The organism is Pseudomonas sp. S3_B11 (assembly GCF_054667715.1).
In genome coordinates this window covers 2,404,370-2,462,040 of record NZ_CP162749.1, presented here as the reverse complement: position 1 = coordinate 2,462,040, position 57,671 = coordinate 2,404,370, and the positions used below count along the sequence as shown (strand labels likewise).

Here is a 57,671-nt window from a genome sequence, read left to right as displayed (position 1 = left end):
AGCCGGTCGCTCGCTTGATTGAGACAGCCGCTGCGGCGAAGTGATACTCATCTGAGCGGCCTCGGAAGCTAGAGCGCGCCTCTCGAAGGCGGGTTGTACCTTCATTCTCTGATGGATTGCAGGGATCGAGGCAACGGTTGTCTGAAACAACGGTATTTCTCCAAAAGGTCCGAGACCTGAAATTCCCTTGGATCAGGCAACGATGCCGGCGAATCCGGCAAACGGATAGGCGTTTCGCTCCACATACTCTCGCGGCCCTGAGGCCCTGCCACAGCTGTATCCGAGTGGCAGGGGCTTTTGTAGGCCATCGAAAACATGTGTGCGAGTGCTTGATATGGAGAACAACACGATCCGCTTTGCCTGCAACGGCTGCGGGATCTGCTGCAAGGGCCGGCTGATTCCGCTGACGTTGGATGAGGCAAGGCAGTGGCTAAACCGCGGACATGAGGTGGCGGTCATACTGGAGGCGTTCGATGAGTCAACCTGGCCTTCCGAGCCTAGGCAATTCGCCCACAGCGCCCAACGGGCCGTGGCAGTCACCAGTGGCGATGCCCAGATTCGAGTCGTTGCGGTACTGGCGGGTAATGCGCTGACGCAATGCCGCAATCTCGGCGACGATGGTCGTTGCGGTATCTATGAAGAGCGGCCGTTGGTCTGTCGAATCTACCCGATGGAAATCAATCCGCTCATTGCCTTGCGTCCTGCCGACAAGGTCTGTCCGCCTGAGGTCTGGGAGGCGGGCGAGGTCTTGTTTACCGACCGCGTTGTCGATCCGATCCTGGCCGATCAGATCGAACGTTCCCGCCAGGCGGACAGGGACGACGCCCGGGCCAAGATTGCGCTGTGTGAAGCGATGGGCATGAACGTCGCCGCCTGGAAGGGCAACGCGTTGGCGGTGTACTTGCCTGATCGGGCGCAATTGGCTGAAGCGATCATTCGCTACGATCGCGCGCCCGTGGCACCGACAGGTCTGGATTGGAAAGTGCGGGTCGAAACGCCGGCCCTGGCCCAACGACTGCTGCAAGTGGGTGTCGCGCTGGATGAACGACGGTCAGCCGGCTACATCTTCCAGAATCTTTAGGCGCCCATCCAAACCATCACTTGTGCCCCCCAAACTCCTGAAAACATATTGTCATTTCTGGCCCGAGGTGACTGATGCGAGCCACGGATCGTTAAATCGAGTAGGAAATTGCGTCAATCAGGCAAGCGACTCGAACTGCCGACCCAGCATACTGCGTCTATATTGATCAACGACTTGCGGTGATGCCGAACAGTGTTCGCCATCACCGCAAGTCGTGGGCCCGATGTTTCCAAGGAGTGAAATGTGCACACTGATTTCAACAGCGACATCAGTCGCCTGGCCGGTTCGGTCAGCCAGCTCGTGCCCAGCGAGGGCGACCAGATCACCGCCATTGCCGGCTTGAGCCTGCATCGGCGCAATGCGATTACCGCGCCGACGCACTGCATCTATGGCCTGGGCATCGGCGTGACATTGCAAGGCCGCAAGCAAGCCATGCTCGGGGACGAGATACTGACCTACGCCCCCGGCCAGTCCATGGTGACCTGCGTGGATCTGCCGGTCATTTCCCATGTCTCCCAAGCCAGCGTCGCCAAGCCGTTCCTGGGCATGATGCTGAGATTCGACAGCACGATGGTCATGCAGGTGGCCGAGCGCATGCAGTTGTCACAATGCATGAGGGACGACGCGTTTCGACCGGTTACCGTACAAGCGCTGGATGCCGGGGTGCTGGACGCCCTGCGGCGCTTGATAGATCTGCTGGAGGAACCGTCGCTGCTTGAGACCGTGGCTCCGCTGATCAAGGAAGAGATCATCGCTCGCCTGTTGAGCGGTGCCCACGCGCCACAGTTGCTGCATGTGATCGCTGCCGGGTCACCCAGCCAGCACATCGCCAAGACGGTTGCCTGGCTGAAACTGAATTTTCGCCAGGCGTTGCGCATGGACGATCTGGCGGCACAAGCGCACATGAGTCCATCCACGTTTCGCCAGCATTTTCGGACCGTGACCGGTATGAGTCCGTTGCAATACCAGAAGCAACTGCGGCTACAAGCCGCTCGGCAGTTGATGTTGAGCCAGAACGTCGATGCGAGCAGTGCAGGGGGCCTGGTTGGCTATGAAAGTGCCTCGCAGTTCAGCCGTGAATACAGCCGTCTCTTTGGGGCGCCGCCGCAGCGGGATATCAAGCGCATTCGCTTGTGATCGTGAGGCTTGTCTGGCATTGCGACCAGACAGCCTCAGCCGCCTGTCACGTCAACTTGAAAGGCAACTCACGTAACGGTTTACCCGTCAGACTCGCCACCGCGTTGGCAAAAGCCGGGGCCAGTGCCGGCAGGCCGGGTTCACCCATCCCCGTAGGAGGCTCGGCGCTGGGCACGATGTGGACGGCAAATGTCGGCATGTCGGTAATGCGCGGCACGCTGAAGTCAGCAAAATTGCTCTGCTGCACCACGCCATCTTTCAGCGTGATCGCGCCACCTGGCAGGCACATCGACAATCCCATCAGCGCCGCGCCTTGGACCTGGGCCTCGACACTGCGTGGGTTGACGGCCAGGTTGCAGTGCACACCGGCCGTCACGTTGTGCAGCACCGGCCGGCCGTCCTGCACCGAGGCTTCGACGACGTAGGCCACCACCGAGCTGAACGACTCGTGGACCGCCACGCCCCAGGCATGGCCTGCCGGTAACTGGCGCTTGCCATACTCGCTCTTGTCCACGGCCAATTGCAGCGCCTCGCGATGGCGTGGGCTCTGCTCACCAAACAGTTTCATCCGGTAGGCCACCGGATCCTGCCTGGTCGTGCGGGCGATCTCGTCGATCAGCGTTTCCATCACAAACGCCGTATGGGTGGAGCCCACACTGCGCCACCACAGCACGGGAACGTTGAGCTTGGGGTGATGAACCGTCAGCCGCATGGGCAGCGGATACGGATTGCGCAGGCCTTCCGTGGCGGTCGGGTCGATGCCGTTTTTCACCCGCCCGCCAAACACGGTGCCGGTGATGATCGATTGGCCCACCAGGGCGTGGTCCCAGGCGAGCACCTTGCCGCTGTCGTCAAAACCGATGCGCGCATGGTGCAGGTGCATGGGGCGATAGTAACCGCCCTTGATGTCGTCCTCCCGGCTCCACAGGGTGCGGATAGGGGCGTTGACCCCGGCGGTGCGGGCGGCCTTGGCGATCTCGCAAGCCAGTACGACGAAATCGTTGGTGGGCACGCCGCGCCGGCCAAAACCACCGCCGGCGGTCTGCACGTTCACCTGGATCTGCTCTGGCTTGAGGCCCAGCACCTTGGCGGCCGCGGCACCATCACCGCCAGGGAACTGCGTACCGACCCACAGTTGAGCGCCATCCCCGACTAGCTGCACGGTGCAGTTGAGGGGCTCCATCGGGGCATGGGCGAGGTAGGGAAACACGAACTCGGCGTCCAGTTGATGCGGCGCGCTGGCAAGCGGCGTCATGTCTGCATCAAAGTGCAGCGGGCCGGGTTGCTTGGCCAGTTCCCGGTATTGAGCCAATTGTTTCTCACTGTCCACTTTTTCTACAGCGCTCGCATCCCACTCCACCTTCAGCGCATCGCGTGCCAGCTTTGCCTGCCAGTAACTGTCGGCGACCACCGCAACACCTTCGGCACCGCCGTCCAGTGGTATGCGCAACACGGCTTTTACACCTTTCGTGGCACGTGCCGCGCTGTCATCCAGGGAGGCGATTCTGGCGCCGAACACCGGAGGTCGGGCGACGACAGCGGTGAGCTGCCCCGGCAGATGCATGTCGATGCCAAAATCCTGCTGGCCGCTGCTCTTGGCCTTGGCGTCGATGCGTGTCGTGGCCTGGCCGATGATGCGGAAATCCTTGGGATCCTTGAGCGTGATCTGCTCGGGCACCGGCATCGCCATCGCGGCTTCGGCCAGCTCGCCGTAGCTCGCTTTACGGCCTGCCGGGCCGAGGACCATGCCGGCCTGGGTGCTCAGGCTCGCCACGTCGACGTTCCAGCGCGCGGCGGCGGCACTCAGCAACATGGCGCGGGCACGGGCGCCGAGTTCGCGGTACTGGGTATAGCTGTTCTTGATCGAGTTGGAACCGCCGGTGAGGTGGATGCCGAAGGCCGGGTCCATGTAGGCGGCGTCACTGTTGCCGTTGCGACTGCGTACCAGGCTCCAGTCGGCATCGAGTTCTTCGGCAAGAATCATCGGCAAGCCGGTCTGCACGCCCTGGCCGAACTCCAGGCGGTTGATGGTTACCGTGACCTCGCCGCTGGGCGCGATCTGCACGAATGCCGAGGGTTGCTGGGTCGGTTTGAGCGGCGCGGCAGCACCATTGGCCTCCTGCGCCAGGGCCAGGTGAGGAAAAGCGCCGAGCGCCAGACCACCGATGCCGACGATCTTGAGAAAACTGCGGCGCGGCAGCGTAGCGGGACCGTCAGCCTCGTCGCGTTCAAGCAGGTGCTGCAAGGCGCGAGGGTGCTCGTTCGGGAAAATCTCGTTCAACATGGTCTGCTCCGATCAGGCAAGGGCTTTGGCAGCATCAGCCACCGCGGCGCGGATACGGGCGTAGGTGCCACAGCGGCAGATATTGCCGGCCATGGCCGAGTCGATCTCGGCGGCCGTGGGCTGCTTGCCCTTGGGCCGGGCCTTGAGGAAAGCGGTCGCGCTCATGATCTGGCCGCTCTGGCAGTAGCCACATTGCGCCACGTCATGCTTGACCCACGCTTCGTGCACGGCGCTGCCGACCGGGTCGCTGCCGTTGGTTGCCGCTTCGATGGTGGTGATCTTCTTGCCTTCGGCGGCGGCAATGGGCGTCACGCAGGAACGAATGGCCTGGCCATCCAGGTGTACGGTGCAGGCGCCACACAACGCCGCGCCGCAGCCGAACTTGGTGCCGGTCATGCCCAGCGTGTCGCGCAAGGTCCAAAGAATCGGGGTGCTTGGGTCTACGTCGACCGTGTATTCACGGCCATTGATGTTGAGGGCGCTCATAGGGGTACCAGCTCCGGATGGTTTGGCTCTGGTCAACTATAGAAAGCAATGCCGGGGGGCGATTGCACAATCCGGGCGGATAATTGCCTGATCGTGCGAATCGAAAAGGTGCTGAGTGTTGCCACAGCACAGGTGAGATCCCAACAGACAACCTAGCCAGGAGAGCGTCACGTGTGAGTTCCACTCCCTGGCCCCGAACAATACTGACCGCTTACAGCAATGGAATGCTATAGCTCACGATCAGGCGATTCTGATCCTGGTCACGAGCAATATCGCTGCGGGACATGCCGTTGCGCCAGCCGAAACCGACGTTCTTCAACGCGCCGCTCTGAATTACATAGTCCAGAGAGATATCACGCTCCCACTCACTGGCGTCCTGGCCGCTGGCCGTCTGGATGTTGTCGCCCTTGAGGTACATCACCGAGGCCTTCAAACCCGGCACGCCAAGCCCTGCGAAGTCATAGGCATACTGGGCGAATGCCGTGCGCTCGCCGGCCTGGATGAATGTCTGGATGGTACGGTCGGTGTAGAGGTAGAGACTCGCGCCGCCTTCGCCTTTACCCACCAGGCCGCCCTGGTTCAGTTGTGTAAAGTTGCTGTCTTCGGACACGCTTTGATAACCGGCGGTAATGGCATGGCCGCCCAACGAGTAAATGAACGCCGCACTCCAGGTATCGTTGTCGATTTCACCGCTGCCGTCCTTGGTATAGCCGCCGACTTTGTAACCACTGGCGCGACCGGCTGCGCTGCCGTTCTTGCCATCGGACGTGGTCTTGAAATAACGCAGGTCGGTTTTCAACGAGCCGTACTCACCCAACGGTAATACATGCAGCAAGCCGGCGAAGTGCTGCTGGTAATAATCTTCCAGATTGGCGTAGTAATACTGGGCGGTCAGGTCCTTGGTCAGTTTGTAATCGCCACCGGCAAAGGTGAATTTGTTGCTTTCCTGGCTGCCGCCCGCCACGGCCAGGCCGGCGCTGTCACTGGAAGCACGGCCGGTGGCGTGTTCCAGTTGTCCGGCAGTGAAGGTCAGGTTGTCGATTTCATTGCTGGTGACTTGGCCACCTTCGAAGGTTTGCGGCAGCAGGCGGCCATCGTTGGAAACCAGGATCGGCAGCTTCGGCTGCAAAGTGCCGTAACGCAGTTCGGTCTTGGAAACACGCATCTTCGCGGTTGCACCGAGACGCGACCATTGGTCCGCCGCCTTGTCACCATCGTTTGGGAACATCGAGCCGCCAACATGACGACCCGCGCCGCTGTCGAGCTTCAGGCCTAGCAACCCGATCGCGTCCAGGCCAAACCCCACGGTACCGTCGGTAAACCCGGATTGATAATTGAGCATGAAGGCCTGGCCCCATTCTTCGGTCTTCGAAGGTGCGGCGGCGCCATCACGGTTATCGTTGTTGAAGTAGAAGTTGCGCAAGTTCAAGTTGGCTTTGCTGTCGCTGATAAAATCAGCCGACGCCAATGGACTCAGGACCAGACTCACACCGCCAGTTAAAACACTCAGTACTTGCAATAGGGCTTTCATCAGGACGAACTCCACCGCGGAATCACTGTTCCGGGCATGTTGGAAAGGCAGCAGTAAGCTCTCGGCCGATCACCTGATTGGCCGATGCGTTAAATGACTCGTTAGAAAATCTTCAATGGGGTAGGGGATAAATCTCCAAAGCGTGCCATCAGTGAAAGTCCCTGGGTTATCAGTCGATCAATCCATGAGCGTCATAAAAGGGGTACGGCCCGGGATACTCGCCAAACACGCCGTTATGGGTCACCAATCCCTGTCCATGCCAGTGGTGCAGCAGGTAGCCGGGTGGTTCCAGGTTGAAATGCGCGGGAGCGGTTGGCTGTAGATCCAGGACAATTTGATGGGAGGTGCCGGGACACACGCAGCTCAGGCTGCCACCAAAGCGTCGCTGCATCGGCCGATGCAAATGCCCGCACAGCAGGCGCTCTACCTGCGGATGACGGGCGATGACCTGCTCCAGCGCCGAGGCGTTGATGAACGGTTCGCGGTCCATGTGGCCGATGCCGCTGATAAACGGCGGATGGTGCAGGACCAGCAGCGTTGGCACGTCGGGACGACCGGCCAACTGTTCATCGAGCCAGCTCAACTGGCTGTCCAGCAACCGGCCGCCATGGCCGCCGGGAATGGTGCTGTCCAGGCCGATCAGGCGCAGCGGATGTTCGTCAACCACCCAATCCAACGGGGCTCCGGCCACGCTTGGCAAGTAGTCATGATCGGCAAATGCCGCCCGCAAATGCTCGCGGTTGTCATGGTTACCGGGAACCAGGTAGCAAGGCATGTGCAGGCGCGCCAGTTCGGGGTGCAGCACGGCATATTCATCAGGGCGACCGAAGTCCACCAGGTCGCCACTGATCACCACGATGTCGGGACGCGGCACCCGGGCATTCAAATGGTCAACGGCATGACGCAACGCGGCGAGGGTATCGACGACGCCATAGGTCAGTTTTTCCCCGGCCTTGAGATGCAGGTCGCTGATCTGCGCAATGAGAAACGGATGATTCAAAATAAGCCCTCTGAAAACACGAATATCACGATGACAAGGTGAACAGCACCTGCGGCTCGACGGCCAAGGAAACCGGGGCGCCAGGGGTGTGTATGACGCTGTCGGTGCTGTCCACCAGCAATGGCTGGGCGGCGCCGACGTCCACCAACAGGCGGCTTTGGGCTCCCTGGAAAAACTGGCCCACCAGTCGCCCGCGCAGATGCCCCTCGTTGTCCATCACCCGCAAATGCTCGGGACGGCAATAGACGGTGGCGGGCAATCCGGCACCCAGCCATGGCAACTCTCCGCCATGGACTTTCAAGCCCAGGGGCGTGTGCTTGAGCACTGGAAAAGCGTTGAGGTTGCCGACAAAACTGGCGACGAAAGCGTTGGCCGGTTGCTGATAGATTTCCCGTGGGCTGGCCAATTGCGCAACGCGGCCGCGCTCCATGACCAGGATCCGATCACCCAGCGCCATGGCTTCGCCCTGGTCGTGGGTGACGAACACGGCGGTAATGCCCAGATGGCGTAGCAACTGATCCAGTTCGCTGCGCAGGCGCTCACGCAACTGCGCGTCCAGTGCCGCCAAGGGTTCATCGAGCAGCAATACCCGGGGCTTGGGCGCCAGGGCACGGGCGAGCGCGACCCGCTGGCGCTGACCGCCGGACAACTCGTGGATGCTGCGCTTGCCATGATCCTGAAGGCCCACCAGTTCCAGCAGCTCCGAGCAACGCTTGTTCCGTTCGGCAGGCGCCATGCCGCGAATCTTCAAGCCATAGACGATGTTGCCGGCCACATCCAGGTTGGGAAACAACGCATAGTTCTGGAACACCATGCCCACGTCGCGCCGCTCGATGGGCAGGCGGGTAACGTCGGTGTCGCCAAAAAATACCTGCCCCACATCCGGGCGTTCGAGCCCGGCGATCAGCCGCAGGGTGGTGGTTTTACCGCAACCGGACGGACCGAGGATCGCCAAGGTTTCGCCGGCCTCTATGGTCAGGTCCAGGTCATGGACGGCAACGGTGCCGTCCGAGAACGCCTTGCGGCAACCCGCCAGGCGAATGGTGGTTCCGGTCATCGTTTGTCTCCACGGGAAAGGCGCGCGCTGATGGCCTGCAACGCAATCAGCAGCGGCACGATCATCAGCAGGAATATGAGGGTGTAGGCGCTGGCGACTTCCAGCCTGGCCGAGGCATAGCTGTCCGCCAGGCCTACCGGCAATGTCTTGGTCATCGGCGTGTGGAGCATCCAGGTCAGGTTGAACTCGCCCAGCGACAGCGTGACAACCATGAGTACCCCGGCGAGAATCCCTGCCCGACAATTAGGCACCACCACACTGAAGAATCGTCGCAACGGCCCGGCGCCAAGGCTGGCCGCCGCTTCTTCCAGGACGGGCAAGTGCTGGCGTTGCATCACCGCCATCACCGGACGCACGAGGAACGGCAGGGTGAACAGCACATGGCCGACGAGAATGAACAGCCAGCTGCTGCGAAATCCGCCGAATTGGCCATAGGTGAGCAGCAACGCCAGGGCGCTGGCCAGGCCTGGCATCGCCACCGGTAGCACCATCAACTCCTCGAACGCACGGCTGAAGCGGTTGTTCATCCGTACCAGCGCGTAAGCCGCCGGAACACCCACCACGCAAACACTTATTGCGCAGGCCACTGCCAGTTGGAGGGAGAGCCACACCGTCGGCGAATAGGCCTGCCAGACTTGCACCAGCCAATCGAACGTCAGGCCGCTGGACACGCCCTGGAAATAATTGCGTGTCAGCCCGGCCAGCAGTGACATCAGCACCGGCACCAACATGAACGCGCAGACCAGCAGGGTGAACAGCAACTGCCCGATGAACAGCGTTGAGCGTCTCACAAGACTGTCCTCGAATTTTTCGCCAGGCGCCTGGCCAATAGCAGCACCGCCCAGGTCAGCGCCCCCAATACCACCGACAGCGCAGCCGCCACGGCGAAATTGGCATAATTGGTGAACACGTTGTAGATCGCCACCGGGGTCACGTTCAGGCGGGTGCCCAAGGTGAAGGCCGTACCGAACGCGCCCATGGAAGTGGCAAAGCAGATCGCTCCGCACGAGACCAGCGCCGGCGCCAGGCCTGGGACGATGACATCGCAGATCACTCGCCAGTGGCCGGCGCCCAATGAATGCGCGGCTTCTTCCAGGCTGCGATCCAGGCTTTCGCAAGCGGCCATCACCGTGAGGATCACCCGCGGAATCGAGAAGTACAGGTAACCGATGCAAAGGCCCATCAGCGAGTAGGCGAAGATCCAGCGTTCACCCGCCAGCTCGAGGCCAAGGCTGGCGAACAAGCCTTGGCGCCCAGCCAGCAAAATCACCAGGAAACCGACGACCACACCGGGGAATGCCAGCGGGAAGGTCAACAAGGCGACCAACAGCGAACGACCGAAGAAGCGCTGGCGACTGAGGAAAACCCCACTGATGCCACCCACCAACAGCGCCGCGAGGGTCGTCGCCAGAGCCAGCAGGCAAGTCTGTGCCAGACTGCCCAGGTATTGCGCACTGCCCAGTACCTGCCAATAACCGTTTTCGCCGCCGTCGCGACGTTGCCCGCCCAGCACGATCAGGTGCGCCAGCGGCAACAGCCAGAACGCAAACAGCACCGCTGCCGCAGGCGCCAGGGCCCAGGCCGCGGTCAGCCGCAGACGCGGCACCGTGGCCTGGCCCGACGAGACTCCCCGGGCTTTTATTACCGAGGCGGTCACTTACTTGACCTCTTTCAGGTAACGCGCGGAAAAGGCTTCCTGCGCCGCCGCCATCTGCTCGTAGTTGACCACACCGGCCCGGGCGTAATCGCTGTCCGGCAGGAACTGTGCGGCGACGTCGGCTGGCATCCTCATCGCCCGCACCGGCCGCAGGTAGGCCTTGGCCCAGAGCGCCTGGCCTTGCTCGGACAGGACGAAATCCAGGACCTTCTCGGCGTTGGCTCGATGGGGCGCGTTGCCGACGATGCTCATCACGTAAGGCACGCTGATGCTGCCTTCCCTGGGAATCACGAAAGCGACGTTGGCCTTGTCCTTGTAGCGCGCCCGGTAGGCGTTGAAATCGTAATCGACCAGGATCGGTAGTTCACCGGACAACACCCGAGCATAAGCGGTCTGCTTGGGCACGATGGGTGAGTTTTTCGCCAGTTTCTGGAAGTAATCGATGGCAGGCGTAAAGTCATTGAGGCTGCCGCCCATGGCCTGGTTGATCGCTACCGCAGAAACGTAGCCGACGAACGCACTGGACGGATCAAGGTAGCCGACCATGCCTTTGTACTCAGGCTTGAGCAGATCGCCCCAGCTTTGCGGCACGGGCAAACCGCCCAGTGCATCGACGTTAACCATGATGCCCAAGGTGCCAGAGTGAATGGCAAACCAGTGTCCTTGCGGATCCTTCAAACCGTCCGGGATCTGCTCCCAGCCCTTGGGCTTATAGGTGCCGACCACCCCGGCTTTTTGCGCCTGCAAACCGAAGGTCACGCCGTAATACACCACATCCGCCACTGGCGCGGCCTGTTCGGCCACCAGTTGTGCCAATGCCTGCCCGGAGTTCTTGTTGTCCAGCGGGACCTGCACGCCGGTGGTATCGGCAATGGCCTTGAGCTGCGTGCCCCAGTCGGCCCATTCCGGTGGGCAGTTGTAGCAAATCGCCGTTTCGGCAGCCTGGGCCAGGCTGGCAACGCCGCAAAGCAGCAACGTCGCCAGGGTTTTACTGAAGCGGATCATCAAGCGTCTCCTCGTAGGGTTGAGTACTTTCGCCCGGCCGGATATGGCAGGGCAGGCAATGGGAAACCGGTGCGGCGCCGCCGATCTGCGCCAGCAGTTGGTCGATCACGGTGCAGGCCAGGGCTTCGATGGGCTGGACGACGCTACACAGCGTCGGGTGCATCTGAGTGCCGAGGGCGATGCCATCAAAGCCAATGACTGAAAGCTGCTGGGGGACGTGCCAGCCGTTGCGACGCAGTTGTGCAATCAGGCTGATTGCCAACAGATCGTTGGAGCAAACCAGCGCACTGAGGGCTTGCGGGCCTTGCAGCAGCGGCTCGATGGCGGCGAAGTCGGCTTGGGTATGGGCCGGCATTTCAATCACCGGCAGGCAGTCGAGACCGGCCTCACGCATGGCGTCGCAATAACCGGCGTAACGCAGGCGAGCACGGTCCGATTGCAGTGCCGGGCCGGCCACCATGCCAATGCGCCAATGCCCGGCTTCGAGCAGATAACGCGTGGCGAGGGCCATGCCGGCACGGTTGTCCACCGACACGGCGCTGTAGTCCGGATTGCCCGGCTGGTGATAGGCCAGCACAAAAGGCGTGTCCTCGTTGTCCAGGCTTTGCAGCACGCGGTTGCTCTCGGCGTCGGTCACAGTGAGGACCAGGCCGTCGACGCGCTGGCGCAACAACTCCTCGACCACCACGCTTTCGCGCTCGCTGCTGTAGTCGGTCGTTGCCAGGAGCAGGTTGTAGCCGCGCAAGCGCGCAGCGCGCTCCATGGCCTGGAATTGTTCGGCGAACACTGGATTGAGCAGGTTAGGGACCACCACACCGATCAGCTTGGTCACCTGCAGGCGCAGTTGGCGGCCCAGACGATTGGGCCGAAAACCCAGTTGGCGCGCAGCGGCGAACACTTGCTCGCGGGTCGCCGGACGCACCACTTCAGGGGAGGCAAAGGTGCGGGCCGCGGTTGCCCGCGAAACCCCAGCCAAACGTGCCACTTCTTTCAAATCAGTCATTGTCACTCGCTTGAGATCGATCTCATTGGCGAGGACAGTACCCAGCCGCCATGGCATTTCAGCGACGGAGTGATGACGATTTGATGTCAGTTTGCGATAGCAGCCTCTGACGGTTATGCAGGTCGCGCACGCCGCATCTGGTCGCAGGTCGGCGAAATGGACGCGCTGGCACCAACCATTGGTGCAGGTGGGCGCCGAAGGGGCGAGGGTTACTTGCGAATCAAGGCTATGACGTATTCGCACACTTGCGATGTGGCGTTTTCGAACGTGCAGGCTTCTTCGGGCAGCCCCAGTTGCAAACAGTCGCCTTGCTCCAGGACATAGATGGTAGTGCCCTTGGTAAACGTCAGCGTGCCTTGCGTGGTCCACACCTGCTGATGAAGGAACGCATAGGCCGTGGCGGGGTAGCTGATACGCACGCCCGGAGGCAGTTGCACGCTGATGAGTTCCAACGGCCAGCCCTCCCGCGGGGAGACTTGCTGGCGCGAATAGCCGGTTTCCGGGTCTACCCAGCGCGGTTGCTCTGCCGCCCTTGAAAGAAGTCCCGAGCGCCCCTCGGCTCGATGCAACAGTGTGGAGAGGGGCAAGCCGAACGCCCCCGACAACCGACCCAGGATGGTCGAAGTCGGGCTGACCTGCGCGTTTTCAATTTTGCTGATCATTGCCTTTGATACGCCAGATAGCTGGGCGAGCTCGCCGATGGACCATTCCCGAGCGGTTCGCTCGGCTTTGATGGTGAGGGCGATGTCGATGGGCTGATTGTTCACTATAGAAGACTTCCAGATCGGGGTGATTTAATTTGAGCTTAGCGCCCGACATGCATCTTGTTGGTGCAAAAAATAAATAATGCTCTATTTCTGCGCGATAAAATTTCAACGAATCATAATCTATTGATTTTAAATGGAATTAATATCACAAATTTAATGTTTCAAAATAAATCTATTGTTCGTAGCGCCGTCGATTAAAAGTATTAATTTGTTTGCGGGAATCGCTTGTTTACTATCTGAAACGCGCAGCGACATTCCGTCGCGGCCATCCAAGCTACCTTATCGTATTTGGGGGGATCTATGCCGGCTCAGCAAATGGAACAAGGCTGTCTGACGGGTGAGCAAATCATCCATTCGATTAAAGGAATGATCACGGCTTCGGGGATCAACACCAATGCGTTCTATAAAACCTTTCGACAGGCCCCGCTGCCCAAGGCGACGCTGAAGAAAGTGTTCCAGCAGTACTTTTATTACATTCGTACGTTCCCTCAGATCCTGGCGGGCACCTCGCACCGTACCGACAGCGAAGTGATTCGGATGAAGTTGGCGCGCACGGTCGTGTCTGAGCTGGGCGATGGGGTAGGCGAGGCACACTTCATCATGTTTGAGCGTGTACTTGCCGGCGTTGGCATCACGTTGGATGACTGGAAGAAGGTTGAATATATTCCCGAAGCCAGTGAGCTGGTCGACGGCCTGCGTCGAATTTTCCTCGAGGGTTCGACAGAGCATGCCATTGGTGCTCATTACGTTATCGAAGAGTTCGGCTTTCCGATGATCGCCAACCTGTACGAAGGCTTCCGCCTCTACAGCGGGTGGAAACACGAAGACTTCACCTACTTCTATCTGCACATGCTGGTAGAAACCGATCATGTGCAATGGATCAGTGACGCGGTCATGGAGGCGGCCCGGGACACTGACAACGGCAACAATATTCTGGAGGGCGCTGCCGATGTACTGAACTTGTTGACCCGATTCTGGCAAGGACTCAACCGAGTAGCCACTCACGCCTGACCGATCAATACAAGGGGGCGGGAAGTCATGGATGATTTGACATTGATTGGTCGAGTGGCGCCCTTCAGGGATGCCAGTGCATATGCAGCATCCTCAGGAGCGTTGAACCTTTCGCAAGGAATTCCTGAACCCCTGTTTGACAATGCCATGAATGCGGCGCTGGCCCGCCAGGTCCGGGCGGGCTGGCAGTACGCCGACCCTCGCGGCGAAATGATTTTGCGCGAAAGCATTGCAGCTCACAGTGCAGGCTATGCACCCGACAGCGAAGTGCTGGTGACCAGTGGCTGTACCGAGGCCTTGTACCTGGCCCTGTACGCAGCGTCCACGCAGTACGGCAGCCGGGTCGCGTTCTTTGAGCCCTTTTATCCCTATTACCCAGGAATGGCCTCGTTGCTGGGGTTGGAGTTTGTTGCAGTGCCGTTGTCGGCAGGGGAGTCGATCGGCCCCGATTGGGCAGTGCTCGAACAGCAATTGCGCGCTGGTGTTCGCATACTGCTGCTCAATACACCCCATAACCCGACGGGGTGGTGCATGTCCGCTGATGATTGGCAGCACATGGTGGCGCTGGCAAAAAACCATGACTTCATGGTGATTGTCGACGAAGCCTATCGTCACTATCAGTACGCCACTGACACATCGGCGCGGTACCCCCGGCAGCAGATTCCCATGATGGTGGCAGGCAGCGCATCAAAGTTGTTGTCCATGACGGGCGTCCGGATCGGCTGGTTGTGCGCGCAGGCAACCTTCATGGAGCGAGCCTATGCCCATCACCTCTACCTGAGCTATTGCCAACCCACCCCCATACAGGCAGCCGTTGCTGTTTTGCTCGATGAGTTGACCGCCGGGCGCCTGGATAGCCTGCGCGAGCACTACAAGCACAAACGTGATCGCCTGGCAGGTGCGCTGACGGCTGCCGGGCTGGATATCCGGTTACCGGCGGGCGGCCATTACATCATGGCCGACTATTCACGGCGGGCGCCTTCATTGTCCCCCGTTGAATTCAGTCAACACCTGGCCGTTCGTTGCGGGGTCATGCCATTGCCTGCGACGCCCTTCTACCAGGGGCCGTGCCCCACCTATGTCAGGTTTTCTTTCTCGGTAGCCAAACCCATTGTTGATCAAGCCTGTGCCCGCCTGGAGGATTTTTGAAATGGAGCAGCATGTGTTCGACGTCATTGTCGTAGGCGGCGGTCCCGCAGGGCTTAGCGAGTGTATCCGGCTGATTGATCTGGGCCTGAAAGTCGCTGTTATCAGCGATGTATTCGGGGGGTGCATGGGCATGATGGGGGATCATCCATTGCAGTCCTACTGCAATGAACTGGAGATCGAAGGCGCGCCCTATCCCTTGCATCGGTTCATGCGCAAGTTGTGCGTCAGCCCCACCGGTGAGGAATACGCAGCCTACATCCGTAGTAACTTCGAAGCCTTGCCCTTGACCAGGATCCAGCAACGGGTGGTCACCGTCAGCAAGGCCCAGGGGCTGTTCGAGGTGAGCCTGGCCCCGGGTTCCCAGCATCGGTCCTTGCGTGCACAGCAGATTATCCTGGCAACCGGGATTCGCCCGAAGGCGCCGCCCTTCGAAATGCCCAGTGCCCATTGGTTGAAGTGCTTTGACGTCTATCAAATGGTTGCGCGGGGCGAGGCCCACCGTTTCCTGCAGCAGGATGTGGTCATCTTCGGCAGCGGTAACAGTGCGTTTCAGATCGCACTGCTCCTGGCCCCGTTCGCCCGCAATGTGTCGATCCTGATCAAATCCTATCTGGGGCTGTATCCCCAAGAGACCGATGATCGCTTTGCCCTCAGGTCCCTTAGCCAGCGCACGCTGGAAATGATTGCCAAGACTTCGTCCAGTACCTTTCAAGGGCCGCTCAACAGCGCCAGCAGCACAGGCCGGGCCAATATCTGGCTGCATGCCTACAGCAGCATTCGCCAGGATGGCGACAAGGTCGTCCTGGACCTTCCGTCGTCACTCAACGGCAATCCGCTGCTCCAGGCTTCCTGTCGCAAGGCTCAAGAGGCGGGCCGGTTGGTCGCCGCCCAGGCATCCGACGGGCATGAGTTGCACTTGGATGTGTCGGCCAAGGAGCAATGCCTTGTTTCGGCCATCGGCGTCACCGCACAACTCCCCGCCACCGACTGGCCGCAACTGCTCAACCAGCAAACCGGCTTTACCTGCCACCAGGATGGGAAAAGCCCTGTCGCCGGCCTGTATTTCGCGGGTGCTGCCTCAGGTTATGCGTCGATCAATACGATGGTGCCGGCAGCTGCAGAAATGAGTGCCGCAATATCGCTGCAAGAAGGACTGCGGTCATGGGCGTGAGGATGTTCCAGCCGCTGCGCCTGGACCTCGGCGACGTGCTCGGGCAGTCGGCAGCGGAGCTCAGGCAGGCCATCGCGCAGGCCAAGGTGCTGGTCATCGCCAACCAGGACGTCAGCGTCGCCCCTTATGTGCAGTTGATGCGCAGGCTGGGCTCGCCTGTCCATCATGTGTTGGCCAAGTACTGCCTCGAGGATTATCGGGAAGTGCTGACCGTGACCAATCTCCATCGGGACGGCCAGGCCCTGGGCGTGCATGAAGGAGGAGGGTATTGGCACACCGACATGTCGTACAAATCGGCGAACACGGTGTTCACCTCACTGCTGTCGGTACGTGTACCAGACCAGCACGGCGAGACCCAATTCATCGATTGTGTCGCGGGCCTGCATCAGGTTCGCCAGTGGCTGGAAAGCCCAGGTTGCCCGTCGTACCTGAAGGGGCTCGACCTGGAAAACCTGCGGATTCACCACCGTTTCGGCAATCGAGACGCGCTGCGCAATGCCGACGCCGCGGTGCAACAGCTCAATTCCCAGGAGGCTGGCGCACTGGAAAACACCGTGGTCCACCCCCTGGTGTACAAACACCCGCTCGCTTGCACGGCGTCGCTGTATGCACCGGCTGCCACGGCCATGCAAATAGAAGGGGTCACGCCTGCACTGTCCCATCGCATTCTCGACAGTCTGGTCGACTTCCTTGTCCAGCACGCACCGCGCTATCGGCATGCCTACCGCCCAGGCGACATCGTCATCTGGGACAACCTTTCAACGCTGCATAAAGGTCCGCCCATACCCAAAAGTGAAGGGGGCGCCGATGCGCGCCTTCTCTATCGCATGAACGTCGACTTCCAGTGAGGCACTACCATGATCCAGACCATCGTTTTCCTGACGCCCCATTACCTTAACTTTGCCTCCGAGAAGGCGCTGCAGACACTGGGTCGAGATTGCCGGACAGTGCTGATCGCCTATCACGCCGACGTCCTGCCGCCTACGCTCGAGCGCAATGTCTCGCAGATCGTGCGTGTCGATGCCGACCTGCAGCGCAACATCCGCCCGTTGCTGGATCATGACCAATGTCGCAGCGTCATCAGCGATGAGCTGCGAGCCGTGCAGGGCAAAACCTCCTCATTGCGTATTTTCTGCCAGGAAGAGTGCCACGTTGAACTGGCGGCTCAGTTGCGCGAGGAGTTCGGATTAGAAGGCGACACACAGGCGATCGTGGCGAACTTTCGCGACAAGGTGCTGATGAAACACGCCGTCAGCAAGAAGGGGATACGCATTCCCGAGTTTGTGCCACTGGATCACGTACGGCTATCGGCTGAGCCTCAGGCTTACTACGCTGATCTGACGGCGCGATTGGGCTTGCCCCTGGTCCTGAAGCCGGTGAACGCAGCGGGCAGTTTCGAGGTGTCGATCATTCGCAACGAGGCCGAATTCATCAAGGCCCGCGAACAAGTGTTGGCCTCGCCGTATCATTTTGATTATGAGGTGGACGAGTTCATTGACGGCGACATGTTCCAATGCGACTCGTTTGTGGTCGACGGTCAAATCCGCTACTGCGGTGTGCTGGAACTGGGCTGCACCAACTTCGACTTTGTCCAGGGCAAGCCCTTGAGCGTGATTCCCGTGGCCGACCCCACGCTCAAGGCGACCCTGGAGGCATTCAATCGGGACGTGATTGCGGCCCTGAACTTTCGCAACGGTTCGACGCACCATGAGGTCTTCGTGGACCGCAAGCGCGGTTATCCGGTGTTCCTGGAAATTGCCGCACGCGTACCTGGCGGCATCGGGGTGCCGTACCACGAGAAAAACAGCGACATCAACCTGATCGACGCCAATCTCTACCTCGTAGCCGGCGCCGCAGCACTCGATGACATCAAGCCCAACGAGAAGAACAACGTTGTGTCCGCCTTGTTGCCCTTGCGCAAGGGCCGAATCAGCCAGCTCAACGAACCGCCCATTTCCAGTACCTACGACATCGACTGGCGGGTCGCCCCCGGAATGGTGGTGGACTCCCGGTCCCTGGCCGATACCGCGGGCATCCTGACTTTGTACAACGCAGACCCAAAGGTACTTCGAGCCGACTTCGAAGCCTTGCAGGACTACGTACCGACCCAGGTGGAAGTGCTGGAGCCGGGAACCGCTTGATTGATCCAGCGGGCGGCAGGCAACAGGTTTTTCTCAAGGAGCAGGCATGAAGACAGGAATACTCGGTGCCGTCAGCATGGCGGTCTACTGCATCTCGACGGCGCTCTCGGCCGTCTGGGTCATGGTGGCGTTCACCCGCATCAGTGGGGCGGCGTTGACATTCATTACCTTCCTGATGGCCTGGGCGGTATTTTTCCTGGTGCATACCTTGCGGGGTCATGACCCGTTTCGTCTGCTGCGCGAGGAGTGGCGAGGCGTTCTGCTGCTCAATGTGCTGACGTTGTTCAGTTGGTGGTTGATGTTCATGGCATTGCAGCGCATTGAAGCGTCGGTGGAGTCAGCGATCTATCAGGGCTGGATGCCGCTGGTGGTGGTGGTCTGTGAAATGCTGGTGGCGCGCTCCTCGGTCAGTCGTTCCCGCTGGCTGGGCGCGCTGCTGATCCTGTTGTCGCTGATGGCGTTGGTCCTTATGCGTCTCGCGCTTGGAGTCACGGCCCAGGTAAGCCTGGTCAACTTGCATGAGGGCATTGCCCTGGCGACTGTCGCCGGGATCACTGGCGGGATCTATGTGTTCTGCTCGGCTCGACTGAACCGCGATAGCAAGTACAGCGCCATGGATATCCTGTGCGTCAGGTTCTTCCTGCTATTGATCGTCACAGGGTGGGTCGGCCGGGAAAATTTGCACCAGTTGCTCACGCTGGATACCGCCATGCTCGGCCAGTTGATCAAGCTGGCGTTTGTCAGCGTGCTGATTCCGGTGTTTACCCTGCAATTTGCCATTCAGCACCTGGGAGGCGGGCGGGTGTCCATTCTCACGCCTTGCGTACCGGTCATCGCCTTGGCCGCCGAGTTCGTGCTCTCCACCTGGCATAGCCCTTGGGTTCCCGTCCTGGTTACGGTGGTGTGTGTGGCGGTGTTGTTGTCCAACGTCTGGTTTTCGCGAGACAGGCGCGTTGTTCGTTCAGGGCCCATGCCTGTTGCCCTTCAAAAATAGACTTCTGTTTGCTGGAGCATCCCATGACTCTTTCCTTGGCCTTTGCGCAGGGGGCGGCAGACGCGTGTTCGAATGACGGCCGCAGCGTGCTGGCACGCACGTTGGAAATCGCACGAACCTTGATCGGTTTTCCTTCGGTCAGCGACCGCTCCAATCTGGACCTCATCGAATGGGTGAGCGGTTACCTGCACGGCTTCGGGGTACAGGCCCGGATTCTGCCGGACGCCTCCGGGCGCAAGGCGAACCTGTTTGCCAGTCTCGGACCGCCGCGCCCCGGGGGCATCATCCTGTCCGGACATACTGACGTGGTGCCGGTAGCGGGCCAGGCCTGGGCGCAGGATCCGTTCAGCGCTCACCTGGATCAGGATCGGCTCTACGGTCGTGGCAGTTCGGACATGAAGGGGTTCATCGCCGTGGTGCTGGCAATGGTTCCCGAGCTGATGGCGTCTGCACGACAAAGCTTTCACCTGGCCTTGTCCTATGACGAAGAAGTGGGGGCGATGGGGGCGAAACATCTGGCCCCATTCATCTCCCAGGCACAGCTGGAACCCGCCGGTTGCATTGTCGGCGAGCCGACTTCAATGGCGTTGGTGATCGGCCACAAGGGGCGTCACGAAATCAATTGCTGCGTCCATGGCAAGGTGGCGCACTCATCGTTGCCGAGCGAGGGGGTCAACGCCATCGACTATGCCGCGCGGGTACAGATGCAGCTTCAGCAAGTGGCCAGGCGGCTTTCACAAGGGCCACTGGATAGCGGGTTTGATGTCCCGTATACCACCGTCCAGGTCTGCCGGGTCAATGGCGGTGTCGCTGGCAATGTCATTCCTGGTCAATGCAGCTTTGACTTTGAGATTCGCTACCTGCCCGGCTGCGATGCCGAGCAACTGCTGGTGCAGATCAAGGACGACGCCAAGCAGGCCATGCACAGTGAGATGGATGATCGCGCCGCGGCGGCGTCCATCGAGTTTTCCCACACGCTGCACACCCCGGGGTTGGATGAGAAGGGCAACCAGGCGTTCGCGCAGTGGGTCCGCGAGGCTAGCTCAATGGCCCATGGCCAACAACGCGTGGCGTACAGCACCGAGGCCGGGCTGTTTCAGGCCGCAGGGATCCCCACGATCGTCTGCGGCCCAGGGAGCATCAAGCAAGCGCACAAGGTGAACGAGTATGTGGACCTGGCTCAGCTTGAGGCCTGTGAACAGTTCCTGCGCCGCCTGGCACGTTGTGAGCCATTGCCTCCATTTCCCGCTGGGGGTGCGCAATGAGCGCCACAGCCCAGGATAGCCAGGGGCGCAAACGCAGAAAACTGGTGCTCGCGGTGAGCGTGGGCGCCGCCCTGGAATGGTTCGACTTCACCCTGTTTGCGATCTTCGCCTTGCAGATCGCCGCGGCGTTCTTTCCGGCATCCGATCCATTGATGTCGTTGCTCGCGTCCTACCTGGCACTCGCCGTCGGCTTCGTGGCCCGGCCGTTGGGCGCGCTGCTGATGGGGCGCTATGCCGATCGCCAGGGGCGCAAGGCCGCGTTGACGCTGTCGATCATGCTGATGGGCGCCGGAACCCTGATCATTGCCGTATGCCCGACCTACGAGACCATCGGTTGGTGGGCACCGCTGAGCATTGTCGTCGCGCGCATATTGCAGGGGGTTGCAGCAGGAGGAGAGATCGGTGGTGCGCTGGCCTATCTTGTCGAGACAGCACCTGCGGACCGCCGCGCGTTATTTGCGTCCAGCCAACAGGTGGCGCAAGCCGGATCATTCCTGCTATGCGGTTTAAGTGCGAGTCTGTTGTCGAGCGCGCTGACGCCCGCCCAGTTGGATGAGTGGGGTTGGCGCGTGCCCTATGTCTTCGGACTGCTGGTCGTGGTGGCGGGCTTGAAAATTCGTCGCAGTCTCGAGGAAAGCGAGCCGCTGCGCCGCTTTCTCGATAATCAAGATAAGCACGCGCTGGCCGGGAAGGGGCCTAACCTTCGCCCCTATCTGCCCAACCTCGTGAGGGGGGTGCTGATCGTCGTTCTCTGGACGGTCGCGACACAATTGATCAACTTCATGCCGACCTATGCATCGATGGTGCTTGAACTCCCGCGCAACAAGGCCTACCTGGGGTTGGTGCTGGTCGGCCTCATCACGCTGCTGTGTCCGTTAACGGCACTGCTGTCGGACCGCATCGGGCGCTACACCGTGATGCTCATCGGTGCCGTGGGGGTCGCGCTCTGTGCCTACCCAGGGTTCGTATGGCTGAACAACAGTCCCAGTCTCCAGACGCTGATCAGCTTCCAATGTGGGCTGGCAGTGCTGATGGTGCTTTACACCGGGCCGGCTGCAGCAGCCCTGGCAGAGCTGTTTCCGGTGCAGGTCAGGGCCCTGGGTGTCTCGCTGGCCTACGCCTTATCGGTGACCCTCTTCGGCAGTGCCACGCCTGCGCTGATTACCCTGATCTACCGACAGAGCGGCGATGCCCTGGCGGCGGCCCACTGGCTGTTTGCGGCGGCCTGCCTGAGTGCGATACCGCTGGCCTGGGTAAGCCTGTCGAAATACCGGGCAAGCGCCACCCCGGCGTTGGCCGCCGAGCATGAGACTTGAGCGAAGATGACTCACGATCCTCATTGAATGCTCTGGGTAAACCCGCACTGCCTGGCAGACCACACCACCGCCAATGTCAGCAACAGGAGAATGACCAGGACCGGCGCAAACGCAACGACACCGAGGTGATCGAGCAGGACGCCCCCCACGATCCCACCCCCGGCAATGGCGACGTTCCAGGCCGTGACCAACATCGACTGGGCGAGATCCGCTGCCTCTCCGGCCGTCTTGGCGATCGCCGTCTGGAACAACGTCCCGGCCCCTCCAAAGGCGATTCCCCAGGCCGCTACCGCGATGTAGATCGCGGCAGGGCTGTCGCTCATGGCACCTAGCGTCAGTGCCGAGATGGCGAACAGCGCCGTGCTCGCAAGGGTCAATGCCCGTAGATGGTGATCGATCAGCACGCCGACGACCCAGATGCCCAGCAACGATGCGACCCCGAAGACCAGCAGAACCAGGTCGGTCCGCTCGCCCAGGCCCGTCGTCATCAGGAACGGCGCGATATAGGTAAAGAGAATGTTGTGCGCCAGGACAAAGGCCAACACCACGAACAACACCGAGCGAACGCCCGGCAGGGTGAAGACCTGACCCAGGGCAAGGCGTTTGCCGGTGGTTTGCCCGGGAAAGTCAGGCACCTTGAGTCGTACCCAGACCATCAAGGCGACGGCGAACAAGCTCATGATGGCGAAACTCATCCGCCAACCGATCAAATTGCCGAGCAAGGTGCCGGCCGGTACGCCCAGGGATAACGCCAGGGGTGCACCAACCATGGCTATCGCAATCGCCCGACCTTTCTGGCTCTCGGGCACCATGCGGGCGGCATAACCGGCCAACAAGGCCCAGAGCAGCCCGGCCGATACGCCACCCAGCAAGCGGGCAACGATCGTCAAGCCATAGTGGGACGAAAGCGTCGTGACTGTATTGGCCACGGCAAAACCGGCAATGGCCAACAGCAAGAGCGGCCGGCGCCGCATGCCTTGGGTCGCGGCCGTCAAGGGAATGGCCGCCAGCAAGGAACCTATCGCGTAGACCGTGACCAACTGGCCGGCGAGGGCTTCGGAAATTGCCAGCCCTTCGCTGATCTGTGAGAGAAGGCCGGCGGGCAAGGCTTCGGTGAGAATGGTCACGAACGCTGCCAGCGCGAGGGCAAACAGTGACCCGATGGGGAGCGGCGCAGCGTCTTGAACGACCTCGTCCTCGGCGTCGATATGGGTATTGGCAATCGTCATGTGTCACCTGCTTGGAACGCTTCTGGCCCGCCGGATAGCGGCGTCAGTCGCAGATTGATAAGTGCCGACTACGGTAAGGGTCCCTTCTTTGCGAGACAAGAATGCTAGAGTGCGCAACACATCGGAAAAAATGTCCGTAATGGGAGCCTGGCGTGGAGTCACTGAGCGGGATTGATTTTTTTGTTCGCGCGGCCGAAACCCGCAGCTTTTCAGAGGCGGGCAGGGCGCTTGGCATTTCGTCTTCGGCGGTGGGCAAAAGCGTCGCCCGGCTCGAGGAACGGCTGGGTGTGCGGCTGTTTCATCGCAGCACGCGCAGTATCACGCTGACGGCGGAAGGGACGCTTTTCCTCGAGCGTTGCCGGCGTATTCTCTGCGAAGTCGAAGCGGCCGAACTGGAGTTGTCGGAAACCCGCAAAGCGCCGCGGGGCAAACTGCGGGTGAGTTTGCCACTGGTTGCAGACCTGGTCATGCCGACGCTGATGGCCTTCATGCGCCGCTACCCCAGTATCGAACTGGACCTGGATTTCTCCGACAGGCTGGTGGACATCATCGAGGAAGGTTTCGATGCCGTCATTCGGACTGGAGAACCGAACGACTCCCGGCTGATGTCCCGCCCGTTGGGCGCGTTCAAGCTCGTCGTGGTCGGTTCGCCCCGGTACCTCGCCGAACACGGCACGCCGCAGGTGCCGACGGATCTGCTGCGCCATGCCTGCCTGTTATACAAGTTTCCCAGCACTGGCAGGATGCAGGTCTGGCCGATAAACGGGGAAGGGCAGCCGGATCTCAACTTGCCGGCGACCCTGGTCTGCAACACCACCGAGGCGTTGCTGTACGTCGTGCGCGATGCATTGGGGATTGCCTGCGTGCCGGACTTCACTGTGCGCGATGCCATCGCCAGCGGTGAACTGGTCACCGTCCTCGATGACTTCAATCGGCATCAGAGCACCTTCCGCATGCTCTGGCCTTCAAGCAAGCACCTGGCGCCGAAACTGCGGGTGTTCATTGATTTCATGAGCAGTGAATTGTTCAAGTGACTCATCGGCGATATACCCCATTCCCTGTGGGAGCGAGCTTGCTCGCGATGAGGGCAGCCAATCCAGCATCCATGTAGCTGGACCCCCGCTATCGCGAGCAAGCTCGCTCCCACAGGGGAAAACTCCTGCCTATCACTGATGCGGACAGGCGCTCATCGCTCACGGTAACGCCGAGCGGTTGCCGGGCCTATGACGCGAATCGTGGCGAATGTCTGGAACCTGTTCAGATCAAGGAGCCTTGTTCTCGACCAGGCAGTTTCCGCCATCCACCACGATGACTTCGCCAGTGAGGTAGCTCGCCTCTGAAGAGGCAAGGAAAGCCACCAGTGCAGCGACCTCTTCGGGACGTCCGGCGCGGCCCATCGGCGTGTAACCGGCCGCTTTGGCTTCCTCTGTAGTGGTCGATCCCGTGGTGATCCAGCCGGGAGCGACGCTGTTTACAGTGATCCCTTGCTGGGCGACTTCCAGCGCCAGGCTCATGCTCATTCCGACCATAGCGGCCTTCGCGGCGCTGTAGGCCGCTTCACCGGGGTTGCTGCAGCGGGTGCCGGTAGTGGAACTGATGTTGACGATGCGCCCGTAACGGCGCGCCCGCATGCCGGGCAGAACAGCCCGTGTAAGAAGAAAGGCCGTGGTCAGGTTTCGCGCCAGCGTCAGGTTCCAGGTGTGCAGATCCATGCTTGCCAAGTCGGAAAAAAACTCCGGGCTGCCTTGCATGGCCATGCCCGCGTTGTTGACCAGGATATCGATCTGGCCCCAGAGGGACTCCGCCCACGCCATGAACTCACGAACCTGGCTTTCATCGGTAAGATCGAGGGCCCGGCCTTCGACTTCGAACCCTTCGGCGCGCAGTTCTGCGACTCGATCATTGATTCGCGCACTGCTGGCGGTGACGATCAGCCTGGCTCCCGCCGCGCCAAGCCTGCGGGCGATCGCCATGCCGATTCCGATCTCGCTTCCAACCCCACTGACAAGGGCCACGGGGTTCTGTCCGGTTGGGTCTGGCATGATGTCTCCAGAGGTTGCACGTGATTGCCTGGTGTCCGAACTCTATCGTCGAGGCTTACGGCGCCGTTTGCTCCTGATAACCCTTGCGCAGTTTTTCCGCGATCAGCTTTTCAGCTTCCCGCAGTGCACGTTCGGGGCTCTCCAGAGACTTGATCAGGGTCTGGCCCTTGGTCCCCATGCGGCCGAAGTTGACCACCACATCCGTCGCCGTGACGCCGATGCGCCAGAACTTGTTGGAGTTGCCTTCACCAAAGGTGAACTCACGCATTGAGGTTGCCGGTTCAGCGACAGGCTCCGCTGGCGGTTCGGTGTCGACGCTTTCCACTTCCGGCTCCGGCTCCAACAACACGGGCGCCTCTTCACCACGAAGCAGGGCTTCGATCCGGTTCAGCACCTCTTCACGATCCCGCAGCCAGTCATGGCTGAGTACGTCGATGATCTTCCAGCCAAAACTGCGCAGCACGGTCGGCCGGAACACATAACGTTCGCGCACGTTCGCCGTCGCCGACGCGTCGCTATCGAGCAGGATACCGAGGCTGAAGTGTTCGCCGCTGGCATCGCTGATCGCCAGGTCGCAGCGGAATTGCGAACGCCCGACAGACTCTTGCACCTCGTGCCCGCGTTTGCGCAGGGCGCTGGCGAGGGCGGCGCGCAGGCTGTCCTTGGGCAGGGTGACGGCAAAGGACTGCTTGGCCCCCGGATTGAGGTTGGCCAGGATGCCCTGGGAGCGCGGCGCGTCTCCGTTGGCGCTGGCCTGGGCAAATTGCAGGAAGGCACGAAGGGCTGCAGCACCGTCGTTGTGGGTGTTGGTGATGGCATCGGCCTCGATGCTGGAAATGATCGCCATGCGTTTGCGCGCGCGGCTGAAAATCACGTTGAGGCGTTTTTCCCCGCCGCGCTGATTGATCGGGCCGAAGTTCATCAGCATTTTGCCGTTCGGCCCTGGCGCATAGCAGATGCTCAGGATGATCACGTCACGTTCGTCACCCTGGACGTTTTCCAGGTTCTTGACGAACAGGCCGTTGAATTGCCCGGCGTCTTCACGCACGTATTCGCGCTCAAGGCGCGTGGCGAAGGCCGGGTCACTGGCCGCAAGGTTCTCCAGCGCCTGTTCTATTTCCCCTTGCTGCGCTTCGGAAAACGCCACGATGCCCAGGCTCAGGCCTGTCTCGCGTTGCAGCAATTCACGCACCAGGTTGGCGATGTAACGCGCCTCGGCCACGTTGCTGCGGCTGAGGTACACGCCATCGCGCATTTTCAGGAAGCTGATAGGGTTGTCGAGCAAGGTATCGGTGCCCTGGATGACCGCCTGTTCATCGCTGGAGTCCAGTGGCCCGTTGGCCGGGGCCGGGCGCTCGATCCGGCGGTCGGGGATCGTGATCAGTCGCCCTTCATAGAAGGCCGCGTTGGAAAAACTGATCAGCGCTTCGTGCCGACTGCGGTAGTGCCAGGCCAGCAGGGTGGCCGGCAGATTGCGTGCGGCCTGGCTCAGCAGGCTGTCGGCGTCGAGGTTGATCTCGATCTGCTCGCCGTCCTCCATGGCAATCAACTCATTGTCGTCCTGGTCGCCGCCACTGGAGAAGAAGTTGGTCGGTGGCAATTGCATCTCATCGCCCACCACAATCACCTGCTGCGCGCGGCTCAGGGCGGGCACGGCTTCCTCGCTGGGGATTTGGCTGGCTTCGTCGAAGATCACCACGTCGAACAGGTCCGGGGCGAGGGGCAGGGTGTCGGACACCGACAACGGGCTCATCAGCCAGATGGGCTTGAGGTCATTGATCACCCGGCCACTGTCGCCGCTGGCCAGTTCGCGGATGGAGCGATAACGCATGGTCTTGCCCAACTCGTGCTCCAGCTCGCGGCGGCCTTTGGCATAGGCTTTCTTGAACTCACGGGCCGCGGCATCCAGTTGGGTCACCGACATGGCCGACTGTTTCACATGTTCGAGGAAACGCTGCTGCAACGTGGCGCTGAGGACATGGGCATTGTGTTTGAGCAGGCTGTTTTCGGCCTGGCTGACCTGGTGGGTCGCCAGGCTCAACGCCGCGCCGTCGAAGCGGGCCAGATGCGGGTTGGCGCGATACAGGCGGGTCAGGTTCTCCTGGGCAATCAAGGCATCAAGCGATCGCTGCACCAGGGCGTGCTGTTGCAAAGCCAGCAGACAGACCGGATCGGCCTGATGCAGTTCATTGAGCAAGGGCAGGCTATCGGGCAGTTCGTCGAGTTCTTCGCGTAGGTCGCGCAGATACTCGGCCAACGTCCCCAGGCTCGGTGCCGATTCGAACACGCAGTACTGACCGACGAGTTGGGCCAGGCGCGCCACTGGCTGACGCAGGTTGGCCTCCTGGCGCACAGCGGGCAAGGCTTCAGGGCTGCGGCGCAGGCGTTCGATCCATTGACGCAACAGGGGCGAGGTGTTCAGTTGTTGCAGCAAGGCGTGCAGATTTTGCACAAAGACGTCGACGTCTTGCACGCCATAGAGACCTTGCAGGCGCTGTTGCTCGACCTGTAGCTGGACATTGACCACGTGTTCGCCAGCAAGGTTGTCGAGCACGCTGCGATAACTTGGGCGTATGGCGTGTTGACTGAAGTCATAGCGCCGTTGCAGTTCGCTACGCAGTTGCCACCAGGCCGGTTGCAGCCAACGCAGCAACGACCCTTCCAGGCGTTGCACCAGGGCTCGGGCCGCTTGGGTATCTTGCGCGTCGAGCTTGTCGCGCCAGTGGCGGTTCGTCTCGCGGATGCCGTGTTGCTGCACGGTCAGCGCCTGCAAGGCGGCGTGCTCAGCGTGCAGTGCCAGGGAGCCCGCTGAACCGGGTTCCAACAGGTCGAGGTGGGAGGCGAGGTTGGAGCCGGTCATTTGCTCGGCCGCCAGGGTCAGGACCTGTGCATCAACCAGGCCGGTGTCACTGGACAACAGGCTCGACGATGACTCCAGCAGTGGCTCGACGCTGTCCATCAGCCCGCTGGCTTCATCCAGGAAGGCCTTGAGCTGGCCATAGGCATGTTCGTGGGTGATGACATTTGAGGCCAGGCGACTGAAAGGGTGGCGCGCAAAACTGTCGAGGCCGAAGCGCTCGGTCATGGCCTGGTACAGCCGCCCAGTCAGTTCGCTTTGTGACTGCCAACGACGCCATTCAGGCAGGCGCTCCAGGGCTTCGGGGGGCAGTTTTGAAGCAGCGCCGGGCAGTTCGATCAAGTGCCGCACCAGCTCGCGCACTGAACACGCCAGGGTTTGCGGAACCCCGGCCATGGCCTGCTCGAAGCGCTCGATCAGGTCCAACTGTTGAGTCATGGTAGCGAGAACGGCGCTGCGTCTTGCTTGCAGCTGTGATGACTGGGCATCGCCAGCGATCCAGCGCTCATAACATTCGCGCAGGTTGCCGACGAAGGCTTTCTTGTCGCTCTGGGAGTCGTGGATCAGGCAGCACAGCTCACCCAGTTCACTCTGTTGCAAGCGATGGAACACCACGTCCAGCGCCGCACGCTTTTCGCAAACAAACAGCACCCGCAGGCCGCGGCCGGCGTAATCGGCGATCAGGTTGGTGATGGTCTGGGACTTGCCGGTGCCCGGTGGCCCTTGAATGATAAAGTTGCGCCCGGTTCGCGCCAGACTGACGGCGGCGTTCTGCGTGGCATCGCCGGCGACGACGTTCCATTGCTCCGGCAGCGGGATCGGGTCTGGCGCCTGGACTTCGATCTCCCGGGGTTCGATGGAGAACATCCGGTCGAACGCCTCGTTCTGGGCCGGTTCCTCGATCAATTGCGCGTAGTCGCGTACCAGCGACATTTTGCGGTAATTGAAATTCGCCAGGGTGACCTGGGTCAGGTCGATATCCCAGGCATAACGATGCCCTTGATCCTGGGGCAGGGCGTAGGTGCTGCTCTCGGTGCTGCTCGCCACCATTTGCGGGTGCTGGGTGCGCACCGCAGGCTTGGCGCCGACGGCACTGCGCAGGGGCAAATCGCTGGGCAGGACCTTTTCCCGGAACAACTGCAAGCCCAGAGGGCGATAGTCCTCGCGGTCGTAGCTGAAGTCTGGTTTCACCGGCGGCACGGCCGAGCGCTGGCGGGCGCGGCGGCGCTGGAAGTGGTGCAGGTGCTGGACCGCTTTCTGATGGATCAGCTCGATTTGCGGTTTGCTTTGCAGACGCAGTTCGACGCCCGGCTCAGTCAGTTTGATCTGCCGGGCGATGTCGGCGTGAATGGTCTCCAGGGACGTCGTCTGCAGGTCCACGGTTTCCGGTAGCTGGATGTCGTAGAGCTGGCGCAGTTGGTGACGCAGCACCGGATTGAACTCGGCCTCGGTCTCATCGCACTTGAGCACAAACTGGTCGCGCACGCCCTTTTTCCGGCTCAGCTCCACCGATAGCCACAGCAGCGGCGTGACGATGCGTTCATCCGGCGTGTCCTTGAGGTTATGCCAGCGCATGAACGCCACCACCAGGCGCAGGTTGCTGAAACCAAACTCGGCACGGTCGCGACGGGTTTCCTGAATGATGCGCTCCAGGGACGTCTGCAACCATGCCTGGTCTTCAAAGCGCAGCCATTGCTGCAAGCCCACTGGGTTGCCGCTCAGCACCTGCTCGGAAAAGCCGCCAAAGCTCGCTTGCCAGGTGCACAACGCTTCCGGGCGGATACTTTCGATGCGCATCACCAGCGGCACGCTCGCCACGGTGAGGTTGATGTTGGCCTGGGTGGGACGGAAGTACAGCAGGCGATTGCGCCGGGACAGGTCGAACAGCCGATTGCGCAGGTGCTCCAGCACCACGGTACGCCGCGAGGCCGGGCCTTCGGCCTCGGCCAGCACCCGCTCAACGTCGAGACTGGCCGGTTGTTCGCGCCAGGTTTCCAGGCGCCGCGCCAGTGAGCCGACGTCGGTGGCGCGCTCGTGGCGGTTGAGCTCGGTCATCTCATTGATGAGGTTCGCCAGCACCGGGTTGAGCCGGCCGTTGAGCTGGAACAGGTTGCGTCGATGCCGGGCAAAGGATTTGAGGTCGTCGAGGTCGGCGAAATCCAGGCCGCAGGCCAGGCACGCCAGCAACTGGCCCAACTGGAAGATGTCGGTGATTTCGTCGTGATGACCCAGGCTGTGTTCCCAGCTGTGCAGCTCGGTGAGAAACACGGGATGGTCGATGGCCTGGTGCGGATCGTCCTGGACCTGCAAATCGGCAATCGCCACGCCGTCTTTCGAATCGCGGGTCAAGCGCACATTGCCGATGATGTTCAGCGCCGATTCCGGGTTGGGCTGCACCTGCTTGATGGCTTCCAGCGCCAGGCGCGGCGACAGGCCTTCAGGGTTGCGCAGTTGCAAGGTGCGCTCGGGCCCCTGGATGACGTCGAGGTAACCCAAATGGGCCACACGGCCGAGTTCATGCAGTTGGGCCACTTGCCGCAGCAGCGGCAGCATCAGGAACAGCACATCATCGATCGGCACCGCAGCGCCGTCGTGGCTCAGGAGTAATTGCTTGAACGTTACTGGCTGATTCATTGGGTCCATGTGTCGACCTCCGCCTTGAGCGCGCGAATGAGCGGGTCGAGCTCGCGTTTGGGGAGTTTGATATCGCGCTTGAGCACGTTGATAAAGTCGTCGGCGCTGCCCAGTTTCTTCGCGGTGCGTGCGGCATGCAGCAAGGCATCATCCCGCAGATCGCGGTCCACCAGACACAAGTCGAGCATGATGAAATGCAGGTACTCGTGGATGCTCGCGTCAATGCGCTCGACGTCCAGGGTACTGAGGTCCAGTGGTGTTTCGGTGTCTTTCCAATCGGGAAAGAAACCGCGCACCTGGTTGCCGACAGCCTCTGACTGCAAGGCCGGCACATTGATGAAACTGGCGATAAAACGGCGGGTGAGGGCGGTGAGCTCGACCTGGTCAGTCACATCCAGGCGGTTGAGCGACAACGGTCCACGCAGGCGGCGGTGCAGCCAGGCGTCAATGTCCGGGATCTGCTGCCACCAACTGTCCAGTGCCTGCGAGCGCAGGAAGGTCTCCGGGTGGGACACGCCCCGGGACAGTTGCGCGTCGTTACCGTCCAGTTCCTTGGCCTGTTGCAAGTAACTGGCGGCATTGACCGTGACAATACCGGTGTGCACCTTGACCAGTGTGGTGATTGCCGCCTCGGGCCCACTGGCCACCAATGCCGCACCTCGGTCCGCGTAGATTTCGGTGTGCAGGCTATACAAGCGGGCGGTTTGTTCCAGGCTCGCCGGCGTATAAACATCGGCCAGGGTGTGGTTGAGGATGCGCTCGGCAGTCAGGTAGTCGCCGTCATGCTCGGACCACAGCCGGTAATGCGCCAGCTCATGCCCCAAGAGCGCGAGCAATTCCTGGGCGTCGAGACGCTCGAGGATCGGGCCGTAGAACACCACATGCACTTCACCGGCGAGGTAATAGAGACTGGCATTCATGCCGCCATCGCCGGCCTGGTACAGCGTGGCCGGCGCCTGGATGTGCAAGCGCTGGAGCGCGGTATCGCAGGCTTGATAAGCGTCGGGATGCGTGTCCGGATGGAGTCGGTACGTATCGCGCAGCAGCTGCGCGCGCACTTCTTGCGCGTGTTCCTGCTGAACCCCCAGCGAGGAGGCCCAACTCCAGACAGCCGGCTCGCTGGTCTTCAGGTAATTCACCACCTGCTGGTGGTACGGCAATGGCGTCAAGCTGCTGATATCCAGCGTGGGGTTACTCATCGTTCAACATCCTTGAGGATACGGCTCCATACGCTGTGCCTGGGCAGCAAGGGCTTGGGCTGGCATCCCGTTTTTCGGTCATCGGCTTTGAGGGCGAGCATACCTAGGACGTGGGAAAGATACGAACGTTGTTTATAGAAGGGATTGGTCTGCGTGAGTTCATCAAATGGTCAGTTTTCAGCCGGGCAGTGAACCGGCTCGAGCCAAATGGGGCGCGCACCCGCCGCCCCCTATAGCGCCTTGCTCGAATCAAGCAAATTGCGGAAGCCAAAGCGCGATCTGCGGAAACAGGATCAAGAGCGCGATCAGCACAAGTAATACGAAACAGAAAGGCAAGGTGCCGTAGACCACATCCAGGAACTTGCCTTTGTTACGAATACTTTGCACCACGAACAGATTCATCCCGAATGGCGGGGTGATTTGTCCCATTTCGCACAGGATGATCAGTATCACGCCGAACCACAGCGGATCGAAACCCAAGGCGACAATGACTGGCACCACCAGCGGTGCGGTGGTGATCAACATGGCCAGCGTGTCCATGAAGCAGCCGAGGATGATGTAGAACACGATGATCGCCAGCAGCGTGCCCATCGGCGACATGTCGAGGCCCATCACGAAACTGACCAGGGTTGCTGTCAGCCCGATGGATGACAGCACGAAATTGAGGAAGAACGCCGACAAGGTAATGAAGATGATCATCCCGGTCGTGCGCATGGTGGACTCGAAGGCTTGCGCCAGGTTCTGCCAGGTAAAGGCGCGCCGCCACAGGCCCAGGGCGAACGCGGCGATGACACCCAAGGCCGCCGATTCACTGGCGGTCGCGAAACCGCTGTAGATGGCGCCGACCACCAAGGCGAAGATGGCCAACGGCGGCAGCAGGTCCGGAATGCTGTCCCGTCGTTCGGCCCAGGTCGAGTGTTCCTTCTTGCCGCCCAATTCGGGACGGATAAGGCACGCCAACACGATGATCGCCACGAACATGAAGCTGAGCAGGATGCCCGGGATCGTAGCCGCCAAGTACAGCTTGGGCACCGAGAGATTGGCGATCAGCGCGAACAGAATCATGTTGATCGAGGGCGGAATCAAAATGCCGAGCGTACCGCCGGCGGCAATCGAGCCGAGGAACAGCGGGGCAGGGTAGCCTTTGCGTTCCTGCTCCGGCAGGGCGAGGGTCGAGATGGTGGCGGCGGTCGCCACGCTGGAGCCGCTGGTTGCCGAGAACAGTGCCGAGGCGCCTATGTTCGAATTCATCAAGCCACCGGGCAACCACGAAAGCCACTTGGCGACGGCACCGTACATGCGCCCGGCGACGCCTGAACACACCAGTAGCTCACCCATGAGTATGTAGAGCGGAATCGCGACCAACAAGAATTCGGCGCTGGTGCTCCAGGCAATTTCGCCTATGGCGTTGCTGAGCGGCAATGTCGAGAACAGCTCTGACAACGAAAGGCCCAGCAAGCCGACGCTGACCGCCGCAGCCACGCTCAAGCCAAGCAGGGCCAGTAGGGTGAAGAGGGTAAAGGCGAGCATTTAGTGCGCTCCATTCGACGGGGTCGTTGTGTGCCCTGGTGCGGGACGGTGGGTTTCTTCTTGAATGCCCTCCTCGACGGAATTGATGCCGATCAGCGCACCGATCGACGCCCATCGTTGCTGGCGTAGCTGGATCACGCTGGCGCAGCCCAGCACAACGATGGTCAGGGTAAAGAACAGGTAGCCGGCGAACCAGGCGGATTGAGGCACCCACTGCGGGATTTGCAGCGGTGTGGTGGAAGTCGAGCGGTACTGGATGGAATCCCACAGCACGTCCCATGCGTGGAACAGCACGATGCCGACGAAAATCGCCATGCAGCTCAGCGCCAGCAGATCCAGAGAAGTCCTGAATGCGAGGGGCAGGTGCGAGTAGACGATGTCCACCCGGATATGGGAGCGCTTCAACAGGGCGATGGGAAACGCCCAGGTGCTGACAATGGCCAGGACATAGCCGGCTATTTCGTCGGCGCCGCCCATGGACAGGCCGATGGTCTTGCGCAGGATCAAGTCAATGCCGATCATCAGTGCGGTGCCCATCAGGGCAATACCGCCCAGCCAGGCGCTCAGCCTGGCAATGCTGTTCACGAGCCGGATAGCAGAAGATTCAGTGCGTTTCATGGATGGGGTTCTCCGCAAACGTGGGGGCGTTCAGAACGCGCAACAAGCTTTGTCGCGCAAGCTCCACTGGCGATCGACGCATGGGCGCGGCTCAGGGGGTGTGCAGGCTCACGCCAAGGGACGCGCCTGCCGTGGCATTCCAACGCTCGATACACGGCGCACCACAACGCTTGCCCCAGTCGTTGGCAATCCTGAGAACGGCCTCCTGCAGAACCTTCTTCTCGGCGTTGGTCGGCGTGCTGACCTGCATATGGGCCGGGCGGTGAATCTGGCAGTCAGGCGCGCCGATGTTGCAGGCCAATGCAGAGTGATTTTCTTTGGCGGTTTCTTCCCACAACCGGTCTTCCAAGACCTGGGATTGTGCCTGGAGCAGGCGTTGTACAGGCTCGGGCAATGACTGCCAGCGCTTCAAGCCAATGGCATAGAAACCAACCGACCAGTCCACCGGCAGGTTGTAGAGGTGGTTGGCCACCTCGTACCACCTGGCGGCGTTGCCTGAGCCAATGCCCGTCACCGCACAGTCAATGACGCCGGTCTGCATGGCGGTCACCACCTCGGCGAACGGCAAGGTCATGGGCGATCCGCCAAGCGCGTTGATCAACTCGGACATGTTGCGCCCGCGTACGCGAATCTTGCGTCCCTTGAGGTCTGCGATGGAATTGACGGGGTCGCGACAGAAGAACACTTGCGCCGTATAGGGCACCGTCGCCAACAGCTTGACCCCATGTCGTTCGGCCATGCGTTCTGCCAACACCGGCTTGAACGCCGTCGAAACCCGATGGGAAGTTTCAATATCGGCGGCCATGCCGGGCAGATCGATCCCTTCGAAAAAGGCGTCATCACCGGCCACGAAAGCAAAGACGCCCATGCCGATTTCAACCGCGCCAGAGCGGATCAAGCGCACCATCTCGGCGCCTTTGAGGCCGCTTTCCGACAACCCTCTGAGGCGCGCCGTGACGGTGCCACCAGAACTGTCGGGCAGGGTCTTGTTCCAGAACGGCTTCTCCACCGCGCGAAAGGTGTAATTGTGGCTACCACCGCCAATCACATTGAAGTGGGTGGTCGCCTGATTGTCCGCCAAGGCTGCGGGCCCGATCAGGCCGCAAAGCATGGCGAAGATCAGAAGGAAAATCGGGTACGGTTTCATGGTAGTCCTGTTGTTTTTTTGAGGGAGCTACATGGCAGAAACGAAACGGCAACGTGCGTCTGTTTTTTTCAGGATCGGCCCGGGGTGGCGGCGTCAATGATGGATCTTGAACCTGTGACATCCGGGAATTTCTCGCCGTTTGCCAGTCTTGCCAAGGTGATTTTTTCGTTCTCCTGAAACGCGATTGCGCGCCGCGCCAGTGGGAGCACCTCGCCCGGGGTGATGACGACAATGCCGTTCTCATCGGCTACCACCGCATCACCGGGATGGACCACGACACCGCCACATTGGACCGGGGTACAAAACTCACCTTCTTCGCCCTTGACCCGCGTGGTAATCGCACTGGCGCCCCAAGACCATATGGGAACCCCATGCTGGCGCAACTCGCTCAGGTCGGTGACGAATCCGTCAATGACGATGCCGGCGATTCCGGCCTGCTTCGCTGCATACGCCATGGCGCCGCCCATGGCTGCCGTGACCCGCTCACCGCAACGATCCACGATCAGGAAGTCACCTGGCCTGGCGGAGCCCATCGCGTAATGCAAAATGCCTCCATCGGCGCCAGGCATTCTCACTGTAACAGCGGTTCCAACCGCTCTAACGTCTTGGAAATGGGCTTTTATACGGGTACTTAAAATACCTTTGGTGACGAAGTGGCCGATGGTTGCCGGCTCGGCCGCAAGAAGAATAGAAAGTTCTTCCGTGGCGATCTGTTGCGGTAGTTCTTTAATAATATACATGCTGGGATTTACTTGTTTTTGATGAATGTCTGATACAGTCAGTGCAGCCTAACAAGCACGAATCCAATGCGATAATAAAAATCAACGAATCAACGCCAGGACGATTTTTATCATGAGAATTACCCTGATGCAGATCGAGGCCTTCTATTGGACTGCTCGATTAGGCGGCGTCCATGCTGCCTCGCGGCATCTTCATCTGACACAACCGGCCATCTCTTCGCGAATTCGCGAGATGGAGTCGCTGCTGAGCGTGAAACTTTTTGACCGCAGCAAGCAACGCATGATCATCACCGCCGATGGCCTGATCGCCCTGCAACATGCCGAGTTGGCGCTCAACAACAGCATCAAGCTCGAGCAGTTCGCGGCCAAGCAAAAGCACAATCGCAGATTGCGCGTCGGCGCTGACGAGTGTTCGGCAATGGTCGGGCTGACCGCGGTCATCGCCGAGATCAAGGCGCACTTTCCAGAAATCACCCTTGAAATCACGATTGATGTGGGGGCGGTGCTTAACCGAAAGCTCAATGATCACGAGCTTGACCTGGCACTCCTGACCAATCCGATGACGCGAGACGATGTCACTGACATCTTTCTGGGCTGGATGACCTTCCAGTGGGTGGCCGCCGCACAGCTGGACATTGAAGGCGGGGCATTTCTACCGGAGCATGCCGGCGCCTATCCGATCGTGACGCACTCCGCACCCTCGACCCTGTACTCGGTCGTTGAGCGCTGGTTGAAAGAAGGGGGGAATGTGTCCGAGGCTTTTCACTCCAGTAATTCCCTGGCATTCATTGCCAAGATGATCTCTGCCGGACATGCTATTGGTATTCTTCCTGTTCCGCTAATTCGAGACATGTTGGCAGTGGACATGTTGAAAGTATTGCCCAGTCACCCACCCATCGCACCGGCCAGGTTCTGTTTGTCTTATTTAACGGAAAGGCCCGATGTGCAACTCGATGAGTTGGTCGCCCTGACTCGGGCGACGCTGTTGCGTCAGAACTTCCTGGTCAACTAGTCATTTCCGTTTTTATTCAAGGCCGAATCAATGTATTGATTCGGCCTTGAACTATGGATTGTTATTTATAAGTTGCGTGTCCTCAAACGCAAGTGTGTTGAGTCCCTTGGAACGTTTTTTGGATCGCGGCGATGTGGTGTCCCGCCTGATTCAGCCATGAGAGATCACTGCCCATCAGCAACATGTCACAGCCCATGTCCAACAGGCGCCTGGCTGTTTCCGTGTCTGCTGGGAAGCAGGGCACCATGACTTGGATCGAGCGTCTGTGGCATTTCTCGATGAGTAACGCCAGACGTGCCTGGATTTCGGGGTTACCGAGGCGATAGTCGACCGGCAATTGGCGGGATAACGAGTAATCCGCCGGACCGAAATGCACCGCATCGATGCCTTCGACATCAAGGATTTCATCGATGTTGTCGAAGAACTCGTAGCTCTCGGCCATGGGTACGATCACGCCACGGGCGTTTTCCTCTTGTGTGTAACGGGCCCAGTCAAATCCGGGGCCGGCGTAATTCGCCGAGCGCACCGAGCTGTCGCCGCCACGCCGGCCGAACGGTGGGAATTTGCTGACGCGGATGATTTCCCGCATCTGCCCAGCGTTGTGGACCTGGGGCACGATGACCCCGGCAGCGCCCATTTCCAGGGCTTTACGGATGTCCCATTCGAGGGTGCCACGAACGCGAACCAGGCTGTGGATGGCGGCGTGGTGGGCCGCCAGAATCAGTTTTTCCAGGTCTTTATCGACGCCCAGGGCGGTGTGTTCGGCATCGATGAAGACAAAGTCCAGCCCCCAGTTGCCAGCCACTTCGATGGGCATGCAGGCCGTACTGTAGATGTTCATCCCGAACGTTGGGCCGTCCGCCATTCGATCTTTCAGCGAGGTGATCTTCTTGTGCATTGCAATTACCTGAGAAGGCGTTATCGGTGGCGGCCGTGTCAGAGGCGATAGGTCTCTGGCAGACGGTCGCGGAAGGGGTGTATCTCGAACACACCAGGGTCGCGGATCAATGACTTGTTGCGCGCCTTCTCCAGGTCGATGTCGACGCTGAAGATGCCGTCCTCTTGTCCGGCGCGGATCAAGGTCTGGCCCGACGGTTCGATGATGTGGCTCATGCCGATGAACTGCATGCCGCCATCCATGTCATTACGGTTCGAGGCGACGAAATAGACGATGTTTTCGGCTGCGCGCACGTTACTGAAAATGTCCGGCAACAGGCGCGCCTGCTCGGGCCATGCCGCGGGCAGGACAACAATCTCGGCCCCTTCCAGTGCCAGGGTGCGTACGACTTCCGGGAAGCGGATTTCGTAGCAGATCGCCAGGCCGATACGGCCGATTTCAGTGTCGAACACCGGCGGTGTCCATTCGGCTGGGCGATCAGTGAAGCGATCACCGATCATGAAGGGCAGATGGCGCTTGCGATGCAGGCCGATGATTCCTTTGGGCCCCAGCAGCGCGGCGGTATTGAAGATCGAGTCGGCGTATTGCTCATAGAAGCCGACGACAATATGGATGCCGGTTTCAGCGGCGACCTCCAGCAAGGGATTGAGGGCATCGATACTGATGGCGCCTTTTGCCAGGTCTTCGCGGCTGTCGAAGGAGCCTCCGGTCAGCAGGCATTCGGCAAAGACGATCAGGCGCGAGCCTCCTTTTGCGGCTTGCCGTGACAGCTCAGCGACGTTGTCGATGGTTTGAACCGGATTGCCAATAACAGGGTGGATCTGTGCGACCGAAATCTTCATGGTTTGGTTTCCTCGTGATGGATTGGAAGGCGTGCGCTGAGTGGGGCGCTCAGCGCAGCGCAGTTATTGCGGGTGGTAATCCACGGCCGTGTAGACTTTCTTCACCAGTTCCGGATTGATCTGCGCGGCGTATTTGTCGATCACCGGGCGGATTTTCTGCTGGATGCGCGCGATCTCTTCGGGGGCCAGTTCGTTGACTTGCATGCCGGCGCTGCGCAATTCGGCAATCGTCCTGCTGTCGGCCTGGCGGGAAATCTCCCGTTGCTCAAGGCGCACTTCCATGGCGACCTCCGTCAGCAGCGCCTTCTCATCGGCATTCAAGCTGTCCCAGAAGGGCTTGCCGATCAGGACGATCTGCGGGTTGTAGTTGTGATGGGTCAGGCTGAGGTATTTCTGCACTTCATTGAACCTTGAAGCGAGGATCAAGGCCGCCGGGTTTTCCTGACCGTCCACGGTGTGGGTTTCGAGCGCGGTGTGAACTTCGGTGAAGGGCAGCGGTGTGGGATTCGCCCCGAGCGCCGTCCACACATCCAGGAACAACGGCGATTGTTGCGCGCGAATCTTCAGGCCGGCGATGTCTTCCATCTTCTGCACCGGCCGCACGTTATTGGTCAAGTTGCGTACGCCCAGTTCCCAGAACGCCAGGCCCACCAGGTTCTTCGCGGGCAACTGGTCGATCAGCATCTTGCCGACTTCGCCATCGAGCATGGCGTCGACCTTGACGGTATCGGTGTAGATAAAGGGGAAATCGAGAATGCCGAAGTCGGTCACATGATTGAGCATCAGGCCGGCGTTCCAGGTCATCATTTCCACCACGCCGCCCTGTAGCGAGGAGAGCACTTGTACGTCGCCGCCCAGCACGCCATTGGGGAAGGTCCGCACTTTGATCTTGCCGCCGCTGCGCTCATTGACCTTCTTGGCAAACAGTTCCATGCCAATGGCCGGCGGCGTTCCCTTCGGGCTGGTGGCGGCAAACTTGATGGTGCGAGCGTTGTACTCGGCGGCGAAACTCAAACTGCTGGACAGCAGCAGGGCAGCCAGGACGGTTAGATGCTTGGTCATGATTTTTCCTTTTTCTTGTCGGTTGTTTTAGTGGGCGAACCATTGCGCTGGAACGGTGACCAGGTCGGGGAAGATCACCAGCAGGAAAAGGACGATGGTTTCGGCGATCAGGAACGGGACGGTGCCCTTGAGCAGCGCTTCGTAGCGCATGTTGCCGATGCCACAGACGACGTTGAGCACCGTGCCCACGGGCGGGGTAATCAGGCCGATGGAGCAATTGATCATGAACAGCACGCCAAAGTAGATCGGGTCGATGTTCGCGGCGGTTACGACAGGAACGAGGATCGGCGCCAGCAGCAAAATCGTCGGCGTCAGGTCCATGACCATGGAGATCAGCAGAATCAGCAGCATGAGCACCACGATCAACAGCTTCGGGTTGTCCATGACCGGCTGAATGAGGTCGATGATCTGCCCCGGGATGTCCGCGATGGTGATCATCCAGGCCGGGATCGAGGCGGCGGCGACCAGGAACATGACGGCCGCGGTCGTTTTTCCTGCGCGCAACAGCAATTCGCTGAATGACTTCAGGCTCAGTTCCCGGTAGATCAGCGACGACACCAGCAGCGCATAGACACTCGCCACCGCACCCGCCTCGGTCGGCGTCACGATGCCGAAGCGCAGGCCGACCACAATGATCACGGGCAACAGCAGCGCCCAGGTGCTGTCGGTCAAGGCCTTGAGGCGCTCCTTGCCAGAAGCCTTGGGACTCAGTTCGACGTCTTTGTCGCGACGGGACACCAGCCACCAGGTGATGACCAGCGCAGCGGCGATCATCAGCCCCGGGGCGATACCTGCCAGGAACAGTTTGGTGATCGACAAGCCGGAGGCGACCCCCAGGACCACAAAACCGATGCTGGGTGGAATAATCGAGCCAAGCACCGAGACCGAGGCGATCAGGCCGCCAGATCGGTTGCGGTTGTAGCCTGCGATGACCATCATCGGCAGCAGCAGTGCGGTCAGTGACGCCGCATCGGCCAGTGCCGAGCCCGACAGGCTGGAGAGCAGTACCCCGGCGAAGATGGTGACGTAGCCAAGGCCACCGCGCAGATGCCCGACCAGGGAAATGGCCAGGTTGATGATGCGCTTGGACAGGCCGCCGCTGTTCATGACCTCGCCGGCGATGATAAACAGCGGAATGGCCAGCAACGGGAAACTGCCCGCCGAGTTGATGATGTTCTGCGCGATGATCTGGCCGTCGAACAACCCGAGCAGCCACATCAGGGCTACGCCGCAGAGAATCAGTGCATAGGCGATTGGCGCGCCTATGAGCAAGGCGGCCATCAGCACGCCGACAAAAACGCCCAGGGCCATTATTTGAGTACCCCGTGTGCGGCTGAGGACAAGGGCACGCTGGCCGGTGTGGCCAAGTGCTTCACCAATTGAACGCAGAGCAGCAGGGTGCTCAAGACGCAAAAGACCAACCCGGCGCCATAGAACAAGCCCATGGATATTCCGGTGGAAGGGGCGCCCACATGCAGGTTGATCACTGTCTGCTGCCAACTGCCCTGGAGAAACAGCGAAGTGGCAAACAGCATCAGCAGAAAGGTCAACGTCAACAGGTGTTTGGCTATCTTGGGCGAGACACGGCTGGTCAGGATATCGACGCCGATATGGCCCTTTTCATGAAGCATGAGTTGGGAGCCGGCGAAGACCAGCCAGACGAATGCCAGCCTGGAAATTTCTTCAGTGAAAAACAGGCCGGAATTAAAGCCGTAGCGCAACACGACATTGGCGAAAATCAGCGCTGTGATACAAACCAGGCACGCAATGATCAATACCTTCAGCGCTAGAAAATAGAGTTTCAGGACGTCGTTCATGGCGCTTGCACCAAGTTGAAGGTATGGAAGCTGCGCAACGGCGGTATTGCAAGGAGAGCCGCGCCACCGGGCCGATTGGAGCGCGCTGCAAGAAGATGCAAACGGAGCATAAGTAAGGTCACCTTTTTATTATTTGTTATATGTCGTCGTACGACATGAATAAGTCTTTCCTTCCGTCGTAGTTGTGTCAATGCCATTGGGACTTCTGGCTAAGTCAATGTTCTTATTAGTTAGATAAGGAATAGTAATCAGTTGGGAAGCGGGCGACGAAAGTTGGAGTGATTAGCTTTAAAGGTTGTTTTATTTGTTGTTGTATGATGACGTATGACATCAACTGCTTTTCCAATGACAATCAAAACAGGTGATAAAACAATGACTCCATCTGAGCTTAAATCCGTCCTTTCCTCGGGGCTGCTTTCGTTCCCGCTGACTGATTTCGACAGCCGCGGTGAATTCAACGCCGCAGGGTATGCGCGACGCTTGGAATGGTTGGCCCCGTATGGCACGAGCGCGCTGTTTGCGGCAGGGGGAACCGGGGAGTTCTTTTCCCTGGCGGCCGATGAATACAGTGCAGTCATCAAGACCGCAGTCGATACCTGCGCCGGCAGTGTGCCGATCCTGGCGGGGGTGGGCGGGTCCACGCGCCAGGCGATTCAATATGCGCAAGAGGCTGAGCGGTTGGGGGCCAAAGGGTTGTTGCTGCTCCCTCATTACTTGACCGAGGCGAGCCAGGAGGGGGTGGCTGCCCATGTCGAGGCCGTGTGCAAATCGGTCAAGATCGGCGTGGTGGTTTACAACCGCAACGTGTGCCGCCTGACCGCTGCGCTTCTGGAACGGTTAGCCGAGCGCTGCCCGAATCTGATCGGCTACAAGGATGGCCTGGGCGATGTTGAGTTGATGGTGTCGATCCGTCGTCGCCTGGGTGATCGACTCTCGTACCTGGGCGGTCTGCCGACGGCTGAGGTCTATGCCGCGGCCTATAAGGCCCTGGGGGTTCCGGTGTACTCGTCGGCGGTGTTCAACTTCGTCCCTAAACTGGCGATGGATTTCTATCACGCGATTGCCAGGGAAGATCATGTGGCCGTTGGCAAAATGATCGACGATTTTTTCCTGCCCTATCTGGACATCCGTAACCGCAACGCGGGTTACGCGGTCAGTATCGTCAAGGCCGGAGCAAGAATTGTCGGCCATGACGCAGGCCCGGTACGTACGCCGCTCACCGAACTGTCTTCTGAGGAGTACAAGCTGCTCGCTGCGCTGATCGAAAAGCAGGGCGCGCAATAACCCCACCATGATTGAAAACCACTGAAGACACAGTGGTCGGCGAGACACCCTGCAAGAGCAAAGCTCTCGCGGTGTGTTTTGTTTCTGGAGGGCAGCGGATTGCCCGATATATCGCCTGCTCATCGCCCGAACAACAAGCGCTTTTGCCGCCAGGCCGGTGCGCTCGTGGGGAAAAGTACTTCGTTTGGCCGATAGCGGGCGATGCCGCAGGCGGCGGCGATGCGCTGGCGTTGCTGGCCTCGGGCAAGGGCTTGCTGAAAACTGCTTTCACTCTGGGGCTGTCCCAGCACATAACCGACGCCCACCTGGAAATCGCCGCCGTGGGCCTGCCACCAGTGGGTGATTGACTGCGGGTCGGGCCAGGGCAGGTTTTCGTCGGGGTCCATCGCGACATTGGGGTCTTCAGGGTCATCGTTCGGGCCCGCATCGAAATCCGGCAAGGCCAGCAGTTCCAGGTCGAGCAGCGCCAGGTCAACGCCGGTGATCAGGCTGAAGGCTTCACCGGCGACCCGGGCATAGGGCAGGTCGCTCATCTGCTGGATCAACCACGGTACGCAGACCGGATCGCCCAGCAGCCCAAGGGCTTGGATGCCGATGCGCCGATCCCTGGGATCCTGTACCCACTGGCGTATCCAGGCGACGCTGGGCTCGCGTTCCTGCCAGGCCAGCAGTACGCAGAGCGCGCGGTACTGGAACTCGCCCGGTTGTTCGGCGAATTGTCGCAATGGCTCCAGGGCTTGCTCGTCGCCCATCTGTGCGGTGGCCCAGTTGGCCCAGAAGCGCGTGGCCGCATTCTCATGCAGACGATGGGTACGAATCGCCGGCAGCAGGTCACGCCGGCGCAGCTCGCCCGCCGTGCGGGCGGCACGTGCCAGCACGCTTGGGTCGGCATCGGAAAGCACGGCCAACAGGGCGGGGCCTGGATCGTGGCGATGCATACCGCAGGCTGCGAGGCCGAGGCGGCGAAACAGGGGCTCGGGGGAGGCGAGCATACGTTCGATCCAGGGCGATACCCGTTCCCAGTCAAGCCAACCCAAAGCCATCAGGTAACCGCGTTCTGTTTCCAAGGCACTGCGCAAATGCTCGCTGAGCCGCGACAGCACTTTCGCATCGGCCGTCTCGAAGGCCAGCACCACACTGGCGAACATCTCGCCGATAGCGTGTGGTCCGAGCTGGGTCAGTAGCGTTTCCAGACCACCAGGGGCTGCGATTCGCAAGCCGTCGAGGTGGGCGTCGAGGCGGTTATCGAGTTTGTCGAGGTGGTCGATATCGTAGTGTGGGGCGCGCAGGGCGTAGTCGCGCAGGACGGCAAGGAAGCTGGCTTCTTCGGCGTGTTGGTCCAGAACAACGGAAGTGACTAGCATGTTGAATGTTACGCCTCCAGTGGTTCTTCTACAGGAAACTTCGAATGACTTGGCGTGCCCTTGGCACGCATTACTTCATTATCGTTTGCCATTGATCATCGCGGATTAACCCAATCGTTCTGTCCGCAAAGGACCATACCCCTTCGGTGCTGCTTCGAAGCACTGTGAATTGGAGGTCTGCTTCTTCTATATCCAAGGCAATCAAAGTCTGTCCGGCGACTTTGTCCACACCGGCCAAATGTGCTGCATATATTTCATCGTTATAGGCCGCAATCCCCCAGTAGCTTCTTATCGTGTCAATCGGCTGAACAATGGACCATTGATCTGCGACGCCGATCAGTACAGTCCCATTCTTGCCAGCAATGGCATAGTGACCGTTGTCCAGCCGACAGATACTGGTAAGACTTGCGTTGGTTGGTAGATCAAGGACGGTCCAGTTTGTACCGTCGAAATGCGCAGCGTAACCATCGGAGGTTACAGCGACCATGTCGCTGCGACTGCTTCCGGCGATATCCTCAATTGTCACATCCTGATTGCCCACGCTTAACTTCGGCAGTGTTTCGAACCTATCGCCGAACAAGCGATAGACCTGGCCGACAGATCCTGCGCAGATCACATCGTCACCCAGGATCCGAATTCTGCGCAGTGGTCCGATGTTACTGACGGCAGCGTTTGCGTAGGCCTTTCGCGAGGCTTTGAGCGCCTCTCTTGTTGTTGGCGATTTCCAATCGAAACGCACGACTGAACCGTTCTCTCCCAAGACGTAAGCAGAGCCGTCAATAGCGGCATCAACCGAGAGAATAGCTTCTGCAGACAATCCGAACTCAAGCCAGGCATCCTGCTTTCTAACGCCGACCCTATTCTTTGGGTTGTCATAATCGTCGCCAATGGTACAGGTAGCGATGATGATACCCGCGACCGGACTAACGCCCTCCTGAATAAAGGCCCCGTCAATAAACTCCGCATCTGATATTCCGTTCATCTTCATTAGATCCTGTGCTTGTTAATCGTCCAATACTATGGCGAGTGGCGGCTGTTTCGCTCTGGGCAGCGGATCGTTGGGTTTCACCGTCAATTCCATCTTCTGGTGATCATTCTCCAGCTGCTTTTGCAGGCACTCCTTGTTACATCCTTTGGCTCCGGGAGGAACATTGACTTTGCCAACCGCCGACTTCGCGCCTACCTCGCAACCGACGGCCAGGGTATAGGCCTTGCCTCGGTTGGCAGGATTAGCGAGCCAAGCATTTCTTTCGACGGTGTAATTGCACCCTACCTGTCCATGCTCGGTACGTAATGAATGGCTATGGCCTTCCACACAGAGACAGGGAGCCTTGTCCGATTCATAGTTCGTCGCTGCGTCTGTGGAGCCTCGGTTGACATGTGCGACGAATTCCTTGGATGGAAGCAGGTGGTGGCCTGTCATCTGTTTGCCATCCGCGCCGTTGCAACAACGGTTCGGGGTCTTCGGCATAAGCAGGCATTTACGGCTGCTACAACACTTGGCGCTTTTGTCTTTGGCACCAGAGCATTGGGTCTTAATATCCTTTGCCATTGGTTGGCAAGGGTGACCAGCGGTATCCATCGCAATTGCATCTTGATAAGGCCAAGGGCCGGTGTTGCTTGTCGATCCGTGGTTATGGGTGGTCAGGTCCATGTTTCGCACGACGTTTTCAGCTTCAAACTTCACATTCATCGACCAGGCTGTGAAATAGACTTTCCCTTTGATCTTGCCGGTGATGATCCCCTTTTTTGGCGCATTTCCAGCTTCATCCCCATAACTGGTCTTGAAATAACTCTTATCCTTGAGCATGGCCTCCTTGCCACTGATCTTCACCGTTCGCGTACCCCTGGTGGTGTCCTTGGCCAAGCCAGTATTGGGGTAGGGAATCGGCACCCCCAGCGGGGTGGGCGGGGCTTGGGGCGGGGTGAAGCAGACATCCGGAAAACAGGCGATCGACTTGCCGTCGGCCGCCTTGCAGGAAACCTCCATATTGTTGGCGTAGACCTCATTCGCCATTACGCAGCCCTCACAGTCTGGTAACTGAGCAATGCAACGGCGCGTTCGCCGGCGTCGTTGCCGAGGTGGCAGAAGATATTCGGACCTTCGCCGTAGCCCTTGCGACTGGCGGCCAACGCCACGGCGAGCATGGCCGGGCCGATGGCGGCGCCGACTTCGCCGATGCAGTCGGCCGGGTGCCAGAGATGGAAGAACTCCTTGCGTACGCGCAAGGTTCGGCTGAGGGCCAGGGAGGCTTCCTTGAAGTAGTACTGCTCGCCGGAGATGTCGGTGAGCCGATAATCCATTTGCTCCAACCCACAGCCGGCTTCGTTCAGCGCCGCCCGTACAGCTTGAGTCAGGCCTTCGGCGCGCAGGGGAATGCCTTCGGCCTCCACCGTGGCCTTTTCCACGCCGAACCCCAGGCCCATGCAGACCAGTTGCGGCTCTTCGCTGGCAACGGGGGCGGCCAGGACCACGGCGGCGGCGCCTTCGCCGGGGATAAACCCGTTGGAATTCTGGCTGGTGAGCAGGCGTTCGCGTGCTTCGAAAGCGGCCAGCGTCGGTCCGTTCAAAAAGGAGTCGACGCCAGCAACCAGTACGTGGCGATTGCCGCCTTGGTAGATGAGCGTACGCGCATTAAGCAGGGCCACGGCAGCGCTGACCCGTCCACGGGCGATGACGTTGGAACTGGGATGAAAGCGCAAGCCCAGTTCGGCTTCGATGGCGTGCAGCAGCCCCTTATCGAGACCATTGAGGCGGCCGGGGCGCTCGGCTTCCGCTACCCCCAGCAGCAGCGGAGTCTTTTCCGGATCGACGTTGGGGGTACTTTGTAGCGCCTCGGCGATGGCACGGGCGGCCATCTTGATCAGCTTGGTGCGGCCGCGCCAGGGCTGTTCCAGAGACACGCTGGCGGCCATCAGCCATTCGCCACCTTGGTCAATAAAGCGAGTTTCCTGAAAGTTGTCGATGGCGCAGCGGATCGCCGCGCAGCTCGCGGCTGCACTAAGGCCGACAGCGCTGACCATGCCGGAGCCGATGATGCAAAGCGCGGTCATCAGTCCGCCTCCTCGGGTGCCTGCTTGGCTTTTACCAGGGAGGAGAGCGACGGGTAGTAATCCTTGCCCAGTTCACGGGCGCGCCACCAACCCGTGGACATGGTGCCGACCAGCACCTGGGCGATCTCGAACATATTGCGTCGCAGCGGCCGGGAGACACGCCAGGTCAGCTGCACCTGGAGCGCATCCGTATCAATCAGCAGGGTGTCGATGACCGCCTGCACAGTCTCATGGCCACCTTTTTTCAAGAAGAACGTTACCGGCACCTCCATTTCAGGGATGCGAAAACCCGCGCGCTCCTGGGGCGTGAGGTTGAGCAGCAGCACGTCCTCGCCGCCACGCAGGTAAGGAATCTGCTGATCGTCAGGGGCCGCCTGGAAGTAGCGACGGTCGAAATCTTGCGGCAGAAACGGAAAGCAGTCGGCCAGCCAGGTTTCGTCGTAAGTACCGGCGAAGCGGGCGCGTTGCGGCCAGCTACGGCCCAGGGGGCCGAGAGCCATGGGGCGGAAGTCGCCGGAGGGGCTGTCGATCGGCTTGCCCAGTTCCTCGGTATTGGGCATTGGCTTGTAAGCGACTTCAGCACTGTCGATGCTGCCTGGGAACCAACCGCAACCGCTTGGGTTGTCCGGGTAGCAATGACGCATATCCGGATTCTTGGCCATGGGATGGGTACCTCCGTAGGCCTGGGCATAGGAGATGTCCTGCTCGGTAAAGGGTTGCGGTAAACCGGGAGAAACCCCCAATAGCCCCGGTTGCCATTGTCGGGGGCCGAGGACGGAAAAGGCCTTGCTCATCTGACCGATGCGAATGCCCGCTGCCAACTGCGTCACGGGCCGCCCGCCTGGGGCATAGGCCTTGCCGCGTACCAGCACATCGCAGAATGGCTTGACCGGGGCGAAGTCCATTTCCTGTAGCGGAGCGCTGAGCCCCGGCTCGCCGAGGAAGGTATCGGCCATCAGCAGCGGTTGCTGGGTGTCGGCGAGGGTTGCGGGACGGCCGTCCAGCGGCAAATTGAACGTGCCTTTGGCCACTATCACCAGGGATTCGCGGCCATCGGGCTCCAGGCCCTGGGTGTAGGCAGCAAGCAGTTTGCTGGCGTTGAGCAGTTCCATAGGCCGACTACCTGTCTAGTTGATCTGCACCGAACCGCCCTTGATGCGATTCACGCCGGATGACCGGTTCGAAAGATAGGTCCCTCGAATCAGCACCTTGCCCTCGCGGGTGAGGGTGATGCTGGCCTTGCCGCAGCGCAGGACGATTTCCCGCTCCGCGGTGAACTCCAGGCGTTCGCCGTCCAGGTGGGCGACGGCTGGCGTTGTGGTTTGCGGCAGACGCTGGATGCGACCGATCACCAGCGGACGGCTCAGGTCGCCGGCCTCGAACATCAGCGCGACCTGGGCGCCGATGTCTGCGCGGGCGAGTGGGGTGGTGGTGCGCGCGACGAGACCGGTTTCGCCGGGGCAGCCAGGGAAGGCGACCACAGGGGCATCTGCACTGGGCACATCCAGCAGCACCCCAATCACGACGCCATCCACGCGCGCGGGCGTGGCGGTGGCGGAAACGGCTAAATGATATTCAACGGTCATGGCGCCCACTCCGTGGCTAGTTCTGCAGGATTTTCTGGCCTTTGACGACAACGTTCTTGTTCGCCTTGATGTTGATGGCGCCAGAGCCGTCGATGGTGATGTTCTTGCCGCTGATCACGATGGTGCCGTCCTTCTTCATGGTGATGCTCGCCGCGCCCGTGGTCAGGCTGATGGAGTCGCCGGCGGTAAGGGAGAAATGCTTGCCCACGTCCAGGCTGTCGTTCTGATTGATGTTGGTGGTGCGATTCTGGGCGACGTCGCGGGATTCGTTCTGGCCAATCTGGGTGCTCTGGTTGCCGTTGATCTCGATGCCTTCGTTGCCCTGGACCGTTTCGTTACGGTTGCCGCTGATGCTGATCGTTTCGTTGCCGCCCACGTCTTCGGTGCGGTTGCTGGCGATGCTGATTTTCTCGTTGGCACCGACTTTTTCCGTGCGGTCGGCACCGATGGTGATGGTCTCGTTACTGCCCACTTTCTCGGTGCGATTGGCGCCAATGGTGATTTTCTCGTTGCTGCCAACATCCTCGGTGCGGTTCACACCGATGGAGATGGTTTCGTTATTGCCGACCTTTTCCTTGCGATCCACACCAATGGTGATGGTTTCGTTGTTATCGACGGTTTCGGTGCGGTCGTGTTTGACATGCACGGTCTCGTCGTTGTCGATGGTCTTGCGGCGATCATGGCCGACCCAGTGGGTTTCGTCGTTCTCGACCTCGATGTCCTGGTTCTTCTCGGCGTGGATAAACAGTTGCTCCGAGCCTTTCTTGTCCTCCATGCGGATTTCATTGAAGTTGGCCGGTGAACCGCCCTTGCTTGAACGACTTTTCACCCCGCTCTGGGTGGCATTGGCCGGCAATCCGTAGGGCACGGTCTGTTCAGCGTTGTAGACGCGGCCAGTGATAATCGGCCGATCCGGATCGCCCTCGAGGAAACTGACGATCACTTCCTGACCGATCCGCGGGAGCTGCACGGATCCCCAGTTCTTGCCGGCCCAGGCCTGGGACACGCGAATCCAGCAGGAGCTGTTTTCGTTGGACTGGTCATGGCGATCCCAGTGGAAATGCACTTTGACCCGGCCATATTGGTCGGTCCAGATCTCCTCGCCACTGGGGCCGACCACCACGGCAGTCTGCGGCCCGCGAACAATGGGCATAGGGGTGAGGGGGAGAGGGCGGAAGACTTGGCTGGCATCCATGCAGTCCAGCTCGCTGACGAACTGTTCGGCAACGTCCGACTGGCCGCTTTCATAGGCATCCTGACGGATCTGATAACGGGCGGTCACCACCAGGTATTCACGGTTCTGGTCGGCACGGTCGTATCCCGTCAGCGTGAACACATGACCGCAACCGATTCCGCGGGCGCGACCGCGTAATTGCACACGCTCGAATTGGCTGTGAATGGCTTCGATGCGGGTACGCGCGTAGTGATCGCCATCGTTGCTCTGGACGTATTCACCCGGGTAGTCGTAGAGCGGGTAGTCGGCGTTGGTGTGGTTGCGCGGCACGCTGGAGCGCACCTCAAGACTGGCGCGCGGGCGCAGGAAGTCATAGTCGTTCAGGGCCAGCGAACCGGGTTGGACTTCCCGTGCCAGTTGCCAGTCGTAGAAATGATCGCGCTCGCGCATTTGCCGATCAGGTGGATAGAAGGGCACCGAGGCATAGTCTGGCGCCGTGGAGTGGGCGCCATAGGCGTCGGCCAACACCAATACATGGCGCGCCTCTTCATGGCGAAAGTAGTAATAGATGCCTTCCTGCTCCATCAACCGACTGACGAAGTCGAAGCTGGTTTCGCGGTACTGCACGCAATATTCCCACTCGCGGTAGCTGCCGCTCAGGCTGTCCTCGAAATCGGAGAAACCGAGGTCGCGGAACACCTGCTTGATGATGTCCGGCACGGTCTTGTTCTGGAAAATCCGGCAATCGGAGGTGCGCGTGAGCAGCCAGAACCAGGGGCGCAAACTGACGCGATAACCGGCGAATTGGCCGTGGCCGGTCAGTTGCCGGCAACTGCAGACAATGCCGTGGAAGTAGCGTTTGCCGCCGTCATACAGTTCCAGGGTCAGGCCCATTGGCTTGCCCAGCAGCTGGTCGAACGTGATCGCCCGGTCTTCGGAGGTCAGGTCCAATTCGTAGTGGAACAACCGCCCCAACTCTTCGCTGCCTTCCATGCCTTGCAACAACAGGACATCGCCGCCGAGAGGACTGTCGACCTGTACCAAACGGTTGTTTTGCGTGATTGCCATGAACGGCTTCCTTTGGCTCGTGTTCGGGCGTCAGTTGGCCGTCGTAAAGAAGGTGGCGTCGCATGCATCGTCGTCGCCATAGGGGATGCCAGGGGGAATCGAGTCCAACAATTGCTGCACATCCACCACAGGGGGATCTCCTTATCGGTCTTGCGGTCTTCAATCAAACTGGACGTACGAGCAGATCCTTATCCTGCGGATTAACGTGTGTCTGGAGCCCGTTGGATAACGTTCCAGCATCGCCCCAAATGGGACGGATACCTGACGTCAAGATAGGTGACGGAAGGTCGTCTACATAGTTTCGTTAGCTATAACTGTAATTCAAAATTCGAATAACTCCACGAGAATGACGAACTCGGCCCTTGAAGCATTTTCTGACAAGAATGTCAGGAGGCGGTCAGCCTGCGGACACCTTCACAGCCTAGACTGGGGAAAATGTACATCCAGGCGATCTTGCAGGGGGGCTTGAAGCATCAGCACCAAGCCAAACATCGGGATCGACTATTTGATCTCCCAATTTGTGGCACCGTTTCAGAGAGGCGTTACCCGATGCGTTTGCTCATTGTCGAGGACGAAGAAAAAACCTCCTCCTACGTCCATCGTGGCTTGACCGAACTCGGCTACATTGTCGACGTTGCCACGAATGGCATCGATGGCCTGCATTACGCGCTGGAATGGGATTACGACGTGGTGATCCTGGATGTTATGTTGCCGGGCAAGGACGGCTACGACGTGCTGCAAGGCCTGCGCCTGCACAAGAAAACCCCGGTCATCATGTTGTCGGCCAGGGGGACGGTGGATGACCGCATTCGAGGACTGCGCGAGGGCGCCGATGATTACCTGGGCAAGCCTTTTTCGTTTGCCGAACTTGTCGCACGTGTCCAGGCCTTGATCCGTCGTCGCGCCGGTGACACGGTTGACCTGACGCATTTGCGCATCGACGACCTGGAGGTCGATCTGCAAGCGCGCAAGGTGACCCGGGGCGGGCTGCGGCTGGACCTGACGGCCAAGGAGTTCTCCCTGTTGAGCCTGTTGGCGCGGCATCAGGGCGAAATTCTTTCCAAGTTGATGATTGCGGAGCAGGTCTGGGACATGAATTTCGACAGTGATGCCAACGTGGTCGAGGTTGCGATCAAGCGCGTTCGCGCCAAGGTAGATGCCCCGTATCCGCGCAAGCTGCTGCATACCGTCCGTGGCATGGGGTATGTGCTGGAAAGCCGTGAGGTCGATGGCAGGCAAAGTGGAACGCCTTGATGAAAAGATCGATCGCCAAGCGGCTTGCCCTGATGTTCGCCCTCGCTGTCCTGCTGATCATGTCGATCAGTGCGACGCTGTTGCGCTGTTCCTTGAAGCAATCGCTCGATGAGCAGATGCAGAACGAGCTGATCCTGCGCCATTCCGTGCTCGACCCGGTGCTCGCCAAATACGATTCGCCGACGTTCTGGGTCGGTTTGCGCCAGAAGCTCGACGGCCTGACGCCTGCGGATGAACGGGTCCGCTATTGGATCCTGGTTGACGACCCCGCCTTCAGCTACGGCGGGGCGATGCCGGACGGCCAGGATTGGTCGAAGCGCTCCGATGGACTGTTTACCCTCGACCTGCCTGACCGAGAGCGGCCCATGATGGCGTTGCTCAAGACCATTCCCGCCATGGGCAACCGTCCGGAACTGCGTTTTATCGTGGGGCTGGATTCAACGCCGTTTCTGAAGACCCTGGACCACTTCACCAAGATTTTGATCCTGACCTCGGCGTTGGGCATCGGGCTGGTTGCGCTGCTCGGTTACTGGATCGCGCGTTTCGGCCTGGGGCCGGTGAGACGACTGAGCCGTCAAGCCAATAGCCTGCCGCCGGGAGATTCGAAGCAGCGACTGGACACCGAGGCGCTGCCTGGCGAATTGCAGGAGCTGGCGGTGTCGTTCAACGGTGCCCTGGCTCGCCAGGAAGCGGCCTGGTGTCAGCTCGAAGGGTTCAATGCCAATGTGGCCCATGAGCTGCGAACGCCCTTGACCAATCTGATCGGACAGACCCAGGTGGCATTGGCCCACGGGCGCGATGTGGGTGAGCTGCAGGATCTGCTGCAGTCGAACCTCGAAGAGCTGGAACGGATGGGCACCATCGTCAACGACATGCTGTTCCTGGCGGGGGCCGAGAGCGGGCAACGGGCAACCGAGCTCAGTGATGTCTCGCTTTATGAAGAGGCGTTGAAAACGGTGGAGTATCTGGAGCCGGTCTTGCACGACAAACAGCTGGGCGTGGTGATCCAAGGTGACATGCGCGTGTGCATCGACCGACGCCTTTTTCACCGCTCCCTGGCTAATCTGATACAGAACGCGGCGCGCTACGCTGTGCCGACCAGCACGATCACGGTGAGCCTGGTCAACCACGGCATGCAGGTCGAGGTGAGCGTTTCCAATGCCGGAGAGCCCATCGACAATTCGCACCTGGAGCGTTTGTTCGAGCGTTTCTATCGCGCCGACACCGCCAGGGCGCGAAGCGATGCGCACCATGGCCTGGGCCTTTCCATCGTGCGGGCGGTGGCGTCCATGCACGGTGGCCGCGTGTTTGCCCACAGCGAAAATGGGCTCAACACCTTCGGATTCTCCTTGATGAACCAGGCGGCGCCTTAGTCGTCGCCTGCGAGTAAAGTCTGCCCGCGTTTGACATCTTCCCGTCAGCCAGCAGTCACCTTGACGTCAGTCGCCCCCGCCTAGAGTGCTACGACCATCCCAACGAGGACAGTGTCGTGGAGCCCACTATGAACATTCGAAACCTGTCGATTGCCGGCCTGCTGGCAGTCATCTCCTTGAGCGGTTCACCGCTGCTCGCCAAAGAACAATCGCAGCTTCCGGCCTACGAATATGGCATGCCGCTGGACATTGCCAGGGTCATTCATATCGAGGCGGCGACATCGCCGGTATGCGAGGTCGTGCCAGCCAAGATGACCTACTTGAACACCCAAGGGGTAAAGAAACACGTCAGCTTTCTGCAGTTGGCTGAGGCGTGCTCGACACAGTGACCGTCCGGCGATGCCGGTTCATTTCTTCAGACAGGGACCATCACCATGTGGAATAGCACAACAACACCCACCATTGGCCGCATGAGCCAGCTTGGAAGACTGGCTCGAATCCTCGCTGCGGGCGTCGCGCTGCTCAGTGCGGTGAGTATCGAAGCCTCCACTCGCGTTGCACCGAAACCAGACTGGTCGACCGGCGACATACCGTCCCAAAAAGGTCGAATTGTCCTGATCACCGGTGGTACCAGTGGCATGGGCTACGAGGATGCGCTGGCCTTGGCGCGTGCCGGCGCCGAGGTCATCATCGCCGCGCGCAACCCGGAGCGCGGCGCACAGGCCATTGCGCGTATCCGCGAGTCCGAGCCCGACGCCAAGGTGCAGTTCGAGAACGTGGACCTGGCTGATCTTTCATCGGTGCGCGGCCTGGCCCAGCGTCTCCATCAGCGACTGCCGCGCCTCGATGTGTTGATCAACAATGCCGCCGTCATGGCGCCGCCCGAGCGAGGCACGTCCGCCGATGGCTTTGAACTTCAGTTGGCCACCAACTACCTGGGGCACTTCGCGCTGACCGGCCTGTTGGTGCCGCTCTTGCGTCAAAGCGAGGATGCCCGCGTGGTAAGCCTGTCCAGCATTGCTGCGGCGCGCGGCGCGATGAATCTTGATGATCTTCAGAGCGAGCAGAAGTACGACCCGTACGCCGCCTACGCGCAATCGAAACTGGCCGTCTTGCACTGGGCATTTGCCTTGCAGCGGCGCAGTGATGCCGAAAACTGGGGCATTCGCAGCATGGCGGCGCATCCCGGCGTTGCCGTTACCGAGTTGGTCGCACGGGGGCCAGGCCTCGACAGCGAGTTCGGTCGGCGCTGGGCAAAGGACCGTGACGCGTACCACTCAGCGGCACAAGGGGCGTTGCCCACCTTGTATGCCGCCACGGCTGCGCAAGCCGTGGGTGGGGCTTATTACGGCCCGACCGGTGACGATGAAAGACGCGGTCCGTTGGGGTTCGCCAAGACACCGCCCGCCGCGAGCACGGAGGCGGATGCCGAGCGGCTCTGGGTTGTCTCCGAGCGTTTGACCGGCGTGACCTATCGCTGATGCAACCCTGGGCGCGGGCGTCCGTCCCGCGCTTGACCTTTGTCTTGTTGCCGTTTCTCCGGAGTCCCTTATGAGTGCGCCTTCCTATTTGCACCGGCTGAGTCTCGCCCTCAACGCCCGTGACGGCGAGTTGCGTCCGGCGCTGTGCGGGTTCCTGCTGTTCCTTTGTCTCTTCACCGGTTACTTCATGCTGCGCCCAATCCGTGAATCGATGGGCATCGCGGCGGGGGTGGAGAATCTGCAATGGCTGTTTACCGCGACCTTCCTGGTCATGCTGGCAGCCGTGCCGTTGTTCGCCTGGCTCAGTTCACGGGTGCCGCGCCTGCGCCTGATCGACTGGGTGTACGGTTTCTTCGGTTTCAACCTGCTGATGTTCGTCGAGCTGTTCCAGTTCCAGCCGGACAGTGTCTTGGTGGCCCGGGTCTTTTACGTCTGGATATCGGTTTATAACTTGTTCGTCGTATCCGTGGCCTGGAGCTTGATGGCGGATGTATTCGACAGTGAGCAGGCCAAGCGCCTGTTCGCCTTCATCGCTGCGGGCGCCAGCGTCGGCGGCCTGCTGGGGCCGACCCTGAGCGCGCTGCTCATCGGTCCCCTCGGCGCCTCGGGGTTGATGCTGCTGGCGGCCCTGTTGATCGGTGCCACGCTGGTGTTGAAACGAGCACTGATGCGGTGGCGCGAAACGGGCGGAGCCGGCCGCCCCGGCGCCGCACCGACGCAAAGCCCTCGGCAACCATTGCACGGTAATCCGTTCAGCGGTTTGACGGCGGTGCTCAAGTCACCTTACTTGCTGGGAATCGCCGGCTTCGTGGTGCTGTTGGCGACAGTCAGCACCTTTCTCTATTTCGAACAGGCGCGCCTGGTGGCCGAGCACTATCCGGATCGCCAGGCGCAGGTACGCATCTTCGGCACCATCGACATCATCGTGCAGGCCGGTGCGTTGCTGTCCCAGTTGTTCATCACCGGCCGCATCGCGCCGAAGTTGGGGGTGCGTGCGTTGTTGGCCGTCGTGCCGCTGCTCATGTGCATCGGCTTCCTCGGCCTGGCGTTGGCGCCGGGGTTCGCTCTACTGGCGGCGGTGATGATCGTGCGACGGATCGGCGAATACGCGTTCGTCCGGCCGGGCAGGGAAATGCTGTTCGCGCCGCTGGATGCCGAGAGTAAATACACGGCCAAGAACTTCATCGACACCGTGGTTTATCGCGCAGGTGACGCCATGAGCGGCTGGGCCAAGAGCCTGCTCGACCTCCTGGGACAAGGCGCCGGCCCGGCCGCGATAATCGGCGCCTGTTGCGCACTGCTGTGGGGTTACTTGGGCTGGCAACTGGGGAGGAGGGCGGATAATGCCACTTTGCGGGAGCTACGCTTGGCGGCCATCTCGGCCAGGGCATGAAGACCGTGCCGACCAGAATGAAACCCACTCTATTGTCTGCCGCGTCGTTGCGGCGAGGAAAGGTGAAGCGGATGAGTCTGAAAAATACGCTACTGGCAGTCGTAGCAGCCATTGCCTTCTCGGCGTTCTCCACAGCGTTTGCGGGCAAAGAAAATTCCGTGGTCGGGACATGGCGCATGGTCAGTGCAACCGTTGAGAGCCAGGGCAGTAGATCGAATGCTTATGGCCCCGATCCTCATGGTTGGCTCGTCTTCACGCCAGAGCTGACGTTTGTCGAAGTACTCACGGATCCACGCGTGCCAGCGTTTCGATCCAACGTTCGTGGCGAAGGCACCGATGAGGAAAACCGGGCCGCGATGGCGGGGGGCATCGGTTTTTTCGGGCGATATACCGTCGACCAGAACGGTGAGTTCACGGGCAACACTGTCGAAGGGGCTACGTTCCCGAACTGGGTAGGCGCTGTGCGCACCCGGGACGACCTGCAGTTGAAGGTCGATGGCAACCGGATGGTAGAAGATTTTCGCCGCCCGGATGGGGCGAAGGTTCACATCGTCTTTGAGCGTGTCAGGTAATCGCGAAGCGGCGTGTGTGCAATCAGATGATAGCCTTTTGCTTTTAAACGGATCCCGCTAGAATTCGTCCCCCTCTCTGTGAGCGGCATTAGTCCAAATTACGCAAGGAAGTCGATATGCAATTTGCAAAAGCCATAGGCCTAGCCCTGGCCTTGAGCCTGAGTGGATGCGCCAGTTTCACCAAAGATGAAGTAGCCCCCGTGAATCTGCCTTCAATGGCCGGCTACTCGAACAAGCCGAACGTCTATGTCGATTTCGATTTCTATCAGGGCGACCCCGACAATGCCAAGGCCACCGAGGTGCCGCAGGCTCGCGACATGCTCAAGCCGGATCTGAAGCGGACCTTCGATGAGTCAGGGCTTTTTGGGCGCGTGGTCTTTGACGAA

Annotated in this window: 51 protein-coding genes (2 of these 51 running past the window's edge); 21 read left to right on the top strand and 30 right to left on the bottom strand. The window is 60.3% G+C overall.

The genetic code is table 11. The features are described from left to right. From AB4O22_RS11305 to AB4O22_RS11295, 3 genes are all read left to right on the top strand, one after another. Positions 1-44, top strand: partial view of an alpha/beta fold hydrolase gene (locus tag AB4O22_RS11305; RefSeq protein WP_003201829.1) — the end only. The gene continues 733 nt to the left of window position 1, outside the view; only the last 44 of its 777 coding nucleotides appear in the window; its start codon lies beyond the left edge, outside the window; its stop codon occupies positions 42-44. Between the two features lie 290 nt (positions 45-334). Further along, positions 335-1,081 (top strand): YkgJ family cysteine cluster protein, encoded by a 747-nt coding sequence (locus AB4O22_RS11300; protein ID WP_460096335.1) that lies wholly within the window; start codon positions 335-337, stop codon positions 1,079-1,081. 243 nt (positions 1,082-1,324) lie between these two features. Beyond that, a complete protein-coding gene (locus tag AB4O22_RS11295; RefSeq protein WP_223471541.1) occupies positions 1,325-2,218 on the top strand; it encodes an AraC family transcriptional regulator in 894 nt (297 codons plus the stop codon). A 46-nt stretch (positions 2,219-2,264) separates the two neighbouring features. On the opposite strand, the gene AB4O22_RS11290 is transcribed toward AB4O22_RS11295, so the two are convergent. The 10 genes from AB4O22_RS11290 to AB4O22_RS11245 all read right to left on the bottom strand — a co-directional run bounded on the left by AB4O22_RS11290 (position 2,265) and on the right by AB4O22_RS11245 (position 13,008). Next, on the bottom strand, positions 2,265-4,502 hold the full coding sequence (locus AB4O22_RS11290; RefSeq protein ID WP_460096333.1) for a xanthine dehydrogenase family protein molybdopterin-binding subunit: 2,238 nt from the start codon (positions 4,500-4,502) through the stop codon (positions 2,265-2,267). A gap of 12 nt (positions 4,503-4,514) precedes the next feature. Beyond that, entirely contained in the window at positions 4,515-4,988 is a 474-nt protein-coding gene (locus AB4O22_RS11285) for a (2Fe-2S)-binding protein (RefSeq protein WP_460096332.1), read from the bottom strand. Positions 4,989-5,199: 211 nt separating this feature from the next. Next, positions 5,200-6,519 (bottom strand): OprD family porin, encoded by a 1,320-nt coding sequence (locus AB4O22_RS11280; RefSeq protein ID WP_003201839.1) that lies wholly within the window; start codon positions 6,517-6,519, stop codon positions 5,200-5,202. 169 nt (positions 6,520-6,688) lie between these two features. Next, positions 6,689-7,519 (bottom strand): phosphodiesterase, encoded by an 831-nt coding sequence (locus AB4O22_RS11275; RefSeq protein ID WP_013693355.1) that lies wholly within the window; start codon positions 7,517-7,519, stop codon positions 6,689-6,691. Between the two features lie 25 nt (positions 7,520-7,544). Beyond that, a complete protein-coding gene (locus AB4O22_RS11270; protein ID WP_460096330.1) occupies positions 7,545-8,576 on the bottom strand; it encodes an ABC transporter ATP-binding protein in 1,032 nt (343 codons plus the stop codon). Further along, positions 8,573-9,367 (bottom strand): ABC transporter permease, encoded by a 795-nt coding sequence (locus AB4O22_RS11265; RefSeq protein WP_014338364.1) that lies wholly within the window; start codon positions 9,365-9,367, stop codon positions 8,573-8,575. Before AB4O22_RS11265 ends, AB4O22_RS11270 begins: the two co-directional genes overlap by 4 nt. Next, a complete protein-coding gene (locus tag AB4O22_RS11260; protein ID WP_085983272.1) occupies positions 9,364-10,218 on the bottom strand; it encodes an ABC transporter permease in 855 nt (284 codons plus the stop codon). Before AB4O22_RS11260 ends, AB4O22_RS11265 begins: the two co-directional genes overlap by 4 nt. Before the next feature lie 15 nt (positions 10,219-10,233). Continuing rightward, positions 10,234-11,238 (bottom strand): ABC transporter substrate-binding protein, encoded by a 1,005-nt coding sequence (locus AB4O22_RS11255; RefSeq protein ID WP_460096329.1) that lies wholly within the window; start codon positions 11,236-11,238, stop codon positions 10,234-10,236. After that, complete coding sequence (locus tag AB4O22_RS11250) at positions 11,222-12,241, bottom strand: LacI family DNA-binding transcriptional regulator (protein ID WP_028236876.1); 1,020 nt, start codon at positions 12,239-12,241, stop codon at positions 11,222-11,224. The genes AB4O22_RS11255 and AB4O22_RS11250 overlap by 17 nt, the downstream gene beginning before the upstream one ends. A gap of 209 nt (positions 12,242-12,450) precedes the next feature. Next, the gene (locus AB4O22_RS11245) at positions 12,451-13,008 is read right to left on the bottom strand and encodes a helix-turn-helix domain-containing protein (RefSeq protein ID WP_223471538.1); all 558 of its coding nucleotides are present in this window, start codon (positions 13,006-13,008) and stop codon (positions 12,451-12,453) included. Positions 13,009-13,308: 300 nt separating this feature from the next. Here AB4O22_RS11245 and AB4O22_RS11240 point away from each other — a divergent pair, with 300 nt between their 5' ends. The 8 genes from AB4O22_RS11240 to AB4O22_RS11205 are packed head-to-tail and all read left to right on the top strand — an operon-like array spanning position 13,309 to position 22,055. Beyond that, on the top strand, positions 13,309-14,019 hold the full coding sequence (locus AB4O22_RS11240; RefSeq protein ID WP_013693359.1) for an iron-containing redox enzyme family protein: 711 nt from the start codon (positions 13,309-13,311) through the stop codon (positions 14,017-14,019). A gap of 27 nt (positions 14,020-14,046) precedes the next feature. After that, the gene (locus AB4O22_RS11235; protein WP_028236875.1) at positions 14,047-15,168 is read left to right on the top strand and encodes a pyridoxal phosphate-dependent aminotransferase; all 1,122 of its coding nucleotides are present in this window, start codon (positions 14,047-14,049) and stop codon (positions 15,166-15,168) included. Between the two features lies 1 nt (position 15,169). Next, on the top strand, positions 15,170-16,339 hold the full coding sequence (locus tag AB4O22_RS11230) for an NAD(P)/FAD-dependent oxidoreductase (RefSeq protein ID WP_263292823.1): 1,170 nt from the start codon (positions 15,170-15,172) through the stop codon (positions 16,337-16,339). Next, a complete protein-coding gene (locus AB4O22_RS11225; protein ID WP_003201861.1) occupies positions 16,330-17,187 on the top strand; it encodes a TauD/TfdA dioxygenase family protein in 858 nt (285 codons plus the stop codon). The genes AB4O22_RS11230 and AB4O22_RS11225 overlap by 10 nt, the downstream gene beginning before the upstream one ends. Before the next feature lie 9 nt (positions 17,188-17,196). After that, positions 17,197-18,480 carry an ATP-grasp domain-containing protein gene (locus AB4O22_RS11220; protein WP_003201863.1) on the top strand — a complete coding sequence of 428 codons (1,284 nt, stop codon included), beginning with the start codon at positions 17,197-17,199 and terminating at the stop codon, positions 18,478-18,480. A 46-nt stretch (positions 18,481-18,526) separates the two neighbouring features. After that, positions 18,527-19,474, top strand: a complete 948-nt coding sequence (locus AB4O22_RS11215) for an EamA family transporter (RefSeq protein WP_003201866.1) — start codon at positions 18,527-18,529, stop codon at positions 19,472-19,474. A 23-nt stretch (positions 19,475-19,497) separates the two neighbouring features. After that, complete coding sequence (gene argE / locus AB4O22_RS11210) at positions 19,498-20,739, top strand: acetylornithine deacetylase (RefSeq protein ID WP_172681407.1); 1,242 nt, start codon at positions 19,498-19,500, stop codon at positions 20,737-20,739. Continuing rightward, complete coding sequence (locus tag AB4O22_RS11205; protein ID WP_003201870.1) at positions 20,736-22,055, top strand: MFS transporter; 1,320 nt, start codon at positions 20,736-20,738, stop codon at positions 22,053-22,055. Before argE ends, AB4O22_RS11205 begins: the two co-directional genes overlap by 4 nt. Before the next feature lie 20 nt (positions 22,056-22,075). Here the strand turns inward: AB4O22_RS11205 and AB4O22_RS11200 are convergent, their stop codons facing one another. Next, a complete protein-coding gene (locus tag AB4O22_RS11200; protein ID WP_223471534.1) occupies positions 22,076-23,284 on the bottom strand; it encodes an MFS transporter in 1,209 nt (402 codons plus the stop codon). A 152-nt stretch (positions 23,285-23,436) separates the two neighbouring features. Between AB4O22_RS11200 and AB4O22_RS11195 the strand changes: the two genes are divergently transcribed. Beyond that, positions 23,437-24,318 (top strand): LysR family transcriptional regulator, encoded by an 882-nt coding sequence (locus AB4O22_RS11195; protein ID WP_003201875.1) that lies wholly within the window; start codon positions 23,437-23,439, stop codon positions 24,316-24,318. A 228-nt stretch (positions 24,319-24,546) separates the two neighbouring features. Here the strand turns inward: AB4O22_RS11195 and AB4O22_RS11190 are convergent, their stop codons facing one another. The 7 genes from AB4O22_RS11190 to AB4O22_RS11160 all read right to left on the bottom strand — a co-directional run bounded on the left by AB4O22_RS11190 (position 24,547) and on the right by AB4O22_RS11160 (position 36,051). Then, positions 24,547-25,326 (bottom strand): SDR family NAD(P)-dependent oxidoreductase, encoded by a 780-nt coding sequence (locus tag AB4O22_RS11190; protein ID WP_223471533.1) that lies wholly within the window; start codon positions 25,324-25,326, stop codon positions 24,547-24,549. A gap of 55 nt (positions 25,327-25,381) precedes the next feature. Further along, a complete protein-coding gene (locus AB4O22_RS11185; RefSeq protein ID WP_223471532.1) occupies positions 25,382-30,826 on the bottom strand; it encodes an AAA domain-containing protein in 5,445 nt (1,814 codons plus the stop codon). Continuing rightward, entirely contained in the window at positions 30,814-32,016 is a 1,203-nt protein-coding gene (locus AB4O22_RS11180) for a M48 family metalloprotease (protein WP_223471531.1), read from the bottom strand. The genes AB4O22_RS11185 and AB4O22_RS11180 overlap by 13 nt, the downstream gene beginning before the upstream one ends. 249 nt (positions 32,017-32,265) lie before the next feature. Beyond that, positions 32,266-33,546 carry a TRAP transporter large permease gene (locus tag AB4O22_RS11175; RefSeq protein WP_223471530.1) on the bottom strand — a complete coding sequence of 427 codons (1,281 nt, stop codon included), beginning with the start codon at positions 33,544-33,546 and terminating at the stop codon, positions 32,266-32,268. Then, positions 33,547-34,164: a TRAP transporter small permease subunit gene (locus AB4O22_RS11170; RefSeq protein ID WP_223471529.1), complete on the bottom strand. Its 618-nt coding sequence runs from the start codon at positions 34,162-34,164 to the stop codon at positions 33,547-33,549. A 91-nt stretch (positions 34,165-34,255) separates the two neighbouring features. Further along, positions 34,256-35,311, bottom strand: a complete 1,056-nt coding sequence (locus AB4O22_RS11165; protein WP_460096328.1) for a TRAP transporter substrate-binding protein — start codon at positions 35,309-35,311, stop codon at positions 34,256-34,258. A 68-nt stretch (positions 35,312-35,379) separates the two neighbouring features. Then, positions 35,380-36,051: an RraA family protein gene (locus AB4O22_RS11160; protein ID WP_223471527.1), complete on the bottom strand. Its 672-nt coding sequence runs from the start codon at positions 36,049-36,051 to the stop codon at positions 35,380-35,382. A 112-nt stretch (positions 36,052-36,163) separates the two neighbouring features. On the opposite strand from AB4O22_RS11160, the gene AB4O22_RS11155 reads away from it, so the two are divergent. After that, positions 36,164-37,063: a LysR family transcriptional regulator gene (locus AB4O22_RS11155; RefSeq protein ID WP_223471526.1), complete on the top strand. Its 900-nt coding sequence runs from the start codon at positions 36,164-36,166 to the stop codon at positions 37,061-37,063. Between the two features lie 82 nt (positions 37,064-37,145). Here AB4O22_RS11155 and AB4O22_RS11150 read toward each other — a convergent pair whose 3' ends face one another. The 5 genes from AB4O22_RS11150 to AB4O22_RS11130 form a co-directional block, all read right to left on the bottom strand. Continuing rightward, entirely contained in the window at positions 37,146-37,961 is an 816-nt protein-coding gene (locus AB4O22_RS11150; RefSeq protein WP_223471525.1) for an HpcH/HpaI aldolase family protein, read from the bottom strand. Between the two features lie 38 nt (positions 37,962-37,999). After that, on the bottom strand, positions 38,000-38,803 hold the full coding sequence (locus AB4O22_RS11145) for a carbon-nitrogen hydrolase family protein (protein ID WP_460096327.1): 804 nt from the start codon (positions 38,801-38,803) through the stop codon (positions 38,000-38,002). A gap of 63 nt (positions 38,804-38,866) precedes the next feature. Beyond that, positions 38,867-39,865, bottom strand: a complete 999-nt coding sequence (locus tag AB4O22_RS11140; protein WP_223471523.1) for a TRAP transporter substrate-binding protein — start codon at positions 39,863-39,865, stop codon at positions 38,867-38,869. Positions 39,866-39,892: 27 nt separating this feature from the next. Beyond that, positions 39,893-41,176, bottom strand: a complete 1,284-nt coding sequence (locus AB4O22_RS11135) for a TRAP transporter large permease subunit (RefSeq protein WP_223471522.1) — start codon at positions 41,174-41,176, stop codon at positions 39,893-39,895. Continuing rightward, a complete protein-coding gene (locus AB4O22_RS11130; RefSeq protein WP_460096326.1) occupies positions 41,176-41,682 on the bottom strand; it encodes a TRAP transporter small permease in 507 nt (168 codons plus the stop codon). The genes AB4O22_RS11135 and AB4O22_RS11130 overlap by 1 nt, the downstream gene beginning before the upstream one ends. Before the next feature lie 372 nt (positions 41,683-42,054). On the opposite strand from AB4O22_RS11130, the gene kdgD reads away from it, so the two are divergent. Next, positions 42,055-42,966 carry a 5-dehydro-4-deoxyglucarate dehydratase gene (kdgD, locus tag AB4O22_RS11125; protein ID WP_223471520.1) on the top strand — a complete coding sequence of 304 codons (912 nt, stop codon included), beginning with the start codon at positions 42,055-42,057 and terminating at the stop codon, positions 42,964-42,966. Between the two features lie 119 nt (positions 42,967-43,085). On the opposite strand, the gene AB4O22_RS11120 is transcribed toward kdgD, so the two are convergent. The 7 genes from AB4O22_RS11120 to AB4O22_RS11090 form a co-directional block, all read right to left on the bottom strand. Then, a complete protein-coding gene (locus tag AB4O22_RS11120; protein WP_223471519.1) occupies positions 43,086-44,330 on the bottom strand; it encodes a TIGR02270 family protein in 1,245 nt (414 codons plus the stop codon). Positions 44,331-44,400: 70 nt separating this feature from the next. After that, positions 44,401-45,312, bottom strand: coding sequence for a Kelch repeat-containing protein (locus tag AB4O22_RS11115; protein ID WP_223471518.1), 912 nt, complete (start codon positions 45,310-45,312; stop codon positions 44,401-44,403). Positions 45,313-45,333: 21 nt separating this feature from the next. Next, positions 45,334-46,347, bottom strand: coding sequence for a PAAR-like domain-containing protein (locus tag AB4O22_RS11110; protein ID WP_460096325.1), 1,014 nt, complete (start codon positions 46,345-46,347; stop codon positions 45,334-45,336). After that, complete coding sequence (locus tag AB4O22_RS11105; protein ID WP_460097813.1) at positions 46,347-47,387, bottom strand: beta-ketoacyl synthase N-terminal-like domain-containing protein; 1,041 nt, start codon at positions 47,385-47,387, stop codon at positions 46,347-46,349. The genes AB4O22_RS11110 and AB4O22_RS11105 overlap by 1 nt, the downstream gene beginning before the upstream one ends. After that, positions 47,384-48,496, bottom strand: a complete 1,113-nt coding sequence (locus AB4O22_RS11100) for a DUF2169 family type VI secretion system accessory protein (protein WP_223472294.1) — start codon at positions 48,494-48,496, stop codon at positions 47,384-47,386. Before AB4O22_RS11100 ends, AB4O22_RS11105 begins: the two co-directional genes overlap by 4 nt. A 15-nt stretch (positions 48,497-48,511) precedes the next feature. Next, positions 48,512-48,970 carry a DUF6484 domain-containing protein gene (locus tag AB4O22_RS11095; RefSeq protein WP_460096324.1) on the bottom strand — a complete coding sequence of 153 codons (459 nt, stop codon included), beginning with the start codon at positions 48,968-48,970 and terminating at the stop codon, positions 48,512-48,514. Positions 48,971-48,986: 16 nt separating this feature from the next. Next, positions 48,987-51,212 carry a type VI secretion system Vgr family protein gene (locus AB4O22_RS11090; protein WP_460096322.1) on the bottom strand — a complete coding sequence of 742 codons (2,226 nt, stop codon included), beginning with the start codon at positions 51,210-51,212 and terminating at the stop codon, positions 48,987-48,989. 549 nt (positions 51,213-51,761) lie between these two features. Between AB4O22_RS11090 and AB4O22_RS11085 the strand changes: the two genes are divergently transcribed. The 7 genes from AB4O22_RS11085 to AB4O22_RS11055 form a co-directional block, all read left to right on the top strand. Then, the gene (locus AB4O22_RS11085; protein ID WP_214510414.1) at positions 51,762-52,466 is read left to right on the top strand and encodes a heavy metal response regulator transcription factor; all 705 of its coding nucleotides are present in this window, start codon (positions 51,762-51,764) and stop codon (positions 52,464-52,466) included. Further along, on the top strand, positions 52,466-53,839 hold the full coding sequence (locus AB4O22_RS11080; RefSeq protein WP_460096321.1) for a heavy metal sensor histidine kinase: 1,374 nt from the start codon (positions 52,466-52,468) through the stop codon (positions 53,837-53,839). The genes AB4O22_RS11085 and AB4O22_RS11080 overlap by 1 nt, the downstream gene beginning before the upstream one ends. A 128-nt stretch (positions 53,840-53,967) precedes the next feature. Further along, positions 53,968-54,228, top strand: a complete 261-nt coding sequence (locus AB4O22_RS11075; RefSeq protein ID WP_027913078.1) for a DUF2790 domain-containing protein — start codon at positions 53,968-53,970, stop codon at positions 54,226-54,228. A gap of 45 nt (positions 54,229-54,273) precedes the next feature. Next, complete coding sequence (locus tag AB4O22_RS11070; RefSeq protein WP_460096320.1) at positions 54,274-55,320, top strand: oxidoreductase; 1,047 nt, start codon at positions 54,274-54,276, stop codon at positions 55,318-55,320. Positions 55,321-55,390: 70 nt separating this feature from the next. Further along, a complete protein-coding gene (locus tag AB4O22_RS11065; RefSeq protein ID WP_460096319.1) occupies positions 55,391-56,713 on the top strand; it encodes an NTP/NDP exchange transporter in 1,323 nt (440 codons plus the stop codon). 71 nt (positions 56,714-56,784) lie between these two features. Continuing rightward, complete coding sequence (locus AB4O22_RS11060) at positions 56,785-57,285, top strand: lipocalin-like domain-containing protein (protein ID WP_460096318.1); 501 nt, start codon at positions 56,785-56,787, stop codon at positions 57,283-57,285. A gap of 116 nt (positions 57,286-57,401) precedes the next feature. After that, positions 57,402-57,671, top strand: partial view of a hypothetical protein gene (locus AB4O22_RS11055; protein ID WP_223472301.1) — the beginning only. It continues 366 nt past the right edge of the window; only the first 270 of its 636 coding nucleotides appear in the window; its start codon is at positions 57,402-57,404; its stop codon lies off the right edge, out of view.

Bases quoted from the DNA above. Each gene is read 5' to 3' on its own strand.
- AB4O22_RS11090 (WP_460096322.1), bottom strand. From the start codon at position 51,212: ATGGCAATCACGCAAAACAACCGTTTGGTACAGGTCGACAGTCCTCTC.
- AB4O22_RS11160 (WP_223471527.1), bottom strand. From the start codon at position 36,051: ATGTATATTATTAAAGAACTACCGCAACAGATCGCCACGGAAGAACTT.
- AB4O22_RS11225 (WP_003201861.1), top strand. From the start codon at position 16,330: ATGGGCGTGAGGATGTTCCAGCCGCTGCGCCTGGACCTCGGCGACGTG.
- AB4O22_RS11205 (WP_003201870.1), top strand. From the start codon at position 20,736: ATGAGCGCCACAGCCCAGGATAGCCAGGGGCGCAAACGCAGAAAACTG.
- AB4O22_RS11120 (WP_223471519.1), bottom strand. From the start codon at position 44,330: ATGCTAGTCACTTCCGTTGTTCTGGACCAACACGCCGAAGAAGCCAGC.
- AB4O22_RS11095 (WP_460096324.1), bottom strand. From the start codon at position 48,970: ATGACCGTTGAATATCATTTAGCCGTTTCCGCCACCGCCACGCCCGCG.
- AB4O22_RS11200 (WP_223471534.1), bottom strand. From the start codon at position 23,284: ATGACGATTGCCAATACCCATATCGACGCCGAGGACGAGGTCGTTCAA.
- kdgD (WP_223471520.1), top strand. From the start codon at position 42,055: ATGACTCCATCTGAGCTTAAATCCGTCCTTTCCTCGGGGCTGCTTTCG.
- AB4O22_RS11180 (WP_223471531.1), bottom strand. From the start codon at position 32,016: ATGAGTAACCCCACGCTGGATATCAGCAGCTTGACGCCATTGCCGTAC.
- AB4O22_RS11110 (WP_460096325.1), bottom strand. From the start codon at position 46,347: ATGGCGAATGAGGTCTACGCCAACAATATGGAGGTTTCCTGCAAGGCG.
- AB4O22_RS11155 (WP_223471526.1), top strand. From the start codon at position 36,164: ATGAGAATTACCCTGATGCAGATCGAGGCCTTCTATTGGACTGCTCGA.
- AB4O22_RS11080 (WP_460096321.1), top strand. From the start codon at position 52,466: ATGAAAAGATCGATCGCCAAGCGGCTTGCCCTGATGTTCGCCCTCGCT.
- AB4O22_RS11135 (WP_223471522.1), bottom strand. From the start codon at position 41,176: ATGGCCCTGGGCGTTTTTGTCGGCGTGCTGATGGCCGCCTTGCTCATA.
- AB4O22_RS11190 (WP_223471533.1), bottom strand. From the start codon at position 25,326: ATGCCAGACCCAACCGGACAGAACCCCGTGGCCCTTGTCAGTGGGGTT.
- AB4O22_RS11285 (WP_460096332.1), bottom strand. From the start codon at position 4,988: ATGAGCGCCCTCAACATCAATGGCCGTGAATACACGGTCGACGTAGAC.
- AB4O22_RS11175 (WP_223471530.1), bottom strand. From the start codon at position 33,546: ATGCTCGCCTTTACCCTCTTCACCCTACTGGCCCTGCTTGGCTTGAGC.
- AB4O22_RS11065 (WP_460096319.1), top strand. From the start codon at position 55,391: ATGAGTGCGCCTTCCTATTTGCACCGGCTGAGTCTCGCCCTCAACGCC.
- argE (WP_172681407.1), top strand. From the start codon at position 19,498: ATGACTCTTTCCTTGGCCTTTGCGCAGGGGGCGGCAGACGCGTGTTCG.
- AB4O22_RS11060 (WP_460096318.1), top strand. From the start codon at position 56,785: ATGAGTCTGAAAAATACGCTACTGGCAGTCGTAGCAGCCATTGCCTTC.
- AB4O22_RS11300 (WP_460096335.1), top strand. From the start codon at position 335: ATGGAGAACAACACGATCCGCTTTGCCTGCAACGGCTGCGGGATCTGC.
- AB4O22_RS11115 (WP_223471518.1), bottom strand. From the start codon at position 45,312: ATGAACGGAATATCAGATGCGGAGTTTATTGACGGGGCCTTTATTCAG.
- AB4O22_RS11170 (WP_223471529.1), bottom strand. From the start codon at position 34,164: ATGAAACGCACTGAATCTTCTGCTATCCGGCTCGTGAACAGCATTGCC.
- AB4O22_RS11280 (WP_003201839.1), bottom strand. From the start codon at position 6,519: ATGAAAGCCCTATTGCAAGTACTGAGTGTTTTAACTGGCGGTGTGAGT.
- AB4O22_RS11255 (WP_460096329.1), bottom strand. From the start codon at position 11,238: ATGATCCGCTTCAGTAAAACCCTGGCGACGTTGCTGCTTTGCGGCGTT.
- AB4O22_RS11165 (WP_460096328.1), bottom strand. From the start codon at position 35,311: ATGAAACCGTACCCGATTTTCCTTCTGATCTTCGCCATGCTTTGCGGC.
- AB4O22_RS11290 (WP_460096333.1), bottom strand. From the start codon at position 4,502: ATGTTGAACGAGATTTTCCCGAACGAGCACCCTCGCGCCTTGCAGCAC.
- AB4O22_RS11250 (WP_028236876.1), bottom strand. From the start codon at position 12,241: ATGACTGATTTGAAAGAAGTGGCACGTTTGGCTGGGGTTTCGCGGGCA.
- AB4O22_RS11215 (WP_003201866.1), top strand. From the start codon at position 18,527: ATGAAGACAGGAATACTCGGTGCCGTCAGCATGGCGGTCTACTGCATC.
- AB4O22_RS11100 (WP_223472294.1), bottom strand. From the start codon at position 48,496: ATGGAACTGCTCAACGCCAGCAAACTGCTTGCTGCCTACACCCAGGGC.
- AB4O22_RS11145 (WP_460096327.1), bottom strand. From the start codon at position 38,803: ATGAAGATTTCGGTCGCACAGATCCACCCTGTTATTGGCAATCCGGTT.
- AB4O22_RS11230 (WP_263292823.1), top strand. From the start codon at position 15,170: ATGGAGCAGCATGTGTTCGACGTCATTGTCGTAGGCGGCGGTCCCGCA.
- AB4O22_RS11220 (WP_003201863.1), top strand. From the start codon at position 17,197: ATGATCCAGACCATCGTTTTCCTGACGCCCCATTACCTTAACTTTGCC.
- AB4O22_RS11075 (WP_027913078.1), top strand. From the start codon at position 53,968: ATGAACATTCGAAACCTGTCGATTGCCGGCCTGCTGGCAGTCATCTCC.
- AB4O22_RS11070 (WP_460096320.1), top strand. From the start codon at position 54,274: ATGTGGAATAGCACAACAACACCCACCATTGGCCGCATGAGCCAGCTT.
- AB4O22_RS11130 (WP_460096326.1), bottom strand. From the start codon at position 41,682: ATGAACGACGTCCTGAAACTCTATTTTCTAGCGCTGAAGGTATTGATC.
- AB4O22_RS11085 (WP_214510414.1), top strand. From the start codon at position 51,762: ATGCGTTTGCTCATTGTCGAGGACGAAGAAAAAACCTCCTCCTACGTC.
- AB4O22_RS11240 (WP_013693359.1), top strand. From the start codon at position 13,309: ATGCCGGCTCAGCAAATGGAACAAGGCTGTCTGACGGGTGAGCAAATC.
- AB4O22_RS11270 (WP_460096330.1), bottom strand. From the start codon at position 8,576: ATGACCGGAACCACCATTCGCCTGGCGGGTTGCCGCAAGGCGTTCTCG.
- AB4O22_RS11150 (WP_223471525.1), bottom strand. From the start codon at position 37,961: ATGCACAAGAAGATCACCTCGCTGAAAGATCGAATGGCGGACGGCCCA.
- AB4O22_RS11140 (WP_223471523.1), bottom strand. From the start codon at position 39,865: ATGACCAAGCATCTAACCGTCCTGGCTGCCCTGCTGCTGTCCAGCAGT.
- AB4O22_RS11185 (WP_223471532.1), bottom strand. From the start codon at position 30,826: ATGGACCCAATGAATCAGCCAGTAACGTTCAAGCAATTACTCCTGAGC.
- AB4O22_RS11235 (WP_028236875.1), top strand. From the start codon at position 14,047: ATGGATGATTTGACATTGATTGGTCGAGTGGCGCCCTTCAGGGATGCC.